The sequence below is a fragment of the Acinetobacter sp. SwsAc4 genome (assembly GCF_013391535.1).
Lineage (GTDB): Bacteria > Pseudomonadota > Gammaproteobacteria > Pseudomonadales > Moraxellaceae > Acinetobacter.
This window is the reverse complement of sequence record NZ_JACAXC010000025.1, coordinates 1-46446: the sequence shown is the minus strand read 5'-3', so window position 1 is coordinate 46446 and position 46446 is coordinate 1. Positions and strand designations below refer to the sequence as shown.

General features: G+C 38.0%; 43 protein-coding genes, 1 tRNA gene and 2 pseudogenes. 19 read left to right on the top strand and 27 right to left on the bottom strand.

From position 1 onward, the window contains the following. A pseudogene (locus HYG88_RS11750) lies at positions 1-111 on the top strand (IS701 family transposase); the annotation flags it as partial. On the opposite strand, the gene HYG88_RS11745 reads toward HYG88_RS11750, so the two are convergent. After that, complete coding sequence (locus HYG88_RS11745) at positions 102-1733, bottom strand: dynamin family protein (protein WP_178883157.1); 1632 nt, start codon at positions 1731-1733, stop codon at positions 102-104. The pseudogene HYG88_RS11750 and the gene HYG88_RS11745 overlap by 10 nt on opposite strands. Before the next feature lie 152 nt (positions 1734-1885). Here HYG88_RS11745 and HYG88_RS11740 point away from each other — a divergent pair, with 152 nt between their 5' ends. The 9 genes from HYG88_RS11740 to HYG88_RS11700 all read left to right on the top strand — a co-directional run bounded on the left by HYG88_RS11740 (position 1886) and on the right by HYG88_RS11700 (position 10042). Further along, the gene (locus HYG88_RS11740) at positions 1886-2317 is read left to right on the top strand and encodes a putative toxin-antitoxin system toxin component, PIN family (RefSeq protein ID WP_178883156.1); all 432 of its coding nucleotides are present in this window, start codon (positions 1886-1888) and stop codon (positions 2315-2317) included. Next, positions 2314-2535, top strand: coding sequence for a toxin-antitoxin system HicB family antitoxin (locus HYG88_RS11735; RefSeq protein ID WP_178883155.1), 222 nt, complete (start codon positions 2314-2316; stop codon positions 2533-2535). The genes HYG88_RS11740 and HYG88_RS11735 overlap by 4 nt, the downstream gene beginning before the upstream one ends. 117 nt (positions 2536-2652) lie before the next feature. Next, on the top strand, positions 2653-4749 hold the full coding sequence (locus HYG88_RS11730; RefSeq protein ID WP_178883154.1) for a dynamin family protein: 2097 nt from the start codon (positions 2653-2655) through the stop codon (positions 4747-4749). A 63-nt stretch (positions 4750-4812) separates the two neighbouring features. After that, the gene (locus HYG88_RS11725; RefSeq protein ID WP_178883153.1) at positions 4813-5094 is read left to right on the top strand and encodes a hypothetical protein; all 282 of its coding nucleotides are present in this window, start codon (positions 4813-4815) and stop codon (positions 5092-5094) included. Positions 5095-5203: 109 nt separating this feature from the next. Continuing rightward, entirely contained in the window at positions 5204-6475 is a 1272-nt protein-coding gene (locus HYG88_RS11720) for an AAA family ATPase (protein WP_178883152.1), read from the top strand. A 10-nt stretch (positions 6476-6485) separates the two neighbouring features. Beyond that, positions 6486-7064, top strand: a complete 579-nt coding sequence (locus HYG88_RS11715) for a hypothetical protein (protein WP_178883151.1) — start codon at positions 6486-6488, stop codon at positions 7062-7064. A gap of 17 nt (positions 7065-7081) precedes the next feature. Further along, entirely contained in the window at positions 7082-8521 is a 1440-nt protein-coding gene (locus HYG88_RS11710) for a VWA domain-containing protein (protein WP_178883150.1), read from the top strand. Between the two features lie 33 nt (positions 8522-8554). Then, the gene (locus HYG88_RS11705; RefSeq protein WP_178883149.1) at positions 8555-9217 is read left to right on the top strand and encodes a HEPN domain-containing protein; all 663 of its coding nucleotides are present in this window, start codon (positions 8555-8557) and stop codon (positions 9215-9217) included. Positions 9218-9349: 132 nt separating this feature from the next. Continuing rightward, positions 9350-10042 (top strand): hypothetical protein, encoded by a 693-nt coding sequence (locus HYG88_RS11700; RefSeq protein ID WP_178883148.1) that lies wholly within the window; start codon positions 9350-9352, stop codon positions 10040-10042. A 64-nt stretch (positions 10043-10106) separates the two neighbouring features. Here HYG88_RS11700 and HYG88_RS11695 read toward each other — a convergent pair whose 3' ends face one another. The 10 genes from HYG88_RS11695 to HYG88_RS11650 all read right to left on the bottom strand — a co-directional run bounded on the left by HYG88_RS11695 (position 10107) and on the right by HYG88_RS11650 (position 20906). Continuing rightward, positions 10107-10328: an AlpA family transcriptional regulator gene (locus tag HYG88_RS11695; protein WP_178883147.1), complete on the bottom strand. Its 222-nt coding sequence runs from the start codon at positions 10326-10328 to the stop codon at positions 10107-10109. Between the two features lie 85 nt (positions 10329-10413). Next, positions 10414-11325, bottom strand: coding sequence for a hydrolase or metal-binding protein (locus tag HYG88_RS11690; protein WP_178883146.1), 912 nt, complete (start codon positions 11323-11325; stop codon positions 10414-10416). 286 nt (positions 11326-11611) lie between these two features. Next, positions 11612-12661, bottom strand: coding sequence for a YqaJ viral recombinase family protein (locus HYG88_RS11685; protein ID WP_178883145.1), 1050 nt, complete (start codon positions 12659-12661; stop codon positions 11612-11614). Positions 12662-12820: 159 nt separating this feature from the next. Next, positions 12821-13861, bottom strand: coding sequence for a DUF932 domain-containing protein (locus HYG88_RS11680; RefSeq protein WP_178883144.1), 1041 nt, complete (start codon positions 13859-13861; stop codon positions 12821-12823). Positions 13862-13879: 18 nt separating this feature from the next. Then, the gene (locus HYG88_RS11675) at positions 13880-14146 is read right to left on the bottom strand and encodes a hypothetical protein (protein WP_178883143.1); all 267 of its coding nucleotides are present in this window, start codon (positions 14144-14146) and stop codon (positions 13880-13882) included. Between the two features lie 167 nt (positions 14147-14313). Continuing rightward, positions 14314-14544, bottom strand: a complete 231-nt coding sequence (locus HYG88_RS11670; RefSeq protein ID WP_178883142.1) for an AlpA family transcriptional regulator — start codon at positions 14542-14544, stop codon at positions 14314-14316. Positions 14545-14731: 187 nt separating this feature from the next. Further along, positions 14732-15484 carry a hypothetical protein gene (locus HYG88_RS11665; RefSeq protein ID WP_178883141.1) on the bottom strand — a complete coding sequence of 251 codons (753 nt, stop codon included), beginning with the start codon at positions 15482-15484 and terminating at the stop codon, positions 14732-14734. Positions 15485-15575: 91 nt separating this feature from the next. Beyond that, positions 15576-16433: an inovirus-type Gp2 protein gene (locus tag HYG88_RS11660; RefSeq protein WP_178883140.1), complete on the bottom strand. Its 858-nt coding sequence runs from the start codon at positions 16431-16433 to the stop codon at positions 15576-15578. Between the two features lie 290 nt (positions 16434-16723). Then, positions 16724-19288, bottom strand: a complete 2565-nt coding sequence (locus HYG88_RS11655; protein WP_178883139.1) for a hypothetical protein — start codon at positions 19286-19288, stop codon at positions 16724-16726. A 268-nt stretch (positions 19289-19556) separates the two neighbouring features. After that, entirely contained in the window at positions 19557-20906 is a 1350-nt protein-coding gene (locus tag HYG88_RS11650; RefSeq protein ID WP_178883138.1) for a site-specific integrase, read from the bottom strand. 225 nt (positions 20907-21131) lie between these two features. On the opposite strand from HYG88_RS11650, the gene mutS reads away from it, so the two are divergent. From mutS to HYG88_RS11630, 4 genes are all read left to right on the top strand, one after another. After that, positions 21132-23804 (top strand): DNA mismatch repair protein MutS, encoded by a 2673-nt coding sequence (mutS, locus tag HYG88_RS11645; RefSeq protein ID WP_178883137.1) that lies wholly within the window; start codon positions 21132-21134, stop codon positions 23802-23804. Positions 23805-24079: 275 nt separating this feature from the next. After that, positions 24080-24409 (top strand): ferredoxin FdxA, encoded by a 330-nt coding sequence (gene fdxA, locus HYG88_RS11640; protein WP_178883136.1) that lies wholly within the window; start codon positions 24080-24082, stop codon positions 24407-24409. A 136-nt stretch (positions 24410-24545) separates the two neighbouring features. Beyond that, complete coding sequence (locus tag HYG88_RS11635) at positions 24546-25259, top strand: D-Ala-D-Ala carboxypeptidase family metallohydrolase (protein ID WP_087543920.1); 714 nt, start codon at positions 24546-24548, stop codon at positions 25257-25259. A 138-nt stretch (positions 25260-25397) separates the two neighbouring features. Further along, on the top strand, positions 25398-26066 hold the full coding sequence (locus HYG88_RS11630; protein WP_005157533.1) for an O-methyltransferase: 669 nt from the start codon (positions 25398-25400) through the stop codon (positions 26064-26066). A gap of 119 nt (positions 26067-26185) precedes the next feature. Here the strand turns inward: HYG88_RS11630 and HYG88_RS11625 are convergent, their stop codons facing one another. The 9 genes from HYG88_RS11625 to HYG88_RS11585 form a co-directional block, all read right to left on the bottom strand. Further along, complete coding sequence (locus tag HYG88_RS11625) at positions 26186-27028, bottom strand: universal stress protein (RefSeq protein ID WP_178883135.1); 843 nt, start codon at positions 27026-27028, stop codon at positions 26186-26188. 115 nt (positions 27029-27143) lie between these two features. After that, complete coding sequence (locus tag HYG88_RS11620; protein ID WP_005157536.1) at positions 27144-27761, bottom strand: DapH/DapD/GlmU-related protein; 618 nt, start codon at positions 27759-27761, stop codon at positions 27144-27146. Next, the gene (locus tag HYG88_RS11615; protein WP_034602625.1) at positions 27751-28353 is read right to left on the bottom strand and encodes a YigZ family protein; all 603 of its coding nucleotides are present in this window, start codon (positions 28351-28353) and stop codon (positions 27751-27753) included. Before HYG88_RS11615 ends, HYG88_RS11620 begins: the two co-directional genes overlap by 11 nt. Before the next feature lie 520 nt (positions 28354-28873). Then, on the bottom strand, positions 28874-29620 hold the full coding sequence (gene lptB / locus HYG88_RS11610) for an LPS export ABC transporter ATP-binding protein (RefSeq protein WP_004663024.1): 747 nt from the start codon (positions 29618-29620) through the stop codon (positions 28874-28876). Then, on the bottom strand, positions 29620-30168 hold the full coding sequence (gene lptA / locus HYG88_RS11605) for a lipopolysaccharide transport periplasmic protein LptA (protein ID WP_005157541.1): 549 nt from the start codon (positions 30166-30168) through the stop codon (positions 29620-29622). The genes lptB and lptA overlap by 1 nt, the downstream gene beginning before the upstream one ends. After that, complete coding sequence (gene lptC, locus HYG88_RS11600; RefSeq protein WP_005157542.1) at positions 30152-30700, bottom strand: LPS export ABC transporter periplasmic protein LptC; 549 nt, start codon at positions 30698-30700, stop codon at positions 30152-30154. Before lptC ends, lptA begins: the two co-directional genes overlap by 17 nt. Before the next feature lie 39 nt (positions 30701-30739). Further along, the gene (locus HYG88_RS11595) at positions 30740-31279 is read right to left on the bottom strand and encodes an HAD family hydrolase (RefSeq protein WP_005157544.1); all 540 of its coding nucleotides are present in this window, start codon (positions 31277-31279) and stop codon (positions 30740-30742) included. A 3-nt stretch (positions 31280-31282) separates the two neighbouring features. Continuing rightward, complete coding sequence (locus tag HYG88_RS11590; RefSeq protein ID WP_005157546.1) at positions 31283-32260, bottom strand: SIS domain-containing protein; 978 nt, start codon at positions 32258-32260, stop codon at positions 31283-31285. 195 nt (positions 32261-32455) lie between these two features. Beyond that, positions 32456-32815 (bottom strand): hypothetical protein, encoded by a 360-nt coding sequence (locus HYG88_RS11585; RefSeq protein WP_005157549.1) that lies wholly within the window; start codon positions 32813-32815, stop codon positions 32456-32458. Positions 32816-32974: 159 nt separating this feature from the next. Between HYG88_RS11585 and cysS the strand changes: the two genes are divergently transcribed. The 3 genes from cysS (at position 32975) to HYG88_RS11570 (ending at position 35234) form a co-directional block, all read left to right on the top strand. Then, positions 32975-34396 carry a cysteine--tRNA ligase gene (gene cysS, locus HYG88_RS11580; RefSeq protein WP_005157553.1) on the top strand — a complete coding sequence of 474 codons (1422 nt, stop codon included), beginning with the start codon at positions 32975-32977 and terminating at the stop codon, positions 34394-34396. A gap of 62 nt (positions 34397-34458) precedes the next feature. After that, a tRNA-Gly gene (locus HYG88_RS11575) sits at positions 34459-34534 on the top strand. A 226-nt stretch (positions 34535-34760) separates the two neighbouring features. After that, the gene (locus HYG88_RS11570) at positions 34761-35234 is read left to right on the top strand and encodes a copper resistance protein NlpE (protein ID WP_005157556.1); all 474 of its coding nucleotides are present in this window, start codon (positions 34761-34763) and stop codon (positions 35232-35234) included. 94 nt (positions 35235-35328) lie between these two features. On the opposite strand, the gene HYG88_RS11565 is transcribed toward HYG88_RS11570, so the two are convergent. Next, positions 35329-36933, bottom strand: coding sequence for an isocitrate lyase (locus HYG88_RS11565; RefSeq protein ID WP_087537123.1), 1605 nt, complete (start codon positions 36931-36933; stop codon positions 35329-35331). A gap of 535 nt (positions 36934-37468) precedes the next feature. Here HYG88_RS11565 and HYG88_RS11560 point away from each other — a divergent pair. Further along, entirely contained in the window at positions 37469-38458 is a 990-nt protein-coding gene (locus HYG88_RS11560; protein ID WP_004663040.1) for a LysR family transcriptional regulator, read from the top strand. Positions 38459-38603: 145 nt separating this feature from the next. Next, positions 38604-39932, top strand: a complete 1329-nt coding sequence (locus tag HYG88_RS11555; RefSeq protein ID WP_005157561.1) for a hemolysin family protein — start codon at positions 38604-38606, stop codon at positions 39930-39932. Positions 39933-39965: 33 nt separating this feature from the next. Here HYG88_RS11555 and HYG88_RS11550 read toward each other — a convergent pair whose 3' ends face one another. The 6 genes and pseudogenes from HYG88_RS11550 to lysS form a co-directional block, all read right to left on the bottom strand. Next, positions 39966-40229, bottom strand: a complete 264-nt coding sequence (locus HYG88_RS11550; protein WP_087543902.1) for a ribosomal protein L7/L12 — start codon at positions 40227-40229, stop codon at positions 39966-39968. Positions 40230-40280: 51 nt separating this feature from the next. Further along, positions 40281-40796 (bottom strand): hypothetical protein, encoded by a 516-nt coding sequence (locus tag HYG88_RS11545; RefSeq protein WP_178883134.1) that lies wholly within the window; start codon positions 40794-40796, stop codon positions 40281-40283. 198 nt (positions 40797-40994) lie between these two features. Further along, complete coding sequence (gene cysN, locus HYG88_RS11540; RefSeq protein WP_178883133.1) at positions 40995-42608, bottom strand: sulfate adenylyltransferase subunit CysN; 1614 nt, start codon at positions 42606-42608, stop codon at positions 40995-40997. 83 nt (positions 42609-42691) lie between these two features. Beyond that, positions 42692-43600 (bottom strand): sulfate adenylyltransferase subunit CysD, encoded by a 909-nt coding sequence (cysD, locus tag HYG88_RS11535; protein ID WP_005157587.1) that lies wholly within the window; start codon positions 43598-43600, stop codon positions 42692-42694. Positions 43601-43938: 338 nt separating this feature from the next. Continuing rightward, positions 43939-44328: pseudogene (locus HYG88_RS11530) on the bottom strand (IS4 family transposase); the annotation flags it as partial. A gap of 260 nt (positions 44329-44588) precedes the next feature. Beyond that, entirely contained in the window at positions 44589-46115 is a 1527-nt protein-coding gene (gene lysS / locus HYG88_RS11525) for a lysine--tRNA ligase (RefSeq protein ID WP_005157591.1), read from the bottom strand. Positions 46116-46446 lie beyond the last annotated feature (331 nt).

Genomic DNA, 46446 nt, shown 5'->3' with positions numbered 1-46446 from the left:
GAAAATGTATATCGTTGGCAGAAGAAATTATTTAGACCAATCATCAAAGACTTCATTGATGACTTTATTCTCGATAAAAATCATCTCCTACCACAGAGAATCTATAAATAATAGTGCGTAAGTCCTACAATATTAGAATTTTTTGCTAGATTTTTCCTAACATTAACATCTAAATCTTGCGATAATTTAATCTGAGTTTTTGTTTTAATATGATTACTTAGAGAAATTTTTAGACGTGTAGTGACAGATAAATTATCTATAGGTATTACCTCTAAATGCTCATAAATACGTCGACTATCTTGATATATCAGTTCAACACTCAGGAGTACTTCAATTTGCTCAACAGTTAGACTACCAATCGGCTTATTAATCAAATTTTCTAATATTTTTATTGGACAATTTTCATGCTGATAAATAATATTTAGCAATTTTTCATCATTCAACCGTTCAGCATAACTCTGTAATATTTCTGCTGAACAATGTGGATCTTTTAATAATGTTTCAACATCAAGCAGTTGTTCCTGATAACCACCCATTAAATCTGCAAGCTGATTCATTTTATTAAAAAACTGATGTTGTAATTCTTCAAGATTTTTCGCTAAATCATCCCATTCTTTATGACTGTCTTTTTCAATATGTTGCAATTTTTCAATAATTGAAATCTGTTCGGGATGATCGGATAAAAATAATAATTTATTAATTTGTTCTAATTTCGTTTTCGCTTGTTGCTGTTTACCCTGAACAAACTGACTATATGCAACAAATTTCTTTTTAAAATTCTGAGCAAAACTTAAACCTTTTGTCTGTTCATTCCACTTCTCCAAAAAACTCACTACAGGCTGAACTGGATAATCATTTTTCTTCCGTGCAGATACTGGAATCACATCCAGTACATTAACTCCTCGTTCTGCTACCGTTTGCTTTACCAAAGCCACAATTTTAGCAATATCTTCAGGTGTTTTCGCATCGGCACGACTGACCACAATCAGCTTTGGAATATCCGCATTTAAAGTTGTCAAAAACTTTAAATCATCTTCGGAAATCGTCCCTTGTGTCGCAGAAACCACCCAAATTATGAAATTAGACAAATTAAGTTGTGAACGTGCCACAGATTCATCTGTTCGCTCACTCCACTGTTCACTATCAGGTTTGCTATACCCTGGGGTATCAAGCAAGGCGATATTTTTCCAAGCAAAATCTGGATCACTGACAAAAGCTGAACGCAATAGCCCTGCAATCTGACTACCATATTTTATTTTTTCTTCGTGGGTCAAACTGGCAAATTCATCCTGAGATAAAATTACACGACGGCGAAATAAATTAAGTGCCGTAATCTGTTCCTGTTTACCATGCAACAAATAAGTCGGTAAAGAAGTTGTTGGATCAATCTCTACCACTAAACGCTTTTTCCCTAAAAGCGTATTAATTAAACTGGATTTTCCCGCACTAAATGCCCCACCAACACCCACAACAACTTTTTGAGCCAAGTCTGGAAATTCACAAAACTCCCTAAAATGTTCTAATTCCAGATTGAGACTTTTTAAAATATCCGCAAAATGATCAGGGCTACCTGAACGAGCCAATTCAGGCAAATCATGATTAATGATTTTGTCCAATACATCCAGATCAGCTGCCAGTTGTAAACCTTGCCCATCCTGTTCAACATGTGACTGACTGGCGCGGCACAATAAATCATAACGCTGTGCGATATCAAAGTCTTCTTGGTATGACATTCCCTTATCCTGAAATTTTATTATGTGTTGATCATATACAATTGAAATCCAATATAAAACAATCTATAAAAATTACTACGTCAAACTATGACTTAGAGTGTAAAAATATTTTTTCACTTTATCTTTGGTAGCATATATGCTATCAATTAACCATGAAAATTGTATTAGACACCAACATCATCGTAAGTGCTATACAGGCAGGCGATCAACTTAATCGCCAGTTATTACGGTTAGCATTTACAGGCGAAATTACACCATTGATTTCAACTTCATTATTTTTGGAGTATGAAGCTGTGACCCAACGAGCAGATGTCATGCGAAATTGTCACTTTAACGCTGATCAAGCTGAACAATTTTTAAATGCGTTGTTCTCCGTCTGTGTCTGGGTCGATATTTATTATGCTTGGCGACCTAATTTAAAAGATGAGGGCGATAACTTTTTAATCGAACTTGCTATTGCTGGAAATGCCCAAGCGATCATCAGTAAAAATATAAAGGATTTACAGCACGGTGAACTTTCATTTCCGCAACTCAAAATTTACACACCTCAACAATTTATACAAATATGGAGGACGAAACCATGAGTAGTTTAACAATCCGACTCCCTGATGATAAACACCAACGTTTAAAAGCATTGGCAGCTTCCCGACATATCAGTATCAATAAATTGATAGATGAATTGGCAACAATTGCGCTGGTTGAATACGATGCAAAAACACGCTTTATCACACGTTCACAAAAAGCGACAGCTCAGGATGGTTTAGAGCTATTGGATCTGCTTGACCAAAAAGATCAATCATAATATCCCCAAAAACACCACGTCATACTATGACCTAGTCCCACCATGACTAGGTATTTTTTTATAAAAATTCAGCTACACTCAAACATAATTTATTTCATCATAAAAAAAGAGTGTCTTATGACCATTCAGCAACACCTAGAAAAATTGAACCAACTTTCTAAGCAATTACAACCTTGGCAGGGACGTTTTAATGAAATTCAGGATATTCTAAGCCTAAAAAAACCGTTATTAGAACAGGTCGAGCGTTTTAATCAGGAAGAGCAAACACTCAATATTGCGATTATGGGGCAGGTCAAGGCAGGTAAAAGTAGCTTTTTAAATGCTCTCCTTTTTAATGGCAAACCCGTTCTGCCTACAGCAGCCACACCTAAAACAGCAAACCTAACACGCATTTCCTACGGTGAAAAACCTGTACTGGAAGTTGAATACTACACAGCAGAGGAATGGCAAGACCTTGAGCAACTTGCACAACAACAAGGCGATTATGACCAAATTAAAGTGGCAAAAGAACTGACCTCGATGGTGAAGCAAAGTGGTCTGGATGTTACTCAGGTATTGCAGCAACAAAAACAACTGATTGAAGCCAATTCTTTAGATGAGCTGATGCAGGTTCTAGACAGCTATGCAGGCAACAGTGGTCAATATACGCCTTTGGTCAAGATGACACGCCTTTATTTACCCAATCAAGAACTGAAAGGCTTTGACATTATTGATACGCCAGGAATGAACGATCCTGTACTCAGCCGTACTGAAATGACCAAGGAAGAAATGAAACGCTGTGATGTTGTGTTTTTCCTTTCCCGTGCTAGTCAGTTTTTAGACCAATCTGATATTGAATTACTCTCAAGCCAACTTCCTCAAGGTGGCGTACAGAAAATGGTTTTAGTGGCTGCACAATATGACTCTGTGATTATTGATGATGGTTTTAACCGTGATTCGTTAGCAGAATGTGAAACCAATGTTCAAAAACGTGTCAATCGTCGTGCGGAAACTGAACTTGGAAAACTTGCTGAACAACGTGAACAGGCAGGTCGCCCACAAGTTGCCGAATTATTACGCTCACTGACCAAACCTATTCTGTCCAGTACCTTTGCCTATGGTTTTTCACATTGGGAACAATCTCAATGGGATAAGGCCATGCAGCATACTTATAAGGAATTACAAAGTTTAGGGGAAGAATGGGGTGATTACCAATTTACTCAAGCAGACTGGGAAAGAATTGGTAACTTTAAAACGCTTAGCCAAGAATATGAACAGGCTCGCCAGAATAAAGTCCAACTTTTAGAACAGAAGAAACAAGAACTTTTGCCCAAAGCTCAGGAAAATTTAACAGATAAAGTACAAGCGTTGACTGCAATGATTGATCAACGTATCCATACCTTGAACACGCAAGATATTCAGCAACTGGAACAGCAGCAAAAGAAATGTGAACAACAGATTCAGCGCATTTCAGGGAAGCTGGAAAATCTGATTAATCAACAAATTAATAAACTGCAAAGCACGACTCAAGATATTACCCGTGACTTGCAAAAAGGGATTCAACAATATAATCAAATCACCACACATACAGGGACAGAGACAGAAGAACACTCGTATGAAGTCAGTACCTCAAAATGGTATAACCCATTTAGTTGGGGAAGCACTGAAACACGTTATCGTAGCTACACCACAACCTATGAATATCTGAATGCTTCCGATGCAGTAGAGCAAGTAAGTCAATATGCCCGTGATTGCACAGTTGATATTCAATATCACTTTAACGACTTAGTTCGCCCAAACCAATTAAAACTGGAATTACGTAAAGCATTGGTAGATGAACTGAATACATCCAGTCAGGATTTTGACCCTGCACAGTTTAAAAATACGCTGGATCGTGTCATTAATCAGCTAGATTTACCTGAACTGGATTTAGATATCGGCAATCCAAGTGAGCTGATTAGCCGTAATTTTAGCGGTCAGGTTCGTTCAAGTAGTGATATTCAGCAACTTAAGCAACAGCTTAATCAATCATTGCAGAAAATTTTTGAAATGTTATCGCAACGCTTTAAAACATCTTCTCAGGATTTACAGCACAGCCTAGAACAAACTCGTGATTCTTTACTGCAAACCCTAATTGCAGGACTTGAACAAGAGTTACAACAGGTTCGTCAGGACTTTGCTGAAAAACAAAAAACCTTAGAAGAATATCAACAGCTTAAAAAAATCCTAGCTTAAAGCCATATAGGTGTACAGTTTCTTGTACACCTTTTCTTTTATACAGATTTGGGGGAATTCGATATGGAAATGATTAAACGTCTGTTCTTTAAACATCTGGTTTTTAACCAAAGTAACATTAAAAAAGTCATCCTGCTTATTTTGATTAATGGGCTGGGTATTGTGACGATGATTGGTTTACCAGTTGCCTTGATTATTGATGTACTGTTTGTGTTTTATAATCTTCAACGTGTTTATCAACATCGGGCGACCATTAAAAAGGGCTGGAATTTTATTACCCTGCTCAATCGTTTGGCATTGGGGCTCATTGTTTTAGTAGGACTCGGTATATTCTTTGGTTCATAAGTTGATGATTTCATCACGTCAAACTATGACTTGGTCATAGTTTTAATCACTATCTTTTTACCAAACCTAAACTTACAGTCTATGTATAATTTATATTGCGTATAACACCATGAACCAAAAGCAATTATTTGAAAAAATTCAGCGTATTCAACAACAGTTGATGCAAGGCTTAATTGAGCGTGAGCAAACCATTAAACTTGCCTTTCTTGCAACATTATCAGGCGAACACATTTTATTGATTGGCCCGCCTGGCACAGGCAAAAGTATGGTGGCTCGTCGCATCCATCTCATGTTTAAGCAAACACCCTATTTTGAGCGTTTACTGACTCGCTTTTCTGTACCTGAAGAATTGTTTGGTCCTCTTTCCATTAAAGCCTTAGAGCAAGATCAATACACCCGTTTAACACAAGGCTATTTACCACAAGCATCAATTGCCTTTTTAGATGAAATTTTTAAAGCCAATAGTGCCATTTTAAATGCCCTGCTCACCTTATTAAATGAACGTGAATTTGATAATGGGATTATTCGGGAAAAAGCGCCTCTACTTTCTGTGGTAGGTGCAAGTAATGAACTTCCTGAAAGTGAAGAATTGAGTGCTTTATTTGACCGCTTCTTGTTTCGTCAATATGTTGCCCCTGTCAGTCGGCAAGGTTTTAAACAACTCCTGACTTTAAAAAATAATGATCAGGATTTAAATATCGAACAGCTTAGTCTTGAAGAAGTACAATTTATTCAAAACAATGCCAATCACATTGAGCTATCTGCCGAAGTGGTGAATTTTCTGGTTGAGTTAAGAAAATGGTGCCATGAAAATCAGATTCAGGTCTCTGATCGTCGTTGGCGTAAGATTGTTCATATGCTAAAAGTTTCTGCCTTTACCAATGGTCAAAGTACGGTTTCAATTTGGGATTGCTGGCTGGTGCAACATTGTATTTGGGAAAAACCTGAACAGGTTGAACTTGTTGCTGAAATGTATGAGCAGTATTGTGGCAAGGCTGTAATTAATGTGGATAACTTGGTCAGGGTGGTTGAGGTTTTAGAGAAAGAAGTTGGGAAATTATCTAATTCTAAGAGTCAAAAAATAAATTCACAACAGAAATCCCAACATTCATTATCCCAAGTTAATCAAGATAATTGTAAGGGAGTAATCAAAGTTCACTTACCAAATCTACAAAACCCTAATTTTGCAACAATCAAAAAATGGTTTGGCACAGAAAATTCTTCTTTTAAAAAAGGAGAAATCATATGTAAATTGTCTTATGAAGAATTAGAAATTGATATTATTGCACCACGCAATGGAAGATTAGCTGTTAGACCAGCAAAGGCTCTTGGTGCAAAACTAAATGCGAATGCTACCATAATACATTTTAGTTATTTATAGGAGAAATATAATGAGTTTTTGGTCATCAGCAGGCACTAGTATTAAAATTCAGTCTGATTTTGCATCACAAAATTTTAGTGATGAAGTACAACGTTTCGCAAAAGATTTATCTTATCGCTATTCTACCACAATAATTAATCAAGAAACTTTATCTTATATTAATGATTTCATAAATAAAGCTAAAGCTAAATATCCTAATATTCAATACATAAGTTTATTTACTGCTGTGGCTCATGCTTATGATAAAAAGAACTTAGAATATCCAGAGCCTTTCCATATTAATATTGCCATGCAGTATCTTGATGAAAAAAATGGGAAGAAAGAAAAACCTAAAAAATCTGTAACTACACCCCACTGGTATAAACAAAAATCCGAAGAAGTTGAAAATCATCTCAAGCATATTGCATTAATGAAACTGCAACTCACCAAAAACTTAAAAGATTTACAAAGTCAGAATGGTGGACATTTATGGATTGATACCGATTTTATTGAGCCTGCAACTGAAACTTTACAAGCAAGTCTTACACAGATTCAAGATTTGGAAAATCGCTTGCAAGTTTTGAAATTGACATATCAAGATCATTTATAAGTTTAAGGATTGTGATGATGGCTAAAACCATTGCTGCCGATTATCTCGAAGACCAATATGCGTTTTTGGATGACTGCCCACAGGAATTATTGGAGCATGTGATTTGCTCTACCGTAGGTACACTGGAACAGCGTAGCCGTACCATGCAGCAATGGTATAAATACCTCATGGCTGGAGAACTGCCGCCAAAACCTGATTGGCTACCCGCTTATATTTCAGAGAACGTTGAAAAACAGCTCAAGCAAGCAGATGTTGCTCGTTTTATGAAAGATCAGCATGAATTAACAGTACAGCTTTTACAGGATGTCATGCAAACATGGCATCTAGTTCAATATGAATATCAGCAACAACTTGCAGAATGGCAAGCGCAACAACGAGAAAAATTTAAAAACCTGAAACGTATAAATCAACCAATTGATGATACTGATTTTACAGATCATTTTAATTTTTCAGGTGAGCTTGTAATCAATGAAGCATGGAATGACAAAGTTAAGGCTTGGAAAAAACTGGACGATGTGTTTGGCGATCTAGGCAATATGCTGGGTCGAGATGTTAATCTCACCAAAGGCATTTTAAAACATCAAAACTGGCGACATATCGAACGCTTACAGGAATTGCTCAAACGTATCAGTGAATTTAAAAAGATTGTGGATTCATTAGGTCGTTTGCAAGAAAGTATTGCTAATGATGAAGTACTCGAAAGTTTTTTTGAAAGTATTTCTCGTGTTGTTGAAGAAATACAGGAAAAAGTTGTTCATTATATTCCTGAAGAAATGTCTGGAATTGAACGCAGTGGCAATATTGCCCGCATGCTACCACAGGAGGCTTTATTCCTTGGACATCCACAATTAAAGATGCTATGGCATGCACGTCGCTATGAACAAGCCCTGCTTAGTTATCGGGTGCAAGGCACAGAGATTAGTAAAACTTGGACAGAAATCAATGAACAAGTTGAAGTCCAAAAACCTCGCCCACGTTTTGATCGAGGACCTATTTTAGTGGTGTTGGATACTTCTGGCTCAATGAGTGGCGAACCTGAACTGGTCGCAAAAGCCCTCACCCTACAGGCAGCCAAAACTGCCCATGCTGAAAAACGACCTTGCTACTTATTTGCATTTAGTGGACGTGGTGACAAGATTGAATATGAACTCAAACTTAACCAATCAGGCATTCAAGGCTTATTGGAGTTTTTAGGTTGTTCATTTAGCGGTGGAACTGACATTGAAACTGTAGAACATGCCATTCAAAGACTTGATCAAGAACAATGGAAAAAAGCAGATGTCATGATTGTCAGTGATGGACAATGGTCAGCTTCTTCTCATATCCGAACGATAGTCGAAAAATCCAAAAAAGATGGGACACGTTATCATGGTATTCAGGTTGGATATGCTGGTGGTGGCTTAGAGCAGCTCTGTAATTCCATCCATCGTTTTGCCAGTTGGAGTAAACTACGTTAGACTAAAACAGACTTTAGAATGGGAATAAAAATCATGCTATTACAGGAAATCCAACAACAATTTAAACAGAGCAAAGAACAGTTTAATGAAGATTTCCGTTTACGCATTCATCGTTCCCTCAGTTGGTTACAACAGGCTGAACAAGCACAACAGGCGCAGGATTTTGATTCTCAATTTATCTTTTTATGGATTGCCTTTAATGCAGCTTATGCCAAGGATTTAGGCGCAGGTATTCGTAGTGTAGATAAAGGACTATTCGTACAATTTATTTATCGGATTTGCCATTTAGATCAACAGCACCATATTTATGATTCGGTGTGGAATACCTTTTCAGGCAGTATCCGTATTATTCTGAACAATAAATTTACGTTTCAGCAATTTTGGGATTATCACAATGAATTAATTACAGAAACTGAATGGCTAGAAAGTTTTGAACGTAATAAACAAAAAGCCCTAAATGCACTCAGCCAAAAAGATACGCCTGAAATTTTGGTCGCTGTTTTTAATCATCTCTATACTTTGCGTAACCAGATTATTCACGGTGGTGCGACATTCAACAGTACTGTCAATCGTAGTCAGCTTAAAGATGCCTGCACCATTCTGTTTACAATTATCCCTGAAATGCTACAGGTCATGCTGAATCATCCCAATGACAAAACTTGGGGTAAACCCTTTTACCCTGTGGTTAAATCCTAAAAAAATATTGATTTAATTGATTAAACACTGCGACAAACTATGACCTAGTCAAAACTTGGCTGGGTTTTTCTGCCCCCAAAATTTGATAAGCTCAATCATGTTCTCTAATAACATTTTCATTGAGCTAATTTCATGCAAACACAAAATAACTCATCACTCCAGATGATTCACATTTATTCCAATATTGATCTTCATCTCGGATTCTTTGATCCAACAACAGAGAAATTACGCCCTTTTTCTATTATTCAGAAATCATTATCTGAACTGCAATTTTCCGATGTAAATAAAGTTGCCGTTATCGTTGTAGATGATTTGGCAGAATTAACCGCAATTCCGATTGGCTGTGAACATAGCATCGTGATTACAGCCAAAAATAATTTAACACCTTTACCTGAGCATTTATCTAATACCATTATTTATCAGCAAGCATCCAATGAAAACCATCAGCAGGCATTGGAAAAGGTTTTTCATGCGTTAATCAAAACCTATTTCTCACCAGAGTTGTTTCTCGAACCAGCAGATCTTTACCAGTCGGATGCTTTTGAAAAAGGACAACGCTATATCAATATTCATTCGTTACAAGAACAACAGTTAATGAATGAAAATGTGAAACCGTTATTTAGCCCGATTGGGAGAGACGGTACGGTGATACTCAATTTCAATCTGCACCAATCTTCATTCTCACTTGATAAGATTCAGGATTTAACTGAGATCATTATTGAGCACTTAGGGGAAAAGTTTGATGGGGAAATTTTTTATAGCTGTAATGCCACATCCAAGCCAGAGCAATCAGATTTGATTTATCTAAGTTATTTGTCAGCTTAAATACTCTATTAACTTCCTCAACCCAATCTATTTAAGACAAAAAAATAAGGGGATCATTTTCCCCTTACCCTTCTCGCTGAGCGATTTTTAACTCCAGCCAATCGTTGATTTCCTGTGACAACCAACCAATCCGATTTTTTGTCAAATGGAGAGGTTTCGGAAAACTTGGGTCGTAGTAATCAGATTTGGGATTAATGAGAGCATAGATGGTTGAACGACTTAAAGCTGTAATTCCAATCACAGCAGTGATATTAAGAACCTGATATTGATATTCAATAGTTGACATGATGTTATTACTCCCAGTTTGTGATTGAGAGGTGTTTCTCTCAATACAAACCCGAGTTCTGTATTTTTCTGCCAATCGCCCTGACCTAATTTACAGCCCTTACACTTTGCTGAAGCCCCTGTTTTATGCCTGTGACATCATCCATTCCATGATGAACGGACGCTGCGTCAGGCTTTACCTCAACCGCATTTTGCTGGTCATTATAAAACTCCTCAACAATATCCAGTCCCTCATCACCACCCACCTCAAAGCTGGCATTGCCATAGCCTTGCCGTGCCACATGATCCAGAGCTTCCTGATAAAACCCTGCTGCCTTACTCACTTCATCAATCTGCTTGGCTGAAACAATCGCATCCTGTAAATTCACACCGTCACGTAAAGTTAAGTCCACGTAATAGATCGGAGTACGATAACTTTGGGTAGTGCTTTTACCTCGTAAAGTCAGTTGCAAAGGCAAGCATGAAAGTAAATTACCTGATGCCGCATGGTAATAACTCAGCCGTGCTGCCAGTGTCCGAATACTGTTAAAGCCTGTGGTTCTAAAAATAAATGTGCCAAACTCATCCGATTCATCTAAATTCACGTAGAGTCTGCCATACGGTTTGCACAGCCCACCCTGTGCCAGTGGGCATAAATCAGGCGACGGACAAGGATGTTGCTCAATGCCATTCTGTCCGAGTCGCTGACAGGTTTCCCCATTGCCTGAGCAAATTAAACGTCTAGTCTGTCGATCAAATAAACTGTACTCTGCCCGAAGATTGAGTTCAGGCTCATTAAAGATCATCCGTACAGGAATGGTACGGAGTTTTCCATTTTGTGCCTTTTCCCGAAGCTGCTCATCCAGTGGATGTTTAACCCAACCATCTTTATTTTGAATCTGGCTAGTAATAGTAAACTGGTCATCCTTTTCAGGTAGCCGCTTGCCATTCTTTTCAACGATCTTGCCAATACTGATACGTCCCAATACAGGTGGGGTAATTGCTAAACCTTTAATCATAGTGATTATCCTTTATTGCATTTATTTACGGATTCCCCAAATCCATTGAAGGCACTGTCTCCTACACCATATTGCTAACCCTCCTGAAAAAACGACTTCCAATCACAGGTCATGGGAGAAAACATTGTGCGAACATAAAAAATGCAAAGCTGCTCCACCGTCCTTTCCTTAGTATTAGGGAAAGGACAAGAGGGGCGGCTTTGCACAAATTTTAAATTTGGGGAAATAAAATCGTTTGATGTGGTGTGTGATGGAAATAGGTCTAAAACTTGTTTAGTCAGATGATTTAGGTTGTTGCAGAATAAATATTAAAGCGTCTGCTCCCTTGTCGGGATTGTGGATACTGTTGCAGTAGTTCAGGCTGTGCCTGTAATAATGCCTTTTGATCCAGCACCACACTGTCCTTTGATTTTTTCCATGTCACAGTACCATTGGAAAAGATGGCTTTCTCTGCATCTTTCATGAGTGCCTGAATCCGATGCTTGAGATAGTCATACTTGGTTTGATGGTCGGTGAGTTGTTTTTCCTCATGCAGCAGGTCTGTAAACAGTTGATCAACACCCTCCAATGTGGAGAAATCAACGGACTGTAAAGGGATATGTTGAGGGTAAAGCAGTTGCAGGGCTTTGGCGGCTGATGCACTGGCATCAACACTCGGTGGTATGTCATTTTCCACACAGCTCCAGAATATCCGTTCAGAAGTCATGATTTGGTCTATCACAATTTCATTGCGTTCAACCTTAAAAATCTTGGCTTCATGTCCACAGATCAGGGCACAGATATGCGCTGCCTGTTTGCCTGTGACTGCCAGTTGGTGCTGTACCTGAATAATCACGTATAAAGGCACACCATCACGCCAGAGTTTGGTTCCCCATTCCCCCACTGATTTACACTCCAATATCTGTACTTCATCACAGCCTACAACGGCATAGTCCAGATTCGCCAGCATAAAGTGTTTGTCAGGATCAGGATGCTGTAACACTGCATTGACCTTACGCACCTTATGACCTGTCTTGTGCTGGTAGTAATTGGCAATCAGAGGTTCAAGCTGATTGCCCCAATATAAGGGTGAATAACTGTTTTGGGTGGGTTGATCAGGCTGGTTCTGCATCCGACCTGTTTTAATCATCCATAGTTCCAACATCGACATGTGGGGATTAAGCCCACAAGCTGCGGCTGCATCACTACTGCCAATGCCCTGTTTTCTGACTTGTAGCCATTGTTCACGGCTCATGCCTTTGGTTTTAGCAAGCCGTTTGGCACGACTAGGATTAGATTTAGCTAACGGTAAATGTGGTATGGATTTACTGCTTTGTGGTTCAACGATATGGTTCATGAGATACTCCATGTCTGTAAAAATTAAAATTGCGGCATAAAAAAAGCCACATCAGGGCGATGTGGCAAAAGGGAGTTTTTGGGTAGAAGAAAATAGAGAGTAAGCAATGGGTATATTGCTTAGGCTAATTTGGCTGGTTGGTTCTAAATTAAACTCAGGTTAGACCACCATTCTGAGTGCCTGTTCCAGTCCTCGCTGTTTAATGGATGCACCTGTACCAAACCATGCTGAATCCAGTCGGTGATCGGTACTCATGGCTCGACGTTCGTGATCGACAAACTCGGTGATGCTACACAGCAAACCATAGGCTGTACCTTGGGCTGAACTGAGTTCTGCACCCCGTCCCTGACCATTAAACATATCCATGACTTTCGACATGGCTCGTCCATTCGGTTCAGTTTTATTGGTTGCAGCGTTTTGGGCTTCATTTGCCACATTGCGGTAGAACTGGATAATGCTGTCATCCTGTTCAGCAATGCTGAGACTGGTATTATTAAACACCGCATCAAAGTAAGCAGCTGCTTCCTGTTGGGTGACTTTACGCTGACTCAGTTGTTTCATTTCATACATATGCTCATCCCATGCACGAACGGAAATACCCAGTTGCTGTTTGACCTTTTCCGCATCAAATCGGGTACTGTGCGGAACTTTCACCACGCCTGCACTGGTACTGCCATTGCGTAAGGCGATTGCCAAAGTGTTATTACACACCACACGAATTGAAGTAAATTGTGCCGTTGTGGCAAGCGTACCATCACAGGCTGTAGCGAGAAGAATATAGCCATTACTGACATCCTTACCTTTCAATGCTGTAGTCTGTCCTGTACGTGCCAAAGCCCAGAACTTTTTACCACCTTTGAGTACCCCTGCGGTTTCCAGTTCAAAGCCTGATTGTTCAGTCAAGTCACGATAGAACTCAAGGATTTCTTTGGGCTGAACTTCCTGAAAGCGTTGGCTGACTACTGATAAAGGTGCATGGGTATCAGAACGGTATAAAACACGTTGTTCCTCATAAGGCATAATGATGCTTTGTCCCCGATCATTCTTTGCCATGTAACTGACATTGGATGATTCAATCCGCCAGTCCATGCCTGCCTGCTGTGCCCAGACTTCAATCGGTTGATGTGGACTGAGTTGATTACCCAGACCATGCCACGGGGTTTCACCGACATACGCCATTTGTTCAAGTTGATGTGCCATGATGATTTCCTCCCATTCCTAGTTGAAATTGCATTGGCAATTGTTGCAATGGAAATAAGCGGTAGGCTGCTGTGGCTGTGATGGCTGAACCAGACTATCAATCAAGCCACCTACCACTGCACCAGCTAGCCCACCCAATAATGGTGACATCGGTATAGGCAAGCTTTTGGCAAGGCTTGCACCAATTCCTGCACCTGCCATTGAAGAAAAACTGTTATTGCCTGATGGCTGTGTAGTTGCACGGCTAACATTGGCTGAATAGCAATATGGACATGTAATATTCATAAGATAGACCTCATTAAATGAAAAAAGGCTTGCCAATCGGCAAACCTATGTTTTGAATGTAAGGGAAAAAGAAAACATTCAATCTTCATGTTAATGATGTATATCTATGATTTTTTGGGATCATGCCAGTTCGTTGCGATTCAACCATGTAGCCGTATCAGGGTGGATCAGTGTGCCTCTGATCGTTGGGCGATTTTTGATTCAAGCCAATCATAGATTTCCTGCGATACCCAGCCAATCCGATTCTGGGTTAAATGAATTGGTTTGGGAAAATTGGCATCGTAATAGTTCGATTTCGGATTGATCATTTCATAGATGGTTGAACGACTCAGTGCAGTAATTTCAATCACTGCTTTGATGTTCAGGATACGATATTGGTATTCAACGAGATTGGTCATGTGGGTACTCCCAGTAATTGTAGTTGAGAGGGGTCTTCCTCAATACAAATCGGCATACCGTATTTTTTTACTGCACCCCATGAGATGAATTGACCCAACATCCCCACATGACTCAAGCCAAAAAATGAATATATGAAATAAACATTCATGTTTATAGTGTGTAGATTCAATTTTTTGAGATCAACATTTATCCAAAGCAACGCATCCCTTTAACCCTTGCCCGTAAATACTGATCTTCAACATCGTGGTTTGATAACGTGTGGATAATGTTTAAGAGGTTTTCTTCTTCGATTGACTCATAATTCTTATCCGTACGATCTATAGCGTAATTATCAAGCTCTATGTAAGATGATCCAACATAGATGAAAATATAACGACAAATCAAACCTTCTTCTCGGTCTTGTTCAATGACCCATGAATAATCCAGTAGATCTTCGCAACAGGTATCACGTTTCAAGATTCGACTACGAAATTCTGTCAGGGTTTGATGAAACTGATAAACACCCTGAGCCTCATGGTTCAGTTTATTAAAGTTTCCATGTATCACTTGAAACTCACAATCACTATCCAGTAGGTCTTCAATGTAATTTTTGATTGCAGTAAAGTTACGTTTGCGTTGCCGCTTATGCTTCAGAATAAAATGATCATGCTCATCCATCAGACCATTACAGAAATTTTGAAAAGCAGTTCTGGATTGTAGTGGTGATCTACGTGGATTTATTGCCCTGCCTGAGCTTGATGTGGAGCTAATCGACATTAAGTCAAAATAGCCCTGTAACATCGGTGAATATTCAAGTTCTGGATCATAAATCGCTGTAGCAGCTTCCCGATAATCTTCAAGTGCAGCCATCACACTTTGCCAATAGTATCGGTCTAAACAAACATCCAGCATTAGGTCTTCAATCTGAAAGAGGGTTTCATTACAATTGATGTGGTTCATATATGTCTCCTATGGGTTAGAACCATAAGAGACACGACTCTGTAATAAACTGCCCAAAGGCATGATCAATCAATGATCAAAATATTAAGTCTTATTCTTTCCATCTAGTCTGTCCAGTTTGAAATACATTCATTCTACGACTGAGTTTCACCCTTAAATACTGGTCAGGCTTATGGCGAGTCAAGTAATGAATGGTGTGATAGGCATTGGTAACTGCTGTTTTATTACGCCGTTCCACCAAACCTAAACCCCATGTCCCTTCATCCTCGTAATAGCGTTTATGCTCTTTTTGATTGCAGTTATAGAATAGACCGTTACCCTGAGTGATCTTATCCTGCCATAGCTCACCGATAGATTGTCCCAGATAAGCATCACGGCAACGCTCAGAACCGTTGTAGATCACCAGTAAATGACAATGATAGCCTTTGCTCTTGCCACCCTGTTCCAGTCGATAGGCATAGCCAACTTGATCTTTAAAGATGGTATCCTTGTTCTGGATACGACTAAGTAACTTCCTGATGTTGTTGCCAAACTGTTGGATACAGGGACTACGCTCAAAGCGATAGGATAAATCGACCCTGACCAATAATAATTTACGATGACGGTCAACAAGGCTGGCAAAATAATCATCCAAACGGTTGTGATAGTCATCACTTTGATTTGCCAAATCTTCTATAAAATCTTGCTGCTGGTATTTGAGACGACGTTGAAAGGATCGAAATGCTTGATCATCCTCAAATATATCTTGATCTTCCCAATCAATCCGTTCAGGTATTAAATCAAAATAGGCTTGAATCAAGGGACTGTATTCAAGCTCTTCATCATAGATAGCCCTTGCATCATCCAACCACTGATCATAATCAGGTGCAAAGTCTTTCCAATGATAATCTCGTCTACAGACTGATGACATGAATTTTTCAATATCAAGTAGGGTTTGTGCTTCGTTCATTTGGATACTCCTATGGTAAATTCCATAGGAGTGTTAGTTCTGTATTTTTATAATTTAGATCAATTGATTGATTACTCCTCTAATGGTAATCCATCATCATCTTGGATATGATGATGATATATAGATTTAAGTGATTAATAAATAATAATATAATTAAATAATAATCCTAGCAAAAATCTTGCATGAACATGACCATCAAAGGACTTAAAATCAATTTTCTCTACTTCTATAGCAAACAGCTAAAATCACACCAATTGGCATGATTTTATAGGTGGAAATGGAAGCTAAAGTTATAATTTTTTCATTGCCGATTTTTTTGCTTTCGGCTTGTTGGTTATACTTGTTTTCTTGATCAACCATTTTGGTAATTGTTGATAAATCTCATCATCCAACAAATCCTGATAAACCATATAACTGGCAAGATAATTCACGATATTTCTGGCTAATATTTTTTGGGTGGTTTCCACCAACAACTGATGACATTGGAGTTCTGGCAATGTCTGAGCTATCTGTAATTTATCCACTCTGCCTTGTATTCTGATCTCAGGATCACAATCCCTTTCTATTTTCTGACAAGCTGAACGCCAGTTACGCTCCAGTTGAGCAAATAAATCAGGATATTCCAGCAATGCCTGTGATTTAAACATCAGTACCACATTCGCTGCATAATCGGTAATCTGGTTTTGGCTTGTCCTCTTGCGTCCCTCCCAATAACCAAGATACGCTGTCATATCAGAGATCGGTTTTCTTTTTTTATTGTCCTGCAACATGGTAGAAAATATTTTAGAAAAATATGCATAATCCATTGCTTTATTGACATCACAATAAAATAAACAATGTATGATCACCACGTCAGTTTTCATTGCCTGTTTTAATATTTTCTCAACTCTTCCTAACCGAGTGATATGCCGCTGAATATGTATCAGTTTATAAGGAACGTTGTCGTTCTGTACTAAGGTCTGGATAGGTTGATTTTCCTGCTGTTGGACAAAATGCCTCGTAGCTAACAACCTAGATGCAGCAGAATTTTTAGCAAGATGGATTGGTGAAATTATACTTTGTATGGAAGATGGCTCAACGATTTGGGCATAAAGTCTGATCCGCTTTTTTTCACCGAGAATTTTTGCTGGCTTCTGACGGACCTCAGGTTTAAAAAATAAAGGCTGATTAAACCTATACTGGACTAGAAGCTCATCCAAACTTTTCTGAACATCCCTTTCGTTGAGATTAGCAGCTAAAATACTTTCAAGTACAACTGTACTGCTACCCTGACTTTGTAATTGTTCTGCATAGATATGAAAAAAGTATTTCAATGTACGTGAAATGATCCTAGTTTCAAGCTTCTGCTGTAATAGATTGAGTTGATACTGATTCCTGAAAATCACAGCAAATTGTAAAAGTTGTCGGCTAATACGATTTTCCACACCTCGATTCAATGTCTCACGCACACTTGATGCAAAAGAATAAAAGGCATTAGGCGCACTTTCCATCAATGTCATCATGAAAATTTCAATATACATCGCCAATTCAAGATATTTTTGCATTTTCCATATAGCAAAATTTTCCTGATAAATGACAGCAATTCTTGCAATATATTCTCTTGCATGATCAGACAAGTGCATCATGTCCCAAATATACTTTGAACGCTGCCCTGTAGAAAAAAATAAAAGATGAGGAATATGCTCTTGAATCTGATTGGCATGGAAATAGGTTAATTCAAGCTCAATGGTGGAAGTACCTGTATCTAATCTAATGGCACGAACCTTATTGATCACAGCATAAAGATAAAGCTCCATTACCTGATTCAGAGAATCTACTCTAAGCCTCCCGAACTTCTCCAATTGATATAAAAACTCAAGCACCGTCTGCTCAACAAATTCCCAACTTTCTTCTACGCCATCAACCAATAAAAAATCTCTTTTTTGGGGTTTAGGTATAAGATTTTTACTCAAAACAGGATTTAGATTCTGAACATGAATCTTCACTGAAAGTTTAAAAGTTTGAGTAACGTATTCCTTAAGTACCTTAGTAATCTTTCCAATAAAGAAAGTCTCATCCAGATAGAATACTGACTGGATAAAAAAAACCGTATAATATGCCAATATTTCCTTTGTCTCCAGGAAAGGTTTATAAAATATTCTGATGATATTTTGATCACCACTAAGAACATTCAATAAATTAGCTTTATCAGCAATCATCTCGTCAAATTGTGGCGAATTTTGATCATTTTTTCTAATAACAATTTTAGCTACCACAATAGATAGCATCCCTGCCTTTGCCAATTGTGAAGAAATATCTGCTTTTATATCTACAACCATTCTTTCAACTACGTCATCTTGATATGCACTCCACAACTGAATTGCCACCTCTTGATTTTGATCAGAGGGTGATTGTTCACTTTGCTTTTTATAACGATAGTCAAGATATGTCTTTAAAAACATTTCAGCATGATTTTCCTGATTCAATGTCCAAATCCCAGAGGATTTATCCACTAAAACAATATCACCATATTCTGTTTTAACTGTTCCTTTGTATTGGAAAGACTCCACAAACTCCAGAAATTGCCCTAGTTCAGAAAATGTCTTACGGCTTATATCTTTCACATGTGGTCTAGGAAAAGTTTTTACTTTCTTCAGCGCAGTAATCAGGCGTTTAACTTGTACCTTATTGGTATCACTCACAACCCAGCCTTGCTCCAGATCATAGCCTTTTAAAAGTTTAGGGATCACTTCCCCTACCAGTTGATAAACATGCAAAGCATTTACAATTTCTAAAGATTGTCCATTTTCAGCATCAATGATTTGAATATTTTCATATAACAATTCAAGAATTTTGTAAAAATTATCTTTTTTCATATCATTTCAACTTTTTATCAAAAATAAATTATATAAATCATTGTTTTTATATTAATGATATAAAATTAAAATACAAGTTTAGAACTATAAAATCTTCCAAAAAATTCAAATTAAAACTGCTAAAAATATGTAAAAAAATCTGTTTTATCAATTCAATTTAGAGCCATAAATTTCAAATTTATTCTTTCAAATTAGTGTAATTTATTCAAATTTAAGATATAAAAAATCCGCCAATTAAGACGGATTTATCTCATCAATTTTTTATTACTTAAATTAGCTTCTCCATATGATCCGCCCACTTCTGCAACCATTCCGCACATTCGGCTTCATAATTATGCAGATTATAAGTTCCCTCAATTCCTTTTTTGGAATGCCCCAAAACTGCTTCTGCAATATCTGTAGGACATCCTAATCTGGATAAACCCGTTCTCACTGTTCGACGTAAATCATGTGGATTCCAATCATCCATATTTTTTAACCAAAGTTGCTCAGGACGATATTTCGTTTGAACTTTCTCTGGATTCTTTAATTGCCATTTCATTTCACTTAAAGACTTTTGCTGAATAGGAAGCCCTGTTCGACTCGAAGCGAATAAATATTTCTGATCAGGTTTGTAGAATGTGTATAATAAATTAACGCATTGGGTTGATAATTGAACATAACGCTCAGTGCTATTTTTTGAAGCTTTTAGATGCCATATACCTTGATCCAAATCAAAATCCCGCCATTCAGCATCACACAATTCTCCAGTACGGCAACCTGTCCATAGCGTTAAATAAAGGATATGTTTTTGATGGGTTGTAAATCCTGATGTTGGCAGCCAAGCCAATACACGTTTTAATTCCTGATCATTTAAAACTCGTGTGCCCTTTTTACAGGTTACTTTTAGCCTTGACTGCTTGATACTCATCTTGGCTAATAAGGCAGGATTGGCAAAATTGGCTGGAAACCGCTCTAGCCCAATAGCGTATTCATACGCTAACGTCAATTCGGACAATACCCGTCCAGCCTGTACATTAGAACCACGATCAATAATCTCTTTGGTTAAAGCCACCACATCTTTTCGAGTTACTTCCAAAGCAATACGATTACCCAAAACCCGTACTGCATCGCCATACAAGGTTCGTCGTGTTTCAGATTGACCTTTGGGCTTTCTTACCCCCAAGACCATCTTCCTTTCCCCTGTTCGAGGGTCAGTAATCCAGTGATCTTCAATCACCTCAGTCAAATACATCTCTATCATTTGCTGTACAGTGAGTTGAGACATATCTTTTTTTGCAAGCTCTTGTTCAATCTGTTGCTGGAGCTTTTCCTGCTCTTTTTTATGTTTGGGACAAATCCCCTGATTCCTTTCAGCTTTTAAACGAATGAGCTCTATTCTTGCTTCCGCCAATGTCACTTGAGGGAAATTTCCGATCTTATATTGTTTGATCGAATCATCCACAGGACTACGATAACGATAGAAAAAGGTCTTCGTTCCCGTTTTGCCGCAATGCACCCGCAGCCCCACATATTCCCCAATATCAGATTTATCAGGATCACCCACTTTCATCTTCTCAATGGCTTTTGCTGAAAGTGCTTTTTTTATTGTCGTTTGTTGATCTATCGAGCCGACCATTTTAAACCTCACAAGAAGATTGAATTATTTGTTATCCTTTCAAGCTGTCCATTTTCCAATTATTGATCAGGAATGATGGCTAGTTTAAACTAAAACAACCTACACTAAAACCTACACTAATGTTTTGGCTTAGGCTGTATTTGCTTAGATTTTCTCCTACACCTTCGGATATTCTGTTTATGTTAAACACTATTAAATACATTGAAAATAAAGGACTTAATAGCAATGAATGATAATAATAGCATAGCAGACCTTTCAAACCACACACCTATGATGCAGCAATATCTCAAAGTCAAAACAGAGTATCAACATGCATTGCTGTTCTATCGTATGGGTGACTTTTATGAGCTATTCTTTGAAGATGCGCATTTAGCAGCCAAACTACTCGGCATTACACTGACTCATCGCGGTAAAGCGAGTGGGCAACCGATTCCAATGGCTGGAGTGCCTTATCATTCAGCCGAAGGCTACCTTGCCCGCTTAGTTAAATCTGGTCGCACAGTTGCAATTTGTGAGCAAGTTGGTGAAGGCGAGAACGCAGGTTCTCGCAGTAAAGCACCTATGGAACGTAAAGTAGTTCGTATTCTAACACCAGGTACTTTGACTGATGATGCATTACTTAGCAGTTATCAGTCTTCAAATCTGGTTGCTTTATGTATTCAACAAAATCAAATTGGGTTTGCATTACTTGATTTGAGTGCGGGTATTTTTAAAGTTCAACAACAAAACTATAAGCCAGAACAATTGGCAATTGAGCTAGCTCGTTTAATGCCTAGCGAGATTCTCATTGATGAAGATCTGATCGATCAAAATATTATTGAACAAATTAAAAAGAATTTAGACTGCCCAATTACTAAACGTCCAAATGTTGATTTTAATTTAAATAATGCACAAAAGACCTTATGTGACCAGTTCTCAGTTTCAACTTTATCAGGCTTTGGTCTAGATCCACTCCCTTTGGCAAAAGCCGCAGCCGCAGCATTAATTCATTATGCCAAAGAAACACAAAAAACGGCTTTACCACATATTCGTTCTATTCAAATTGAGCAAAGCACTGACTTTATTGCACTTGATCCAATTACACGGCGTAATTTAGAAATTATTGATCCGTTATTTGAACATGGCACATCTTTATTCCAACTGATTAATGACTGCCAAACCGCAATGGGTGGCCGTTTACTCAGTCGAACGCTTATGCAACCGATTCGTGATACTGCCATATTAGATGCTCGCTTAGATGCCTCAGAGCAATTATTAAAAGGCTACCATGAATCTCCTGTACGTTTAGTGCTCAAAGAAATTGGTGATATCGAACGTGTATTGAGTCGTGTTGCTTTGGGCAGTGCACGTCCACGCGATTTAGTTCAACTGCGTCAAGCATGTGCACAAATTCCATTTTTACGGCATGCTTTAGCACCTGTGCTAAAAAACCAACAATCTCAATTATTAAATCAGTTGGATAATCAATTAGGTGATTTCAAAAATCTACATCAACATTTAATGGCGGCAATTGTTGAGAATCCACCTGTGCTGTTGCGTGATGGCAATGTCATTGCCGAGGGTTATGATGATGAACTGGATGAATTACGTAAAATTCGCGATCATGCAGGGCAATTTTTAATTGATTTAGAAATTAAAGAACGCCAACGTACTGGAATCAATACACTTAAAATTGGTTATAATCGTGTCAGTGGTTACTATATTGAGTTGACACGCGTTCAGGCCGAGCAGGCACCTGCCGATTATATTCGCCGTCAAACCTTAAAAAATGCCGAGCGTTATATCACTCCAGAGCTCAAGAGCTTTGAAGATAAAGTCCTTTCAAGTGAATCACGCGCGCTTGCCCGTGAAAAGCTTTTGTTTGAATCCTTATTAGATGAGCTTCGCCAAAATATTGCTCAACTACAAATGATGAGCGCAGCAATTGCGCATATTGATGTACTGGCAAATTTTGCACATCAAGCCAGATTAAATAATTGGACAAGACCTGAATTTACGGCTGAAACCAGCATCAAAATTCAAGCTGGTCGTCATCCTGTGGTTGAAGCTTTAAATAAAGCACCATTTACACCGAATGATACGACTCTAGACCCACAACATCGTATGGCGATTATTACGGGTCCAAATATGGGCGGTAAATCGACATTTATGCGTCAGACCGCATTAATCAGTTTACTTGCTTACTGTGGTAGTTTCGTTCCTGCAAAATCGGCAAAACTGGGTTCAATTGATCGTATCTTTACCCGTATCGGTTCTGCGGATGATTTGTCGACAGGTAAATCTACTTTTATGGTGGAAATGACTGAAACCTCACAGATTTTACATCATGCTACAAGTCAATCTTTGGTTTTGATGGATGAAGTTGGTCGTGGTACGAGTACTTATGATGGCCTCTCTTTAGCTTGGGCATGTGTACTTGATTTGACGAAGCGTGTGAAATGTCTATGTCTGTTTGCAACACACTACTTTGAGTTAACCGAACTGGGTGGTGAAGTTGGTATTGATAATTATCATGTGACAGCACAAGAACTGAATGGTAATTTAATTTTATTGCACAAAGTACAACACGGTCCTGCAAGCCAAAGCCACGGCTTACAAGTTGCAAAACTGGCAGGTATTCCAGCTAGCGTCATTAAAGAAGCACAGAAACGTTTGAAAATTCTGGAAAAGCAACAGCATCAACATTTGCAAAATACAGTTCAAAATGATTTATTCAGTTCACTTGAGCATGAAATTGAAACTCAAGTTGTTGAGAAAATTGTTGAAGTGGAAGCTCAATCCCCTGCGCTTGAATTGTTAGATAAAATTGATGTGGATGATCTAACACCACGTCAAGCACTTGAACAGCTTTATCAGCTCAAAGCCTTATTCAAATCTAGCCAAGCACTCGAAAATTAAGATTAAATCATCAGCTTTGGCCCTAGATCAGAGCTGATTTTTCTAGTTATAAGATCGCAATTATATTTGTGCGCTCATTTTGCATCATATAATGTAAGAAGAAATTCGACGATTCATTAGGTTATTGAGACTTATTATCAATAAAAGTCATATAAATAAGTCCATTTCATTGATACGAATAATAAATATCAATAAAAGGAATTGTTTCTATCGGTATTTTTTGCCTAAAATACGCTATGCAAAATGAAAACCATATTTTTTAGGTAGCTGCCGCCATGACCTTTGTTGTCACAGAAAACTGTATTAAATGTAAATATCAAGACTGTGTTGAAGTTTGCCCTGTAGATTGCTTCTATGAAGGTCCAAACTTCCTTGTCATCAATCCAGATGAATGTATTGACTGTGCATTGTGTGAACCAGAATGTCCAGCAAATGCGATTTTCTCTGAAGATGAGCTACCTGAAGGTCAGGAAGTGTTTATTGAATTAAATGCTGAATTATCAGAAAAATGGGCAGGCAACAACATCACTCAAATTGGTGAACAACCTGCTGATCGTGAAGAATGGAATGGCAAGCCAAATAAATTGCAATATTTAGAAAGATAATCATAGAAAAGACCAGCATTAACTGGTCTTTTTTTATACTCGAATCACACATTTCTTTGCAATTGCACCATTATTTGTGCGTTATTTTGCATTAAAATAATTCATCTATTACTTATAGATTGTGAACTGCTTTTTTATGATGCGAAATAAATTACAGGGTCTCTTATCATTTTGTATCATCCCTGTGATGATGGTCGGTTGTGTCAGTTCAGCCACTAAAGTGAATCAAAATCAAGATAAAAGAATTTACATTCCTCAAGAACAAGTTACTTTTACTCGCCCAATTCCAAATAAAGTTGAACCAAACTCTTATCGCCAATGGCTCAATCAAGGTGAAAATTACGCGCGCGTCCGCGAATACGAGCAGTTTTTAACACGCAACAATGTGGCGCATATTATTCCAAGTTTTGAATTACTTCGTACTGCACGGGACTGGCAAAAATGTGGTCGCTCAGAATATATGGTGCCAAATCGTGAGCTATGGAATAATTCACTTTCAACCTTACGGGTCTTTAAATATTTAATCGCTGCTAAGATTTTAACTGATTTCGAAGTCACTTCTGTTTACCGCGATCTACCTTTAAATCAATGTGCAGGTGGTGCGGGTTCTTCTAAGCATTTGTTCAATTCAGCAATCGACTTCCGTATCGGGCCTGAGGTTCCACAACCGCAAGACTATGCATATATTGAACAGACCAAATTTAAACTATGCCAATTTTGGATCCAGCATGGGCAGAGTTTAAATCTTGGAATAGGCTTGTACAGCTCTGGCCAAATTCATATCGATACGCAAGGTTATCGAACTTGGGGGCCTGACCTCACCCGAAATAGTTCAATGTGTAACTTCTAATAAACGATAATTTAAATCGATAAGAGATCTAAACGGTCTCTTTTTTATTTCAATGATAGTGATTAATTCAGTAATCAAATTGCACTCTAAGCATAAATGTTTAAAATGCAGCTAACAGATTCATAGGTAAACTTGATTATGCAACAGATGTGGACCGACATTGATGACTATATCAATTCACATTTAATTCCCACAGACCCAAGACTTCAACATGCATTAGACAATACCGATACTCAGGGGTTTTCTAATCATTTGGCTGTTGCGCCTAATCAAGGCATGTTTTTGCAAATGTTGATTCAGATGAACCAATGCAAACGGGTACTAGAACTAGGAACTTTTGGTGCCTACAGTACTATTTGGCTTGCAAAAGCATTACCTGAAGATGGCTATCTACTCACGGTAGAAGGTCGAGATACTCACGTCATTATTGCTCAGGAAAATATCGATTTTGCCAAGATGCCAACCAATATCGAGCTCAAGAAAGGTCGTGGTGCAGATATTATGAAGCAACTCATTGCTGAAGGCAGTGAACCCTTTGATTTGATTTTCATTGATGCCGATAAACAAAGTTATCGTGAATACTTTGAATTAAGCTTAAAGCTTTCTCACTCAGGTACGATTATTGTACTTGATAACGTCATTCGTGCAGGTGCGATCTTAGATGAGAATAATAAGAAGCCTAGTATTGAAGGCATTCGTGAAGCATTCTCAGCATTAAAAGATCATCCTCAACTGCTCTCTTGCACTGCTCTACAAACAGTAGGATCTAAAGGGCATGATGGTTTTGCAATTGCAATCGTAAAATAGAGATCAAAAAACAATCTAAAATTTTTAATTATTTAATATCAATAACTTATATTTATCCACAATGCTTTTCCATATAGTTATCCACAGTAATTGCGGATAACTATATGGAAGAAAATGAATCACTTAGCTACGAGTAAGGGAACATTGGCATTTCGGAAGATCGTTGTAGTAATACTGCCTAAGAAAAATTGATGAATTTTACTATGGCTAAAAGCACCTAAAACAATGAGTTGAATATCATGTTCTCTTTGATATTCAAGAATATTTTGGGCAACATCCCCGTATCGATAAATGGGTATAACATCTAAACCCACATCTTTTAAATATTTTTCTGGCTCTGCCAGCATTTCTGGGTGATCACCGATATAAAGTAAATGACATTGTAACTTTTTCAATAAATCACTTTGTGCTATACGTTGCAGCATTTTTTGACAGGTCGGTGAATACTCATAAGCGAAAATAAAACGTTTCGGTGGTTCAAAATGCTCTCCCACAGTAATCACTGTACAGTTTGCACCACGAATAAAGTTTTCCACGTTACTGCCAATTGGCTTATTCTTCTCGGCCGCCCGTTCACCCACACGCCCGATAATGACAACATCATTCTCTTTTAAAATATTAAAGCTCTGTTCAAGAAAATCGCCTTTTTCCTGAATCTTGGTACTGGTTAAACCATATTGTTTTTCGATCAGCTCAGAAATATGTTTCAGTAAGTTATTACTGTAGTCGAGTGCGAGTTCACTTTGCTTTTGCTCAAGCTCAGCCAGCTCCTTGAGCAACATGGCATTACTTTCAAAACCAATGACACCGCTGATTTCACCTAAATGATAGCTTGCTGGATAATAGTCCAGAATTTGCAACAATACTAATTCTCTTTGCGTTTGCTTCGCCACCCATGCGGCTGCTTCAGCAACAGCATCAATACAGGGTGAAGAATCAATACATGCAATGACACGGTTCATGTTCGCCTCTCTTTAAGTTTAACACCTTAGGTCTTCTACTTGTTTTTAACTTATCACAGATCAAAGTATGGTGGGTTAAATTTATGTATAGAATCTCATGAGCTTTTAATTGATTTTATTCAGTACGATAACGAATCAATCTAGCTGGATTACCTGCCACAATTGCAAAATCTTCTATATTTTTAGTAACCATACTATTCATCCCCACAACCGCATGATGTCCAATTTTCACGCCATCTTTTATACCAACATGAGCCCCTAACCATACATCTCGCCCAATCTCAATTCCTTTGGAGGTAACAGCTTGCTGGTATATTGGTCGGTCTAAATCCATGCCATGATCAAACGCATATAAATGACTATAAGCAGCTATTCGAACCTGATCATGCAGCTTAATGCCTGCACGTCCACCATCTAAAATACAGTGGTGATTGATCGCGACTTCACTACCAATCTGCAACGGCCCATGCAAGGTACAATCTGCCGCAATAAAAGTATTATCTCCAATCGTGATCTTGCGCCCACGCTCAGCAAAAATATGTGCTAAAGGGGAAATAAAACAATTTTTGCCAATCTCTATTGTTTCCATTTCCATCAAATAAGCTTGATATTCAGCTTGCCATGCTTCGGCCCATTCTCGATGTTTAGGCTTAAGTGACCAGTACAACCAAGGCATATAATTCAAACGATGCTTATGTTGTTCTCGATACTTTAATAAAGGATCAGTTGTCATCTTCTTGTTCCTCTATCACCTTAAGCGATTCACGTCCACGTGTCACATCTTGGAGCTTATGCCTTAAAGGCTCAATTTGATGTACTTGTAATCGTGCTTCAATAAGAACACCTGTTTCAGTGTAACTTTCTTGATATTCAATCTGTTGTTGGATCAATTCATATTGGATAATTGCCCATTCATTAAATAAACAGGCAAATTGAATCTGTTTTTTCTCAATCAATTCAATTTTTTCAGCGAGTAATAAACACTGACCTGCACATCCACCATACGCTCTGACCAAACCACCTGTACCGAGCTTAACACCACCATACCAACGATTGACCAATACAATGATATTGGTTAAATCATTACCTTCAATGGTGGCAAGAATGGGGCGACCTGCGGTGCCAGAAGGTTCGCCATCGTCATTAAAGCGTACATGGTGTCCAATTTTCCATGCCCAGCATTGATGTGTAGTTGAAGTATCTTTGGTGTGTTCTAGAAAATTTTTAACTTGCTGCTCATTCTCAACAACTGCGGCAATCGCTTGGAAACGACTTTTTTTAATGTCTTCTTCAAAAGTAACTGTATTCGCGATAGTGAAAGGCATAAAACATAAATACAAACCAAAAAGAGAGTATAACTTTTCACAAGACAATAAAAAACCTCACTTTAAGCGAGGTTTTTTTAAAGTATGGTACTGTTCACGGAGTGTCTCAGCATGCGTAATCGGTACCGATAAAAGTACTATAGAAAATAGCCACTTAATATCTCCATATATTTTCCATGTTCTACTATTGACGACTATATATCTGTCTTTATGCTCATATTCTTTTCATATTATTATCGTTTAAAAGCACAATCATTCTACTCACTTTTTCCAACAAAAAACTATGCTCTTTCAGCTAATTCGGACACACTTAAGTGTTTGTTTTTTTGTAAAATAGTTTCGTAATAATGCGCAAACAACAGCATAAAATAAAAGTAAAAATTAATTAAAAATCAATCATCTAAAAATTAAAACCTTTTAGTTTTAAATGCATTAATCACGTATCTATTTATTATTCATAATAATTTTAGATAAAAAAAGAACCAATAAATGGTTCTCTCATCTCTTGATTGAATTTGATTCAAACAACAAAGTCATCACCTAGATACACTTTACGTACTTGCTCATTATCTAAAATTTCTTGCGGAGTTCCTTCTGCTATCACAGAACCTTCACTGACAATATAAGCTTTTTCACAAATTGCTAAGGTTTCTCTTACATTATGATCAGTGATTAAAACACCAATTCCTCGACTTTTCAATGTCTGGATAATATCTTTAATATCACCTACAGAAATTGGATCGACGCCTGCAAATGGTTCATCTAATAGCATAAATTTGGGATCAGCGGCCAACGCACGAGCAATTTCAGCACGGCGACGTTCACCACCAGATACACTCATTCCTAACGAGTCTTTAATATGATTAATTTTAAAATCATTCAATAATTCAGTTAAACGTTGCTGTCTTTGCTGTTTATTTAGATCTTTACGCGTTTCCAAAATTGCCATGATATTTTCGGAAATTGTGAGCTTTCTAAAAATTGATGCTTCTTGTGGTAAGTATCCAATACCTTTACGTGCCCGCTCATGCATCGCTAGATCAGATAAATCTAAATTATCTAAATGGATTTCACCCTTATCCATCCGAACAAGTCCGACAACCATATAGAAACTTGTGGTTTTACCTGCACCATTTGGTCCAAGTAAACCAACAATTTGACCGCTTTGCATCGTAAATGAAACGTCTTTTACCACCCACCGTTTACTATAGTTTTTAGCTAGGTGTTTAATACATAAAGTTTGTGATTGCTGTACTGATTGATCCATTAATCACGCGCCCCTGGAGAACTTTTAGAACTTGATGGCGGAATAATAATTTGAACTCGATTTGATGAAGAACCTTGTGCCTCTACATCACCTTTGTTCATACTATATTTCAGACTGTTACCACGAATACTAGAGCCATCTTGATATAGATACGCCTTACCAGTTAAAGTAATAATTCCTGTATCGGCATTATAAACAATGGTCTGCGCTTCACCACGCGCTAAACCTTTTTTAGCATCTATTTGCTGCTGAAATTTTGCCAACTGACCTTTAGCTGTAATCGTTTGTATTTCTTTTTTGCTATTCAATGTCGCAATAATAGAATCAGCCTGAAGCTTCATCGTGCCTTGCTCGATCACTACGTTACCCGTATAGGTTGTTACACCCGTTTTATCATTATAGGTTGCACGATCAGCAACCAATGATAACTGTTGGCTACGGTCTGATGGCAAAGCAAAACTTGAAGCCGAAGAAAATACTACAGCGGCAATACAAGTGACCTGTTTTAGGAAAGTGAAACGAAATTTAGAATTAAAAGCTTGGCGCATACTTTCCTCGAATTTTGTAGAATTCATATTGACCATTATTCAAATTTGCCTTTAGACCTTGACTAACAAACTCAGAACTTGGCGTTTGTACAGTGACTGAGTGTTGTGTCTCTAATTCTCTGGTTTTTGGATATCCTGTGAGTTCATTAGTATGAAACTCCATTTTCCCCTGATCAGACAATTTAGTTGCAACGACATTGCCTTGTAATATGATCTTTGTATTATCGTCATAGGCTTGTGCTTGTTTTGCATAAAACGTTGCATCAGCCTTACCCTGCTTGTACATCACGGCATTTAATTGATCAAGTTGGGATGTTTTCTGCTGCATATTTTGCTGCAACTGTTTCACCTCAGCCCGAACGTATAAATTACCCTGCTCATCAGTCTGTGTTAAGTGAACACCCTGCGCTGAATAAGTCATATTTTTCGCTGAATCAACATCCAACTTTTTTGCTTTGCCGCTGTAATAATAATAGCCACCACTTAAAGCAGCAATCAAAACAGCGACAACATATAAAACCTTGGTATCCATAAACAGAGTTACCTGACCTTTGGGTAATTCACGCTACTATTAATGTGGTACAGCTAAATATTTTGCAAGTAGCTCTTGGTAAACGCCTTTTGAACATAAGAGCATATCGCATACTTCTCGAACTGCGCCACGTCCACCCATCGCTTGAGTGACTAAATTTGCACGACGACGAACTTCCTCATGACCATTGGGAACAGTAATACTCATGCCAGCAATCGCAAATGCAGATAAATCAGGCCAGTCATCGCCCATATATAAACAATCTTCAGGTAAAATATTTAACTGAGCACATGCTTCACGTAATGCCACACCTTTATCTTCTCGCCCTTGAAAAATAAGATCAACACCTAAATCTGTCATTCTTTTTTCAACAATATTGCTCTTACGTCCAGTGATAATAATCACTTTCATTCCTGCTTGTTGAACCAATTTCATACCTAACCCATCACGAATATCAAATGATTTAAGTTCATCACCTGAGTTTGTTAGGGTTACAAAGCCATCGCTTAAGATTCCATCCACATCAAGCACTAATGCTTGTAAATGACGTGCTTGTTCTTGTAAAGCATAAGATGCCATGGCTTAATTTACTCCTGCCTGAATAAGGTCATGCATACTAATCACACCAATCACTTTATTGGTATAATCAACAACTACAAATTGATTAATCTTTCTCTCATGCATTTTTTCCAATGCTTCCACCGCACGGGCTTCTTGAGAAATAGTGAGTGGATTTTTGGTCATAACTTCAGCAACTGGGAGGTTTACATCAAAACCTTGCTGCTGATCAATCATTCGGCGTAAATCACCATCAGTAAAAATACCTAATAAAATATCGTTCTCATCAACAACCGTGGTAAGACCCAAACGTTTATCTGAGATTTCATATAACACCTTGTTCATCGGTGTATCAGGTTTAACTTTGGGTAATTCAGTCCCTGTATGCATCAAATGTTTTACATGCAAAAGTAAGCGTTTACCTAATGCTCCCGCAGGATGGGAACGAGCAAAATCATCTGCGGTAAAACCACGCGCTTCCAACAATGCGACGGCTAATGCATCGCCTAAAACAAGTGTTGCAGTCGTACTAGATGTTGGTGCTAAACCTAGAGGACAAGCCTCATCCGCCTCACCTAATGTCAGTGCAACATCCGCATTCTGTGGCATTGGTCCTTTATCATCACGACTGATAGTAATTAATGGTACACCTAGATGTTTGATTAACGGCATGAGCATCATGATTTCATCACTTTTGCCTGAATTTGAAATCGCGATTAATACATCACCTCGAACCAACATACCCAAATCACCATGCCCCGCTTCACCTGGGTGCATAAAAAATGATGGTGTCCCAGTTGATGCAAGTGTCGCTGCCATTTTTCGACCGATATGACCTGATTTGCCCATACCCGTCACAACAACACGCCCTTTACACTGCAAAAGAATTTCACAGGCACGATCAAAACTTTCATTAATTTGTGTTGCAAGAACTTCTAAGGCTTGTTGCTCAATTCGCAGGGTCTCTAATGCGCTTTTTTGAAAATTTATGGCTTGTGACATATGAGTTTGACCCAGAATAATACGCTATCCACCTGAAGGTGGATGATTTTAATCAAAAGAATGATACTGATTCTAGCATAATTGAAAAATATGCACGTTTCTAAATGTAGTAGTTTTCATCAAAAATGAAGAGAGATTGAACTTATGTTAATTGCTAGAATCTACTAAGTAATAAAGTATATACCCTGAATAGACTCAACGACCTGCTTTCACTTCATCTTCAAAACATTGCTTTAAAGCAGCTTCGCTAGAAAATCCATATTTAAATAATCTTGAACCAGCAAAATCAAGCAATCTCCATAAATCAAAACCATTGATCTGCCCCTGCTCTCCAAAATAAAAATCTACGGCACCTCTAGGTAATTTAAGCTTACAGCCAAAACCATGTTTAAAATATGGAATACCTCCTATCAATTTACCAAGTTGAGGGATATCCATACATGCCCATTCAATATTTGTAATAGGTTGCTTTATACCAAATCCTTGCATAAGAGCTAGAACCTCACATACTGCACTTTGATGAGCAAGAATGAGACATCTGAGATTGCTATTCATCATAAACTCGAGAGTAAAAAATCATAATATGCGATATTGCTAAAAAATAGGCATTTATAAAGTCAATCACTCCTCCATTTTTTTCACCTGATAACTTTATGAAATACAATGCATACGTTATGATGAATCACGATTTTTGTAGAGTGTTTGAAAACCCTTATGCAACCTTTTGTTCTATATAATTCTGAGCAACGTAAAAAAGTTGAATTTGTCCCACGTCAAGAAGGTCAAATCGACATGTATGTCTGTGGTATGACTGTTTATGATTACTGTCATATTGGGCACGCTCGAGTTATGGTTGCATTTGATTACATCATCCGCTTCTTACGCAGCCAAGGCTGGAAAGTTCGCTATATTCGTAACATCACGGATATTGATGACAAAATTATTGCGCGTGCCAATGAAAATGGCGAAAGCATTCAACAACTCACGGCTCGTTTTATTGATGCAATGAATGAAGATGCAGCTAATTTAGGCTGTGCAGCACCAGACGAGGCACCAAAAGCAACTGAATATATTGATCAAATGCAAAATATGATCAATACACTGGTTGATAAAGGTGCTGCCTACCCCGCTGCCAATGGTGATGTGTATTTTGAAGTGACTAAATTTGATAAATATGGTCGCTTATCAGGTCGTAAATTGGACGACATGCAAGCAGGAGCATCAGAACGTGTCGATGTCGAAGTAGACAAGAAACATCCATTCGACTTTGTACTTTGGAAACATGCCAAAGAAAATGAACCTGCATGGGCTTCACCATGGGGCAATGGCCGTCCAGGTTGGCATATCGAATGCTCTGCAATGTCGACTTGCTGCTTAGGCAATCATTTCGATATTCATGGTGGTGGCTCAGATCTCATGTTCCCTCACCATGAAAATGAAATCGCACAAAGTGAAGCATCAACAGGTGAGCAATATGTAAATTATTGGATGCATGTTGGTTTTATCAATGTTGATGGCGAAAAAATGTCTAAATCTTTAGGCAACTTCTTTACCATTCGCGATGTCATGGAAAAATTCCATCCCGAAGTGATTCGTTACTTTATTGTCTCATCTCATTATCGTAGCCCTGTCAATTTCTCTGATGTTGCATTAAAAGAAGCAAAGACCACACTCAGTCGTTTTTATCATTCATTTAAAGCTTATCAGCAAGTTTATGGTCAAAAAACAGTTGAAACTTTAGCGCAAGATCTTGTTGAACGCTTCAACAGTGCAATGCGTGATGATTTCAATACTGCGGAAGCAATCGCAGTACTATTTGAAATCAATAAAGAATTAAATCGTGCAGTTAAAGAAGAACATGCTGAACAAGCAACTGTTCTTTATTCAACGCTACGTTATCTGACGAACATTCTTGGTCTAGTGCAATATGATGTTGAAGATTTTTTAAAGTCTGATATTGGTCAAGAAGCGCTTAATCTCTCTGATGTAGAAATTGAAGATTTTATTCAACAACGTGTTGATGCAAAAAAAGCTAAAGATTTTGCAAAAGCCGATAGCATTCGTCAGTCTTTACTCGATCAAGGTGTCGTTTTAGAAGATACTCGCCAAGGCACAATTTGGCGACGTGCTGATTAATTCAACACTCAGCAACATAGAGAGTTGACAGTTGGATGAAACTCTCTATAATGCGTCCTATTGCGGGAATAGCTCAGTTGGTAGAGCATAACCTTGCCAAGGTTGGGGTCGCGAGTTCGAGTCTCGTTTCCCGCTCCAAAATTTAAAAAGCCTTTATCTAACGATAAAGGCTTTTTTATATTTAAAATTTACTTTTTTCTAAAATTTTAATACTTTGCAATAAGTAGGTTAAATAATAAATTTAAATTCTGCCATTTATAGATTTACCAAAGGTTAAATAACCCTTACATACTGTCACTACCCTTTCTTCTTAAAATCCCATAGTTTAAATAACAATATTTTTTAAAAAAGAGCTTAATACCAAATGAAAAAGTCAATTATTGCAATTTCTCTAGCTTCTCTTGTATTAGTCGCTTGTAGTAAAACTGAAAATAAAAAAGTTGAAGAGCAAACACCAGCTACAACTGAAGCTGTATCAGAAGCAACTGTAGCTGATACTGCACATACTGCTGAAAATGCATTAGATTGGAATGGCACATATAAAGGCATACTCCCTTGTGCAGATTGTGAAGGTATTAAAACCGAATTAGAACTTAATTCAGATAAAACTTATGAGATTAAAGAAACGTATCTTGGTAAGGGGGATGGCAAACCATTTGAAAGCAAGGGTAGTTTCCAATTTGATAGCAAAAATTCATCTATTATTGAATTAGATAAAGCTGGTGATAGCCGTAAATATTTTGTTGCTGAGGGTTATTTAAAAGCATTAGATATGGATGGTAAAGAAATTACGGGTGATTTGGCTGATAAATATCAACTCAAAAAAGAAGCTGAATAATCTTTTTAAATTTTAAATGCTCGCTGTTGCGAGCATTTTTATGATTAAAATAAAAAACCCTGCTTAAGCAGGGTTTTTTTGAATCAATCGAGGCTTAGTGAGCAGCGAATTGGTTCATTGTGTTTTTAGCATCATCGTGCGCTTTAAGAGCGTTGTCACCAGAGAAGATTTCTTTGTGATCATCACCGATGTCAGAACCAGCCATTGCTTGGTGTTTAACACAAGCGATACCACCGCGGATTTCTTTACGTTGTACGCCAGCAACATAAGCCAACATACCTTCAGAACCGAAGTAACCTTGTGCAAGCTCATGAGTAGAAAGAGCAGCAGTGTGGTAAGTCGGAAGTGTGATCAAGTGATGGAATACACCCGCTTCACGAGAAGCATCTGCTTGGAATGTACGTACTTTTTCATCAGCATCAGCAGCCAATTCAGTAGCATCGTACTCAGCGCTCATTAATTTAGCACGGTCGTAAGCAGAAACGTCTTTACCTTCAGCAACCCAACGGTCGTAAGCTTGTTGACGGAAGTTTAACGTCCAGTTGAATGATGGGCTGTTGTTATAAACAAGCTTAGCATTTGGAACTGTTTCACGTACACGGTTAACCATGTGAGCGATTTCAGCAACGTTAGGCGTCGCTGTTTCGATCCAAAGAAGGTCAGCACCGTTCTGTAAGCTAGTTACACAGTCAAGTACAACGCGGTCAATTTGAGTGCCTTCACGGAACTGGTATAGACCAGAAGCAAGACGTTTAGGACGGTGAAGTTTACCATCACGCTTGATCAGGATTTCGTCTTCTTGAGCTTCTGAAATGTCGATTTCAGTTGTGTCTAAGTAGCTGATATATTGAGAAGCGATGTCACCTGGCTCTTTAACCACTGGGATTTTTTGAGTCAAGTCAGCGCCTTCAGAGTCAGTACGTGCAACGATGATACCGTCGTCAAGACCCATTTCTAAGAATGCATAACGTAAAGCGTGGATTTTAGCGATGAAGTCTTCGTGTGGAACAGTTACTTTACCTGCTTGGTGACCACATTGTTTCGCGTCAGATACTTGGTTTTCAATTTGTAGTGCACAAGCACCAGCTTCGATCATTTTCTTAGCAAGTAAGTAAGTCGCTTCTTCGTTACCGAAACCAGCGTCGATGTCAGCAATAATTGGCACAACGTGAGTTTGGAAACCATCGATTTGAGCAGTGATTTCAGCAGCTTTAGCAGTGTCACCAGCTTCTTGAGCTTTTTTAAGAGCACGGAATAAATCGTTTAATTCTTTCGCGTCAGCTTGACGTAAGAAAGTATAGATTTCTTCGATTAATGCAGGAACAGAAGTTTTTTCGTGCATAGATTGGTCAGGAAGTGGACCAAATTCTGAACGAAGTGCAGCAACCATCCAACCAGAAAGGTAGATATAGCGACGTTCAGTAGTACCGAAGTATTTTTTGTTCGCAATCATTTTTTGTTGAGCGATGAAACCGTGCCAGCAACCTAATGATTGAGTATATTTGCTAGAGTCAGCATCATAAGCAGCCATATCACGACGCATAATCGCAGCTGTATATTTAGCAATATCTAAACCAGTTTTGAAACGGTTTTGCATTTGCATACGAGCAGCATCTTCTGGGCTAATATCGCGCCAAGTGTCGCCGAATTTTGCTTTTAATTCGCGGATTGCATCAATCGCTGTTAAATATGTAGACATGATATATTCCTTTAGAGGGATTGGCATCGAATGATCGCAAAAAACCATGCTTTTATAGTCTAGATTTTAAGCACTTCATCAACATATTGCACAGCTTAGTCTGTGCAAACAGATTAATCCAATATTCTTGGTTAATTTTCAGTATTTATTTATGAAATATACAGATAAAACGATATAGAATATTCAAAAAAATAAACCAAGACTTTGATATATAAATATTTTTAAAAATAAAATTCATCATAAATTATTCATTAAACAATCTAACTCGTATTATTTCTATACATTTAAAACAACTATCCAATACCAAAACATATGAATGAATAAAGCGAATAAATGCAGAAATGGCCATCGTGTTTTTATATATTGAATATCATTTCCTCATGATAATGAATCTGTTATAAGCTTATTCAAGTTTAATAAGACCAAACCATTCAACTATTTGCTATACCTTTTATCTCGTTTTAAGTTACACAAACGGCTTTAGTTATGTCATAATTCATCACAATTCAAAAATTTTATTTTCGGTATTTTTTTTATGAATCTGGAGCGGGTTGATCTCAATTTATTGATTTATCTTGATGTACTTCTTCGTGAAAAAAATGTTACACGTGCTGCAGAACAACTGGGTGTCACTCAACCCGCAATGAGTAATATTTTACGTCGCTTACGTAATTTATTTAACGACCCTCTACTCATTCGTTCTTCTGAAGGCATGACACCAACTGAGCGTGCACTCGAATTACAACCACGTATTCGTGATGCATTATCAGATTTGTCGATGATTCTCGAACCACGTACCGAATTTAGACCTTATACCAGTACGCGCGTTTTTCGCATAATGACTTCCGATTATGCTGAAGCAACGCTCGTACCGCGTCTTGTAAAAGCACTTCGCTCTGAAGCGCCAAATGTTGTACTGGACTTCTTAACTCCAAGTGATGTCTCTTATCGAGATATGGAGCAAGGCAAAGTTGATCTAGCCATTAACCGCTTCAATGAAATCCCGCAAAGCTTCCATCAGGTTTTGGTATGGCGCGATAGTTTTAGCTGTATTTTAAATGATAAACACCCTGCTGTAACCCATCTCAACCTTAAAAGCTATTTAGATGCTCAACATATTTGGGTTTCTAAAACAGGTATGGGTGTTGGCTTTGGCGTAAATCCAGATAAACAAGCAGGACTTGGTTGGATTGACCAAGCTTTGGAACGAATTGGTCAGCGTCGTAAAATTTCCGTGTTTACTCGCCACTATCAAATGCCTGCACTTTTAGCGCAAAATGTTGATCTGATTGCAACATTGCCAACACGTATGGCACGTTTGCAAGCACAAAATCCTCGTCTTCTTATTAAAGACCCACCATTTTACATTCCAGAATTTGAGCTTAAAATGGCTTGGTGTCCATTGCTACACCATCATCCTGCACATCGTTGGTTAAGACAACTTATCCTCTTTGTAGCACGCCAAATGATCGAAGAAGAAAATCGTGAGTTTCTTTTAAATAATTCACAATTTTCACAATACTAAAATATTGCTTTGTAACAATATGATTTCCTCTACGGATATGCTTGTTTCATAAGCAAAATTGTTATACTGAGGTAATACCCAATTACCTCTCTTCTTTTTTTATGTTACAACATATTCATAATAAACGATGAACCACAGGTGATGTGTGAGTCTCTTCCAAAATATTATTGTCATTATTCTGCTCATAACTGCGGCAGGTTTTCTCTCGCTCACTGAAATTGCACTTGCTGGTGCACGAAAAGTTAAATTAAAAATTTTGGCTGAATCTGGTGAAATTCGAGCACAAAAAGTTTTAGATTTACAGGAACAATCTGCGGACTTTTTTGCAGCCTCACAAATCGGTTTAAATGCTGTTGCTATCTTAGGCGGTATTTTAGGTGAAGCAGCTTTTCGCCCATTTTTTGTAGAAATGCTTAAACAGTTTTATGTAGGCCCTTGGCTAGAAACGATTGGTTTTGCTTTATCTTTCACTTTGGTAACTTCCCTGTTTATTTTGTTCGCGGATCTAATGCCAAAACGTTTGGCAATGATCGCCCCAGAAAAAATTTCCATTCGCGTTATTGAGCCGATTCAAGTTTTTATCAAGATTTGTAAGCCTTTAGCTTGGGGAATCAATGCAATTGCAAACTTATTGTTCCGGTTATTTAAAGTAAATACCATTCGTGATGACAATATTACGTTTGATGATATTTCTGCGGTTATGGATGCAGGAGCTCAAGCTGGTGTATTACAAAAACAAGAACACCACTTCATTGAAAATGTTTTTGAACTCGAAGAACGCACAGTACCATCAAGTATGACCACACGTGAAAATGTGGTTTATTTCACTCTAAAAGAAAATGAGAACAGTATTCGCCAAAAATTAGCCGAATATCCCTACTCCAAGTTTTTAGTTTGTAATGAACAAATTGACCAAGTCATTGGTTATGTTGATACCAAAGATATTTTGGTCCGTATCTTAAACAATCAATCCCTCCTTCAGCTGAATGAATCAACAATCCGTACTGTTCTTATTATTCCAGACACATTAACACTTTCAGAATTACTAGATCGCTTCCGTTCAACCAAAGAAAAATTTGCGGTCGTTATTAATGAATATGCCTTGGTGGTTGGTGTGATTACACTCAGCGACATCATGATTACTGTGATGGGTGATTGGGTCACACCAATGGAAGAAGATCAACAAATTATTAAGCGTGATAACCACTCATGGCTGATTGATGGTAGCACCCCAATTGAAGATGTGAAACATGTATTGGAAATTGAGGAATTTCCTGAAAATGAAAATTATGAAACGATTGCTGGTTTCATCATGTATCGTTTACGCAAAATTCCACGTCCAGCTGATGCAGTAGAATATGCGGGTTTTAAGTTTGAGGTAGTTGATATTGACCATTATAAAATCGATCAATTACTGGTCACTCAAATTATTCCCAGCTTAGAAAATGAACCGCCTTCAACAACAACTGAATAACTCATAAAAATTAAGCCCTTTGAAGGGCTTAATTTACCTGGTCAAAAACCAAACTAAAATCACCAATATGAAGAAAATCAAAATAAAGATTTGGATTCCGCCACGACTGCGTTGGGCTAACTGCTCCTGAATTAGCGCTTGTTCTTGTGGATGTTCTTTTAAATACCGTTCGACCAAGTCTTTGGATTCTTTCAACCCAAGACCTGTTTTCTCACGAGTAATTTTGATTGCATCTATCAACTGACCTGCTCTTAAAGCGTCTAGAGCCTCATGTGGGATCTCTATATTCAAACTCATAAATTTAACATCCTTGTTATTTATAATAATTTATTTGATTTCGTAGAAAATTTAATTTCCACCATATAGTGAAATTAATTGATCTAATGTAGCTTGATAATGAATTGCAATATCTTCTGATAGGATTTTATACGCACTATCGAACTGAACTATTGGCCACCCTTCTTTCCAAAATGGAAAGATGTTATGCAGATCATGAGTCACTATTGAATCTTCACGCACAATTGCTTGAGCAACCTGAGACAGAACTTGAGCTGTTTCAGCTCCATCAATCGCAAGATAATCAATACCTCGCACTTTTAAAATACGAATACGATCTTTTTTATAACGAATTTTTTTAGCTTGTCCAGAATTTAAACCTAATGCAAGTGTTACTGCTTCTACAAATTTATCTTCAAAACTTGTATTCAGTGCAACCAAAGCTTGCTTGTGTGCTTCTTGACGCCCAGCCTTCCCCCCATTACGGATGATTTCGTTCGCTTCTGCATCAAGCTTATCTTTTTTCATAGACTGTAAAATGTCTAAAATTTCGATATCGCTTAAATATTCAGGAGTTTGCTCAGTCATGGGAGTCCTTAGACAATAATTCAAAGAACTATTGTCTCATAAAAGACCTTTCAAAACAGAATAAAAAAATATCAGCTCGATATATTTATCAGTATTTTAAATTAAATCGAAGAATCAAAAACCTTCAAAGATATAAATTTCGAATTTATAAAATAAAAAAGCCTGCATGAGCAGGCTTTTAGAAGTCAGTCCAAGCTATTAAAGACGAACTAACTCCACGATTTTTTCAGCTGCTTCTTCAACTGTTTCAGCATTAATATCGGTATCTGTACCATCAACAGTTGTTGTAATAACCACTACACCTGTTTCACGCAATAAAACAGTTTGCTCAGTCGTTAAACCAACTTTTGCAATCGCAACCACACCTTGTTGAATCAACAAACTTTCCAAAGCCTGAGCCTGTTCAATCAACTGAGCAGAAACACCAATCACAGCTGGTTTCTGACCTAAACGTGCCGCACGATCTTCTGCTGTCACAGGATTGCTGTGCACAGTCCATTCTACTGCTGCTTCAATCATCCCCGCACCAACGGTAACGTTGCTTAAGCGGTCAATAAAAATCAACGAACCTGTATAACGGCTGTCTTGATATTGGTCAAATACCACTGGAGCATCAAACTCAATTACAAGATCTGCAATTGCATTCAACTCAAGCTCTTCAACTTGAGTATGTTCAAGTGTATTTACATTGACACGATAATTAATCGCACTGACTTTTGCAGGAACAGTTTGCGTACCAATTTTAAGGTTATACAGTTTACCTTTGACTAATGGATGTTCATTCATCCATACGACAGATGCACGAACACTACGCGAAATAAGCGGTTGTTCACCTGCACGAACTAAAACATTACCACGTGAAATATCAATTTCATCATTTAACGTTAAAGTAACCGCTTGGCCTGCAATTGCTTGTTCAAGATTCCCATCAAAAGTGACAATTTCTTTCACCGTTGATTTTTTACCTGATGGCAATGCAACAATCTCATCACCGACATTGATTTCACCCAGCGCAATCGTACCTGCAAAACCACGGAAATCAAGATTTGGACGATTCACATACTGAACAGGGAAACGAAATTCTTTTTTGTTCGAATCACGCTTAATTTCCACTGACTCAAGAATGCTCATCAAGGTTTGACCCTTGTACCAAGGCGTACTTGCAGATGGATTAACAACGTTGTCGCCATTCAATGCTGAAATCGGAACGAATAAAATATTCTCTGGACGACGCTCACCAAGCTGGCTTAAGAATGCATCATATTCGACTTGAATTTCGTTGAAACGGGATTCAGAGAACTCAACCAAGTCCATTTTATTGATCGCAACAACGATATTTTTAATACCAAGTAAACTTGCAATAAAAGTATGACGGCGAGTTTGCGTTTGCACACCATAACGCGCATCAATCAGGATAATCGCAAGATCAGCTGTTGATGCACCTGTTGCCATGTTACGCGTATATTGCTCATGTCCTGGCGTATCAGCAATGATGAACTTACGCTTTTCTGTAGAGAAATAACGATAGGCTACATCAATCGTAATCCCCTGTTCACGTTCAGCTTGTAAACCATCAACCAGTAAAGCAAGGTCAGGAGCATCTCCTGTTGTACCTACTTTTTTACTATCACGCGTTACTGCTTGTAATTGATCTTCATAGATCAACTTTGAATCATAAAGTAAACGACCAATTAGCGTTGACTTACCATCATCGACGTTACCGCAAGTCAAGAAGCGCAAAAGGTCTTTATTTTCGTGCTGTTTTAAATATGCCAAAATATCTTGGCTAATAAGATCTGATTGATGAGACATTGCTCAAAACTCCACAAAATTTGAAATCTAATTTTGTAATTTCCCTAAATCCCTCTTTTAACAGAGGGACTTGCTTAAGGAAATTAGAAATAACCTTCCTGCTTTTTCTTTTCCATTGAGCCAGCTTCATCATGGTCAATCATACGACCCTGACGCTCTGAACTGGTAGCCAAAAGCATTTCTTGGATAATTTCAGGCAATGTATCCGCCTCAGACTCAACTGCACCTGTTAATGGGTAACAACCAAGTGTACGGAAACGTACCGATTTCATTTGAGGAACTTCACCTTCCTTTAAACGCATACGCTCGTCATCGACCATGATTAACGTACCGCTACGCTCTACAACTGGGCGTACAGCCGAGAAGTAAAGAGGAACAAGTTGAATATTTTCTAAGTAAATATATTGCCAAATATCTAACTCAGTCCAGTTAGATAAAGGGAAAACACGAATACTCTCACCTTTGTTCACTTTACCATTGTAAAGATTCCAAAGTTCTGGACGTTGGTTTTTTGGATCCCAACGATGCTTCGTATCACGGAATGAATAAACACGTTCTTTCGCACGTGATTTTTCTTCATCACGACGTGCACCACCAAACGCAGCATCAAACTGATATTTATCTAATGCTTGTTTTAAACCCTGAGTTTTCATGATGTCGGTATATTTTGAACTACCATGATCAAATGGGTTAATGCCTGCATCACGACCTTCTTTGTTCTGATGTACGATCAAATCAAAGCCATGAGTTTTTGCCATGTTGTCACGGAATGAGATCATGTCCTTAAACTTCCAACCTGTATCTACATGCAGGAGTGGAAAAGGAAGCTTAGCAGGATAAAATGCTTTCAAGGCAAGATGTAACATGACTGCTGAATCTTTACCAATTGAATAAAGCATCACTGGATTTTCAAATTCAGCTGCAACTTCACGAATAATATGAATACTTTCTGCCTCAAGTTGCTTGAGGTGAGTTAATCTATTTTCAGTCATGTACATATCCCCCCTTATCAATGTTACCCATAAAATCTATAAGTGGTATTAAACCACCACTTGGAAGACCGTGTGGAGGAACGAGTATCATAACAACTCCAATTTTTCGTGATATCGATATTCTTACTAGTGGACAAATGAGCAATCTAGTAAAGTTTATCCATTATAATAATTTAGAACGGCTTCTTTAGCTTGTTTTTTCATATCAATATGCAAAATTGTGATATGCATAGCTCAGAAAGAAAAGAAGGACTGTTAAAAATAACATGAAATTAAATTAAACAAAAAAAGAAGTCGAATTCGGCTTCTTATCTATTTAGCTCTGTACACGACAAATTTCATAGGGCCCTTGTCCTATCAGGCTTTTTCTTCCTTAAAATTACGAGCACTTTCTTAAATTCTTCTTTTTTCCCGAAACCAATCAAACGTAGAATAGCCATTTGAACATAGTCCAAACCGTAGCGAAATAAACTTAGTGAAAGTCGTCCATGCTTCTTTAGTTTTATGGCTTTTTTTTGATCATGTTGCCATTCACCTGTTAAATAGCACCAACAGAAACCGATAGCTAGGACTCGTCTAGGGTCTGTTAAACGAGTATTTTCAAGATTGAATCCACGTCCTTTGAGACAACTAAATAAGGTTTCGATTTCCCAGCGTAATGCATAATCACGAATAGCTGAAGCATTAAACATAGGAAAAACAAAAAGTAAAAGTTCTCCATCTTCTATTAGATGCAGAAGAAAGGTTACATGTCTGTTTTACAATTAATGCCAGCATAATCAGTGTAAAACATTTTACATGTGACTTGTTCCACTTTCGATATTTGTTTAAGATGAGATGTAACTCATTGAAATGTGTCATCATATTCGTCGTCAAAAAACAAGTATTATGCCATTATTTCAATGAGTTATCTTTTTTTGTCATGTACAAAGCCAACAAAATAAAAAGCCACTTTTAAAGTGGCCTTTTATTAATAATAAGTGAGTAATTAATCTTTACGGCGCATGTGTGGGAATAACAATACATCACGAATACTTGGCGCATTAGCAAATAGCATAACCAAACGATCAATACCAATACCTTCACCTGCTGTTGGCGGTAAACCGTATTCTAGTGCTTCAATAAAGTCCGCATCGTAATGCATTGCCTCATCATCACCAGCATCTTTTTCTTCAACCTGTGCTTGGAAACGCTCAGCCTGATCAATTGGATCATTTAACTCAGAGAAACCATTGGCTAACTCACGACCACCAATAAAGAACTCAAAACGATCGGTAATGTGTGGATTATCATCATTACGACGAGCGAGTGGTGAGGTTTCAGCTGGATACTCTGTAATGAATGTTGGTTGACGAAGTTTAGTTTCAACAGTTTCTTCAAACACGATTGTTTGTAATTTGCCTAAACCGAAACCAGGCTTCACTTTTTCTTTCAACACATCTTGAGTAAATTTAGCCAAGAACTCACGATCATTTACATTTTCAGGCGTAAAGTCTGGATTGTGCTCAAGAATGGCGTCAAACATTGATATTTTCTTGAATGGACCTTTGAAGCTATACACCTCATCACCATAAGGCACATCGGTAGAACCTAAAATGTCGACTGCCAATTTCTCAAGCATGTTTTCAGTCAATGCCATCAAGTCTTTATAATCAGCGTAGGCTTGATAAAACTCGATCATGGTAAATTCAGGGTTATGACGTGTTGACACCCCCTCATTACGGAAGTTACGGTTAATTTCAAACACACGCTCAAAACCACCCACTACAAGGCGCTTTAAATAGAGCTCTGGCGCGATACGCAAATAGAGTTCCATATCCAATGCATTATGATGTGTTACGAATGGTTTTGCAGATGCACCACCCGGGATCACATGCATCATTGGTGTCTCAACTTCCATGAAACGCTCATTAGTTAAGAACGCACGAATACCTGCAACCACTTTGGCACGAATTTCAAAAGTCTTACGTGTTTCTTCGTTGACGATCAAATCTAAATAACGCTTGCGATATTTCGCTTCTGTGTCAGTTAAACCATGGAATTTATCTGGAAGCGGACGAAGTGATTTGGTTAATAATTCAAATCCTTCAAGGTGTACATATAAGTCACCTTTGCCAGAACGTCCGATATAACCTTCACCGGCAATAATATCGCCGAGATCTAGGCTTTTAATCGTTTCTAAAACGTCTGCTGGCAAACCTTTACGATCTACATAAAGTTGGATACGACCTGTCATATCTTGGATCACAATAAATGACCCACGGTTCAACATGACACGACCCGCGACTTTTACATAAACTTTTTCAGCACCTTCGATTTGTGCTTTATCTTGATCTTTAAATTGTTCCTGTAAGTCACCTGTATAGTGCTCACGTTTAAAGGTATTCGGCCAAGGACTTTTACCGCTTTGTTTAGCAGTCTCTTGGATTTGCTTTAACTTGGCATGACGCTGTGCGATTAAATCGTTTTCGGAAAGTGTTTGTTCAGAAGTCGATTGAGCGTTTTGTTGCGTCATCTCTGCCTCGATTTAAGTAAAATTGAAGTGGCATAGAATAGCAGATCAAAGCCCATTTTCGCACCATTTCAGTCACACAATCGTGAAAAAAGCAAAGATTTATCAATTTCAAAGCGAAAATAATACTTTTATCTTGCAATAAATATGTACTTAAAATGATTTCTATTGCTCAGCGAATTGTTTAACCAAAGCTAACCCTTTTTCCTTTGTACACGACAAAAAAAGACAACTCATTGAAATAATGGCATAATACTTGTTTTCTGACGACGAATATGATGACACATTTCAATGAGTTACATCTCATCTTAAACAAATATCTAAAGTGGAACAA

Bases quoted from the DNA above. Each gene is read 5' to 3' on its own strand.
- HYG88_RS11745 (WP_178883157.1), bottom strand. From the start codon at position 1,733: ATGTCATACCAAGAAGACTTTGATATCGCACAGCGTTATGATTTATTG.
- HYG88_RS11740 (WP_178883156.1), top strand. From the start codon at position 1,886: ATGAAAATTGTATTAGACACCAACATCATCGTAAGTGCTATACAGGCA.
- HYG88_RS11735 (WP_178883155.1), top strand. From the start codon at position 2,314: ATGAGTAGTTTAACAATCCGACTCCCTGATGATAAACACCAACGTTTA.
- HYG88_RS11730 (WP_178883154.1), top strand. From the start codon at position 2,653: ATGACCATTCAGCAACACCTAGAAAAATTGAACCAACTTTCTAAGCAA.
- HYG88_RS11725 (WP_178883153.1), top strand. From the start codon at position 4,813: ATGGAAATGATTAAACGTCTGTTCTTTAAACATCTGGTTTTTAACCAA.
- HYG88_RS11720 (WP_178883152.1), top strand. From the start codon at position 5,204: ATGAACCAAAAGCAATTATTTGAAAAAATTCAGCGTATTCAACAACAG.
- HYG88_RS11715 (WP_178883151.1), top strand. From the start codon at position 6,486: ATGAGTTTTTGGTCATCAGCAGGCACTAGTATTAAAATTCAGTCTGAT.
- HYG88_RS11710 (WP_178883150.1), top strand. From the start codon at position 7,082: ATGGCTAAAACCATTGCTGCCGATTATCTCGAAGACCAATATGCGTTT.
- HYG88_RS11705 (WP_178883149.1), top strand. From the start codon at position 8,555: ATGCTATTACAGGAAATCCAACAACAATTTAAACAGAGCAAAGAACAG.
- HYG88_RS11700 (WP_178883148.1), top strand. From the start codon at position 9,350: ATGCAAACACAAAATAACTCATCACTCCAGATGATTCACATTTATTCC.
- HYG88_RS11695 (WP_178883147.1), bottom strand. From the start codon at position 10,328: ATGTCAACTATTGAATATCAATATCAGGTTCTTAATATCACTGCTGTG.
- HYG88_RS11690 (WP_178883146.1), bottom strand. From the start codon at position 11,325: ATGATTAAAGGTTTAGCAATTACCCCACCTGTATTGGGACGTATCAGT.
- HYG88_RS11685 (WP_178883145.1), bottom strand. From the start codon at position 12,661: ATGAACCATATCGTTGAACCACAAAGCAGTAAATCCATACCACATTTA.
- HYG88_RS11680 (WP_178883144.1), bottom strand. From the start codon at position 13,861: ATGGCACATCAACTTGAACAAATGGCGTATGTCGGTGAAACCCCGTGG.
- HYG88_RS11675 (WP_178883143.1), bottom strand. From the start codon at position 14,146: ATGAATATTACATGTCCATATTGCTATTCAGCCAATGTTAGCCGTGCA.
- HYG88_RS11670 (WP_178883142.1), bottom strand. From the start codon at position 14,544: ATGACCAATCTCGTTGAATACCAATATCGTATCCTGAACATCAAAGCA.
- HYG88_RS11665 (WP_178883141.1), bottom strand. From the start codon at position 15,484: ATGAACCACATCAATTGTAATGAAACCCTCTTTCAGATTGAAGACCTA.
- HYG88_RS11660 (WP_178883140.1), bottom strand. From the start codon at position 16,433: ATGAACGAAGCACAAACCCTACTTGATATTGAAAAATTCATGTCATCA.
- HYG88_RS11655 (WP_178883139.1), bottom strand. From the start codon at position 19,288: ATGAAAAAAGATAATTTTTACAAAATTCTTGAATTGTTATATGAAAAT.
- HYG88_RS11650 (WP_178883138.1), bottom strand. From the start codon at position 20,906: ATGGTCGGCTCGATAGATCAACAAACGACAATAAAAAAAGCACTTTCA.
- mutS (WP_178883137.1), top strand. From the start codon at position 21,132: ATGAATGATAATAATAGCATAGCAGACCTTTCAAACCACACACCTATG.
- fdxA (WP_178883136.1), top strand. From the start codon at position 24,080: ATGACCTTTGTTGTCACAGAAAACTGTATTAAATGTAAATATCAAGAC.
- HYG88_RS11635 (WP_087543920.1), top strand. From the start codon at position 24,546: ATGATGCGAAATAAATTACAGGGTCTCTTATCATTTTGTATCATCCCT.
- HYG88_RS11630 (WP_005157533.1), top strand. From the start codon at position 25,398: ATGCAACAGATGTGGACCGACATTGATGACTATATCAATTCACATTTA.
- HYG88_RS11625 (WP_178883135.1), bottom strand. From the start codon at position 27,028: ATGAACCGTGTCATTGCATGTATTGATTCTTCACCCTGTATTGATGCT.
- HYG88_RS11620 (WP_005157536.1), bottom strand. From the start codon at position 27,761: ATGACAACTGATCCTTTATTAAAGTATCGAGAACAACATAAGCATCGT.
- HYG88_RS11615 (WP_034602625.1), bottom strand. From the start codon at position 28,353: ATGCCTTTCACTATCGCGAATACAGTTACTTTTGAAGAAGACATTAAA.
- lptB (WP_004663024.1), bottom strand. From the start codon at position 29,620: ATGGATCAATCAGTACAGCAATCACAAACTTTATGTATTAAACACCTA.
- lptA (WP_005157541.1), bottom strand. From the start codon at position 30,168: ATGCGCCAAGCTTTTAATTCTAAATTTCGTTTCACTTTCCTAAAACAG.
- lptC (WP_005157542.1), bottom strand. From the start codon at position 30,700: ATGGATACCAAGGTTTTATATGTTGTCGCTGTTTTGATTGCTGCTTTA.
- HYG88_RS11595 (WP_005157544.1), bottom strand. From the start codon at position 31,279: ATGGCATCTTATGCTTTACAAGAACAAGCACGTCATTTACAAGCATTA.
- HYG88_RS11590 (WP_005157546.1), bottom strand. From the start codon at position 32,260: ATGTCACAAGCCATAAATTTTCAAAAAAGCGCATTAGAGACCCTGCGA.
- HYG88_RS11585 (WP_005157549.1), bottom strand. From the start codon at position 32,815: ATGAATAGCAATCTCAGATGTCTCATTCTTGCTCATCAAAGTGCAGTA.
- cysS (WP_005157553.1), top strand. From the start codon at position 32,975: ATGCAACCTTTTGTTCTATATAATTCTGAGCAACGTAAAAAAGTTGAA.
- HYG88_RS11570 (WP_005157556.1), top strand. From the start codon at position 34,761: ATGAAAAAGTCAATTATTGCAATTTCTCTAGCTTCTCTTGTATTAGTC.
- HYG88_RS11565 (WP_087537123.1), bottom strand. From the start codon at position 36,933: ATGTCTACATATTTAACAGCGATTGATGCAATCCGCGAATTAAAAGCA.
- HYG88_RS11560 (WP_004663040.1), top strand. From the start codon at position 37,469: ATGAATCTGGAGCGGGTTGATCTCAATTTATTGATTTATCTTGATGTA.
- HYG88_RS11550 (WP_087543902.1), bottom strand. From the start codon at position 40,229: ATGAGTTTGAATATAGAGATCCCACATGAGGCTCTAGACGCTTTAAGA.
- HYG88_RS11545 (WP_178883134.1), bottom strand. From the start codon at position 40,796: ATGACTGAGCAAACTCCTGAATATTTAAGCGATATCGAAATTTTAGAC.
- cysN (WP_178883133.1), bottom strand. From the start codon at position 42,608: ATGTCTCATCAATCAGATCTTATTAGCCAAGATATTTTGGCATATTTA.
- cysD (WP_005157587.1), bottom strand. From the start codon at position 43,600: ATGACTGAAAATAGATTAACTCACCTCAAGCAACTTGAGGCAGAAAGT.
- lysS (WP_005157591.1), bottom strand. From the start codon at position 46,115: ATGACGCAACAAAACGCTCAATCGACTTCTGAACAAACACTTTCCGAA.